The organism is Flavobacterium sp. C4GT6 (genome assembly GCF_036347315.1).
Lineage (GTDB): Bacteria > Bacteroidota > Bacteroidia > Flavobacteriales > Flavobacteriaceae > Flavobacterium.
Genome location: NZ_JAZGZU010000005.1, coordinates 57672 through 115116, shown reverse-complemented (window position 1 = coordinate 115116; position 57445 = coordinate 57672). Strand labels below are relative to the sequence as shown.

Here is a 57445-nt window from a genome sequence, read left to right as displayed (position 1 = left end):
CAGACAGCCAAAGGCACGTACCACCAAGTCAAAATCCCGTCAGGATGACTTTTATGTAATTAAAGAGAAAGCACACAGCCGTCGCAAAGACCACCAAATTGAGCTCGAAATAAACATGGAGCGCATGGGCAGTAAAGTGGTCGAACTACATAATGTATCTAAAAAGTTCAAAGATAAAACCATATTGGATAACTTTAGCTACAACTTTAAGCGCGGTGAACGTATAGGTATTATAGGTAAGAACGGAACCGGAAAATCTACCTTCCTTAATATACTTACCCAAAGCATGCAGCCCGATAACGGCAAGGTTGTTATTGGAGAAACTATAAAACTGGGTTACTATACACAATCGGGCATTAACCCGAAACCGGAACAAAAGGTTATTGATATTATTAAGGAGTTTGGCGAATACATTCCGCTTACAAAGGGCAGAACCATTTCGGCAGCCCAACTGTTGGAACGTTTTTTATTCGACCGTAAAAAACAGTACGACTTTGTAGAGAAACTTAGCGGTGGTGAATTAAAACGTCTTTACCTGTGTACCGTATTAATACAAAACCCTAATTTCCTTATACTGGATGAACCTACAAACGATCTTGACATTGTTACATTAAACGTGCTGGAATCTTTCCTTCTGGATTATCCGGGGTGTTTACTTGTGGTATCGCACGACCGTTACTTTATGGATAAGATTGTAGACCACCTGTTTGTTTTCCGTGGCGAAGGCATTATTGAAGACTTCCCGGGTAACTATAGCGACTTCCGTGTTTATGAGGATAGTACCGAACCTGTTAAGGAAGAAACAAAACCTGCTGCCGATAAAAAAGCCTGGAAACAAAATCAGGTAAAAGCCGGACTTACCTTTAACGAACAGAAGGAATACCAGAAAATAGAAAAAGAAATTAAAGATCTGGAGAAACAGAAAGAAACTATCGAACAGCTTTTCTCAGACGGTAAAGTAGCCGATGATGCGATTACAGCAAAGGCTGACGAACTACAACAGATACTTGATAAAATAGACGAAAAAACAGAGCGCTGGTTTGAGTTAAGCGCCAAAATGGAAGAATAACCCTAACACACTTTTGAGACTATGTCATACCTAACGTTTCTTTTAAAATCAAGCAATGCACACGGCATACATTCGCCTTTTGTATATGAGTTGGTAACCGAAGGATTTTATTCCGGAAAGAAAATATCAGGTAATGGCAAAAACGGACTCAGCGGTAAGGTACTTACCATTTTATTCAAAACCATTAATCACTGCAAGTCATTTAAACTGGTAGTATACGGAGAAAATTCTGACGAGGTTACCGAAACCATTCGTGAAGTAGGCGAAAGGACAAAAACCAAACTATGGTTCTTTTCCCCTATGGCACCTGTACCGGGCGGACTTGACCTTGGCTTTATTTGCGGAAGCAATACCCAAAGCATCATGAAAGCCTTTGAACAGCTTCATAAGGATGTAACCGACCAAAACCTGTTTGTACTGCCCAACATCCATAAAACACCCGAAATGGAAAAGGCATGGGAAACCATAAAAAAAGACCCGAATGTTACGGTCACTATAGACACATACCATTTAGGCCTCATTTTTTTCCGTAAAGGGCAGGCAAAACAGCATTTTATCATCCGTCCGTACCGCTCCATTTTACTTGATGCTGTTTTAGGCATTCGTAACCTATGGGGATTACTGGCTTAATTATGTCGCAAGGCATAGGCAAGCTCTGCTTTAGTCATTTTACTTCGCCCTTCAATACCTACTTTTTTAGCTTCATCATACAGGCTTTGCTTGGTGCGGTCTTCATACTTTTTAGCCTTACCACCCCTATACCCCGCACCTACACTGTTAGCGATACGTGCCGATTTTTCTTTACTGTAACCTTTATCTCTTAAAGTCTCATACTGCTCTTCATTTTTTATTTGAGGCCTTGTATCTTTTCCTTTAGGCATAACATATATTTTTAATTGGTTTCACTACATAAAGTTACCAAACCACTAAACAACAACACGTTAAACGGTGGTTAAAACATACCCAATAAAAATTAAAAAAGCCGGCATATAGCCGGCTTTTTTCCACAAACACAAATTTATATAAAACCTTATACTTACTCTGTCGCTTCTTCTTTAGCTTCTTGGTTTTCTTCACCTTTAGCTGTCATACGCTCCCATTTAAATTTAGGAGCAAACTCTAACTTAAGAGCCGCAATTTTACGGTTATCTTCTGATGACAGACCTTCTTTTTCTACTGTGTTTTTTCTGGCATCAAGTGCCTCATACCAAGCTTTGATTTTATCAAAATCCTGTCTTGAGTAGTTATCTTTATTTTTATTAAAGGTATCTACAAAGTTTTGGTACACACTAAGAATGTTATCCTTGTTTACCCAGTTAAAGTTAAGATCGTCACCAACCATGTTGTCAGGACCGAAGTATGAAATGATAAGTGCATCGGCAGCTGTTTCATTAGCTTCCTTCTCTGTTTCAGTTTTTACGTTCTCATACTTGGTTTTCGTATCATTAATACGTGTTTCTGCATTTTGGCTTTCTTTAGCGTCATTTATCGCTGCTTCAGCCTCTGCCAGTCTTGCCTGATATTCAGCCTCAATCTGAGCCCAGTTTGCCGATCTTTCGGTAGCATCAAGGTTTCCTATCGAGTCTACATACGACTCATAACGGTCAATATTCTTTTCTGCCATTTGCTCGGTATCAGTCTTACAAGACGTTGCACCCGCTGCTACTAAAACTGCTCCTAATAATAAATTTAATCTTTTCATAGTCATCTAATTATTTGATTTGTTACTTGTAATTATTTCGTTACTTGATAGACCAAAGGTAACACCACAATCGTCACATTTCAAAGTTTTGGTTAAATTATTAAGAATAGTTTAATACACTTAAAGAATATATTAAGATTTTTAAGAAATACTTAACGAGGTAAGAATCAAAAGTAGAAGATTATAAGCCTTAAATCCCATTACCTCCATACCGACTTGAAGACTCTAGATATTAAGACTGAAAAAAAAGATTATTTGCCCAGGTACATGGTTTCGGCAAGATCTCTATGAGTTTTTACATCCCTGCCGTAAAAATCAATTTTGGACACATTGGTGCCAAAAGCATTGCAGTGTAAAAACATACGTTCCAGCTCCATTTCCTTACCGTTAATATTTACGGTAACCACAGGTTTGCCCGATTGCATGGCAAGAGTAAGTGTTTTTTCGGGATAGGCCGCAAGGGTAAACTCAAACTTATTTTCCCCTACTTTGTTAAAGGTAATCCCGTAAGCCATTTTACGTTGTAATCCGGTAAGTTCTTCACGGGTTCCGTCCTTTTTATAGTCTATCTGGTACACATCAATAGGATCACTATCCTTTATATTGGTATTGCTAATAATATTAGCATCATAAACATAGGTATTGTGATTTTTACTGTGCTGAATATAAAAAAGGCGTTTGTGGCTATCGGGAGGTTCAGGATAACCATCTTGTGCCAGGCATGCAGGCATGCTGATAATAAAAAGTATGAGTAGGAAATGATTTTTCATATACTGACTATCAACATTATAAATATAGTAAAAAAAAATGTTCAACAGCAGTTTTATGTAAAGAAATTGTAAAGTCGTAATATCTAAAAACTAAATTATTAAAATATTTTTTGTTAATTTATCGAAAATCACATCTTATGAAACTAAAAAAACTTTATTCTCTTAGAAAAGATTTTACTATAATAGGCTTAACAGGTAGAGTTGGAGCGGGCTGTAGTGAAATAGCACAAAAATTAAGCGATAATAATTTTATCAAAAATTTTAGCCCTTCAGAATTTAACAACTCATCTGCAGCTGAAGATTTAAAACTTAATATATGTTACAATTACTTAAATAGTAATAATAATTGGAGGCCTTTTACAATTATTAACTATAAAAATGTTCTATTATTCCATTTAATACATGAAAGCAATAAAGAAAAGAATTATTCCCAAAAATTTATTGATATAGTATGTCAAAATGGAAGAAGTGAAGAAAATAAAAGCGAATGGAAAAATCGGTTTGATAAAACTGAAGATTCTAAATTTATCGACAACTTAAAAAAATTTTTAGATTCCAAATCACAAATATTTGAAGATGTAAAAGAAAAATTTCCAGCAAATAAAACATTAAATCAATGTTTAACAGAAGAGAATGACAAATCGAAAATATCAGATTTTTTTTTCGGAAAAGATTACAATACTTTTTCCAAAAAACTATATGATCTATTAAATAATCATAATATAACCAAAAGAACAAGACTAGTCCATGACTTAGCTAATAACTTAAGACTATACGGAACTGTAAGTAACTTAGACGAAAAGGAAAAAGAAAGTCTTGAACATATATATATAATAGCAGAGACAATAAACAGAATCATAAAAGCATGGAGGAAGAAAAAAGAAAACCCTAATTGCAAAATAGTTATTGATGCATTAAAAAACTCATTAGAAATAATGTTTTTCAAAGAAAAATATTCTGCATTTTACATGATTGCAACAAATCGTGAAAACGAAGCCCGAAAACAATATGTAAAAAAACAAATAACAGAAAAATATTCTGAAAAAGCCTCAAATGATCATTCAGATGAAATATTGATTTTAGACAATTATGAGTATAAGTCAAATGATTACAAAGAAGGAAAATTTACTGTTCCTGATATTGAAAACTGTATTCAAAAAAGCGACTATCATTTATTCATAAATGAAAATGATCATCTTAAAAATCAATATTTATCAATTAATTTACAATTAATAAAGTTAATAGCATTAATTAATCAGCCCGGAATAATTACCCCCACTTCTATAGAAAGAACAATGCAAGTCGCTTATAATGCTAAATTTAACTCAGGTTGTATATCAAGACAGGTCGGCGCTGTAATCACAGATGAAAATTTCAGCGTAAAATCTATTGGATGGAATGATGTCCCTGAAGGCCAAACACCATGCAACTTAAGAAATATAGAAGATCTCATTGATGGAAAAAAAAAGCAAGATCTATTTAGTGATTTCGAAAAAACAACACTTTCTTGCGATTTTTATAAAGACAAAGAATCATTTAAAGATAAAGTACAAAAGGAGTATAAAAAATCAAACATGAACGATTTAGAAGGACGTAATTGTTCATTTTGCTTTAAAACTTTTCATAATGCTTTTGAAGGTGAAAAAAACCAAGTACACACTAGATCTTTACATGCTGAGGAAAATGCTATGCTACAAATTACAAAATATGGGGGATTAGGATTGAAAGGAGGTAATCTGTTTACGACAGCAAGTCCTTGTGAGTTATGTTCTAAAAAGGCCTATCAATTAGGGATTACAAATATTTATTATATTGACCCTTATCCTGGAATAGCAACAATACATACATTAAAAAATGGTCACAACATCAATACGAACCCTAAGCTGATAATGTTTCAAGGCGCGGTAGGAAGAGTTTTCCACAAGCTATATGAACCTTTTATGGCTTACAAAGACGAAATATCAATTCTGACAAACTTAAGTCCTAAACCAAGCGTTGAAAGTAAATTAAGAGACTTAATCAAAAACAAAGAACTTCAAGAAAGAGTTTTAAAAAAAATTAACGGACTACCTGATGAAGACAAAGAGGCGTTTTTAAAGAAACAAATAGAATCTATGGCCAATTAAGAGATTAACATCTAACTCCTGTTATTCTTTCCACATTCCAACAAAAATTCCTTACTTTTAAGCCTCAAAATAAAAGTATGGCACAACCAATTATCGATATAAAAGGCATAACCCGAAACTTTCCGCTGGGCAATGAGGTGGTAAAAGTTTTAAAAGGCATAGACCTAAGCATAAACAAAGGCGAATATGTTGCATTAATGGGTCCGTCGGGATCAGGTAAATCTACCCTTATGAACTTATTAGGCTGTCTGGACACCCCTACCGGAGGCACTTATATCCTGAACGGAAAGGACGTTAGCAAAATGAGTGATAACGAGTTGGCCGAAATACGAAATAAGGAAATAGGCTTTGTTTTCCAAACCTTTAACTTACTACCGCGTACCACCGCGCTAGACAATGTAGCCCTGCCTATGGTATATGCAGGCTACAAAAAACCCGAACGTAACGAGCGAGCCTCACAGGTCCTAACACAGGTAGGACTGGAAGACCGCATGGATCACAAACCCAACCAGCTTTCGGGAGGGCAGCGCCAAAGGGTTGCCGTAGCCCGCGCACTGGTTAATCACCCGTCTATCATCCTTGCCGATGAACCTACAGGTAACCTGGATAGTAAAACATCGGTAGAGATTATGAACCTTTTTAACGAAATACACGCAAACGGCAATACCGTTATACTGGTAACCCACGAGGAAGATATTGCTGCTTATGCCCATAGAGTTATCCGCCTTAGGGATGGTGTTATAGAAAGCGACAAGGTTAACCCTAACCCGCACAGGTAGTATTCAGTGAACATTTGACAATATTCAGTAAACAAGCTGTCATTCTGAACGAAATGCAAATAGAGTGAAGAATCTAAATCAGTAAAGATATCCTTCCTTCGCCAGGATGATAACCATCTATAATTTTTCAATCATTAAATTTCCAATCTTTCAATAGCATTACAAAATGAAAGTATATACTAAAACAGGAGATAAAGGTACTACTGCCCTTTTTGGCGGAACACGTGTACCAAAACACCATATACGCATAGAGAGCTACGGTACGGTAGACGAACTTAACTCACACATTGGGCTTATCCGTGATCAGGACATGAACCCGCATTACAAAAAAGTACTGGAGCACATTCAGGACCGCCTGTTTACTTTGGGTGCCATATTGGCAACAGACCCCGAAAAACTAATCCTGAAAAACGGAAAAGAAAGACTTAATATCCCTAAAATCTCTGAAGAAAATATTCAATATCTTGAAAATGAGATTGACGCTATGGATTCTGAATTACCACCTATGACGCATTTTGTGCTTCCGGGAGGTCATACAACCGTGTCATATTGTCACATAGCACGTTGTGTTTGCCGTCGTGCAGAGCGTTTATCGGTACATTTACACGAGCTTGAACCTACAGATGAGAGGGTTTTGACATACTTAAACCGACTTTCTGACTACCTTTTTGTGTTGGCACGAAAGTTGTCCCATGATTTGAACGCTGACGAAGTGAAGTGGATACCGGAAAAGTATTAGTTGGCAAACCCCTACAATTAGCAGTAAAACCAGGGAATATAAGCAGTCTTAAACGGCCTGTAAACCCCGTATATAGGGCACCGGGAAAACGTTCTTAACTTTTTACAGAAAATAAACAAAATTTTACTTGACTATTTCAGTATAAAATTTATTTTTGCATAAAATTAAATCGTTTATAAGATGTATTGGACATTAGAACTAGCATCCTATTTGAGTGATGCCCCATGGCCGGCTACAAAAGATGAGCTGATTGACTATGCCATCAGAACAGGAGCACCACTTGAGGTAGTAGAAAACCTACAATCTATTGAGGATGAAGGAGAAATCTACGAATCAATGGAAGAAATATGGCCTGACTATCCTACAGACGAAGACTATCTTTGGAACGAGGATGAATATTAGGAAAAATAAAATCAACTGAAAAGTCTCTTCAATGAGGCTTTTTTTTTGGTTAAATTTGTACCTAACAGAAAAAAACAAACAAAAGTAATTATATAATAATGAGTTTAATAAACAGCATTCTAAAAGCTTTTGTAGGTGATAAATCGCAAAAGGATATAAAGGCAATTCAGCCTTTAATCAATAAGGTTAAAACCTATGAAGAAGCTTTAGCGCAACTTTCTAACGACGAGCTTAGAGCTAAAACTATCTACTTTAAGGAGAAGATACGTGATGCCCGTGCTGATAAAGATGCTAAAATCGCGTCTTACCAGCAGGAAGTTGAACAAACTGAAGACATTGATGCAAGAGAAGATATTTATGCATCTATCGATGCTCTTGAAAAAGAAGCATATGAGATAAGCGAGAAAGTATTAATGGATATACTACCGGAAGCATTTGCGGTAGTGAAGGAAACAGCCCGCCGATTTAAAGAGAACAGCTCTGTTACGGTTAAGGCTACTCCAAAAGATATCGAACTTTCTGCAACTAAACCATACATTACTATTGAGGGCGATAACGCCTCGTGGGCTAACACGTGGAATGCCGCAGGTAAGGAAATTACCTGGGACATGATTCACTACGACGTTCAGCTTATTGGTGGTGTAGTACTTCACCAGGGTAAAATTGCCGAGATGCAAACGGGTGAAGGTAAAACCCTTGTGGCTACCCTGCCACTTTACCTTAACGCCCTTACAGGAAACGGTGTTCACCTTGTAACAGTGAACGACTACCTTGCACGAAGGGATAGTACATGGAAAGCTCCTTTATTTGAGTTCCACGGCATGACGGTTGACTGTATTGACAACCACCAGCCTAACTCTGATGCCAGAAGAAAAGCCTATGCTGCAGATATTACTTATGGTACAAACAACGAATTTGGTTTTGACTACCTAAGGGATAACATGGCTCACGCTCCTAGCGACCTTGTACAAAGAAAGCATAACTATGCGATTGTCGATGAGGTTGACTCGGTATTGATTGACGACGCCCGTACGCCGCTTATCATATCAGGTCCTATTCCGCAGGGAGACCGTCATGAGTTCAACGAACTTAAACCAAAGGTAGACAACCTTTACAACATGCAGAGAACACTTATTAACGGTGTACTTGCAGAGGCTAAAAAACTAATCAAAGAAGGTAATACTAAAGAAGGTGGTTTCCTTTTATTAAGAGCACATCGTGGTTTACCTAAAAATAAAGCACTTATCAAATTTTTGAGTGAAGAAGGTGTGAAGCAACTGCTTCAAAAAACCGAAAATCACTATATGCAGGACAACAACCGTGAAATGCATAAAATTGATGAGGCTCTTTACTTTGTAATCGAAGAGAAAAACAATCAGGTAGAACTTACCGATAACGGTATTCAGTTCCTTTCTCAGGATACCGACAATGATTTCTTTGTACTTCCGGATATTGGTACTGAAATTGCCAACATTGAAAAGAAAAAATTAAGTAAAGAAGAAGAGGCAGAAGAGAAAGAAGTTTTATTTAAAGACTTCTCTATTAAGAGTGAGCGTATCCACACCCTTACTCAGCTTTTAAAAGCCTATACCCTGTTTGAAAAAGATGTTGAGTATGTAATCATGGACAACAAAATCATGATTGTAGACGAGCAAACAGGTCGTATTATGGATGGTAGACGTTATTCAGACGGTTTACACCAGGCGATTGAGGCAAAAGAGAACGTTAAAATTGAAGCTGCTACTCAAACCTTTGCTACCATTACCCTGCAAAACTACTTCAGGATGTATAACAAACTGGGTGGTATGACAGGTACAGCTGTTACAGAAGCAGGTGAGTTTTGGGAAATTTATAAATTGGATGTTGTTGAAATTCCAACCAACAGGCCAATTGCACGTAAAGATAAACACGATCTTATATACCGTACAATGCGTGAGAAATTCAACGCTGTTATTGAAGATGTAACAGAACTTTCTCAGGCAGGAAGACCAGTGCTTATCGGTACAACATCGGTAGATATTTCAGAGTTATTAAGCCGTATGCTTAAAATGAGAAATGTACCGCACAACGTACTTAATGCGAAACTTCACAAAAAAGAGGCAGAAATTGTTGCCGAAGCAGGTAAACCTGGTATTGTAACCATAGCTACAAACATGGCGGGTCGTGGTACCGATATTAAACTTACCCCAGAGGTTAAGGCTGCAGGAGGTTTAGCAATCATTGGTACAGAGCGTCACGATTCAAGACGTGTGGACAGACAGCTTCGTGGTCGTGCCGGTCGTCAGGGAGACCCGGGAAGTTCTCAGTTCTATGTATCTCTTGAAGACAACCTTATGCGTTTATTCGGTTCTGAAAGAGTTGCTAAGATAATGGACAGAATGGGACTTAAAGAGGGTGAGGTTATCCAGCACTCTATGATGACTAAGTCTATTGAGCGTGCACAGAAAAAAGTAGAAGAAAACAACTTTGGTGTACGTAAGCGTCTTCTTGAATATGATGACGTTATGAATGCACAGCGTGAGGTAGTTTACAAACGAAGAAAGCACGCATTATTCGGGGAACGTCTTAAAGTAGATATCGCCAACATGATGTATGATACTGCTGAGGTTATTGCCGAAAACAACAAAGCCACAAACGACTTTAAAAACTTTGAGTTTGAGCTTATCCGTAACTTTGCTATTAGTTCTCCTATTAGCGAAGCCGAATTTGGTAAACTAAACCCTATAGAAATTGCAGGTAAAGTTTACAAAGTTGTAAGCCAGGCCTATCATGATAAAACGGAGCGTACTGCTGCCGAGGCATTTATCGTAATCAAAAACGTTTACGAAAATAATCAGGGACAGTATGAGCGTATTGTAGTACCGTTTACCGATGGTGTGAAATCACTTAATGTGGTTACTAACCTTGAAAAAGCTTACCAAAGTGAAGGTAAATCACTTATCACTGATTTTGAGAAGAATATCACCCTTGCTATTGTTGATGAGGCATGGAAGAAACACCTTCGCAAAATGGATGAGCTGAAACAATCGGTACAGCTTGCAGTACACGAGCAAAAAGATCCTCTGCTTATCTATAAGTTTGAAGCATTCGAACTGTTTAAAAAGACGGTAGACGGTATTAATAAAGATGTAATCTCGTTCCTGTTTAAAGGAGAGCTTCCATCTCAAAATGCTCAGCAAATTCAGGATGCGGGACAACAGGCCCAGCAAAAAGAAGAGTATACTGAGACTAAGGAAGAAGTTTTAAATACTGAGGAAATGGCCGAAAAAGCACGCCAGGTGTCACAACAAAGCCAAAGCCGTCCTCAAGTTACTGAAACCATTGTAAGGGATACTCCAAAAATTAACCGTAATGATAATGTTACTATTAAACATGTTATGAGCGGTAAAACCGAAACCATGAAATTCAAAAAGGCTGAAAGCCTTATTTCAACCGGTGAATGGGTTGTAGTAAACGAGTAATTATATTCAGCTCTATAAATAAAAATCCCGCCTTTACAGGCGGGATTTTTTATACCTGCTATTTAAAGGAAACCTTTTATCTTTATCTAAAATCAAACAACCCTGAAAAAACGCCTAATTACCTTCTTTTTATTGTTCACAGTCTTTTCCGGTTTTTCGCAGAATGCCAAAGCTTTAAAAAAATCAACACAAAAGCTCTTTAATTAAAAAGACTCTTGTGTTTTAAAAAGAATAGGTAAATCATCTGGATTTCTGTATTTTTGGAAAACCCGCATTTATTACTCTTATATTTTTAAATACCTATGGAATTATACTATTCTCTCTCTGTACTGATAGTATTAGCATCTTTTTTTGCCTATTTTAATGTACGCTTCCTTAAACTACCTTCCACTATTGGCATCATGGTTATAGCAATGGCCGTATCCATATTTTTGGTCGTCTTTGGTCATGTAGTTCCCGATACGTTACACAGAATATCATCACTTATCTCCCAGTTTGATTTTACCGAGCTCCTAATGGGAGCCATGCTTAACTTCATGCTTTTTGCGGGGGCTATTCACATTAACTTAAAAGACCTTAGGGAACAGCGACTCCCTATAATTATATTCTCAACCGTAAGTGTTGTAATATCAACGTTTGCCGTAGGTACATTCCTTTATTACCTTACACCTTTTTTACACCTTAACATTCCATACATGTACTGCCTGCTTTTTGGGGCGCTAATATCCCCTACAGATCCTGTAGCAGTACTAAGTATATTAAAGGAAGTTAAAGTGCGTAAATCACTCGAGACAAAAATCGCCGGGGAATCTCTTTTTAACGATGGTATGGCAATTGTTGCTTTTGCCGTTATACTTAACATTGCTCAGGATAACGAATACACTCCTACCGTTTTTAATGTGGTTTGGTTATTTTTAAGAGAAGCAGGCGGTGGCTTTTTACTTGGTGTGCTGTTAGGTGTAGTTGCTGCAACTGCTATACGAAAAATTGATGACTATAAAGTGACCGTATTAATAACACTGGCTGTTGTTATGGGAGGTTATTTAATTGCTTCGGCAATGCATATTTCGGGTCCTCTTACCATGGTATTTGCCGGTTTAATTATAGGTAACTTCAAAAAGAAATCGACGATGTCAGCAGAAACAAAAGATTATCTCGAGAAGTTTTGGGAACTTAACGACGAAATACTCAATGCCGTGCTATTTCTTTTTATAGGTTTCAACCTACTCATGGTAAATAACATCAATAGTTACTGGCTACCGGGACTTACCTGTGTCGTTGTTGTATTACTGGCTCGCTATGTATCTATATGGCTGCCTACACTCATAGTTCCCTTCAAAAAGAAATTCAACTCCAGTACCATAAAAATACTGGTATGGGGCGGACTAAGAGGCGGGGTATCTATAGCACTGGCCTTATCAATAGATGACGTACCCTATAAAAATGATATAATTGCCATTACCTACTTTGTAGTGGTATTCTCTATTTTAGTACAGGGACTCTCTATTGCTAAGATTGCAGGAAAATTGCTATCCAAAAAGTAATTAAACCAAATTATCTGGAAGCACCTTACCCGGATTCAGTACGTTATTTGGGTCAAATATCTTTTTAATGCTTTTCATTAATTGAAGCTGGGTATCGTTAAAAGCAATATCCATATAGTTTTTCTGTACGTAGCCAATACCGTGTTCACCCGAAAGCGTTCCCTTTAATGATACTGTTAGTTCAAAAATCTCACGTATACCTTTAGGCACTTCCGTTTTCCAGTTCTCATCGGTCATATCACCTTTTATGATATTTACGTGCAGATTACCGTCTCCGGCGTGACCATAGCAAACCGAATGGAAACCATACTTTTTACCTATTGTTTTTATTCCTTCCAAAAGTGTAGGAAGTTCATATCGTGGTACCACTGTATCTTCCTCCTTGTAAACCGAATTTGATTTTACAGCCTCCCCTACAGCCCTGCGGAGCTTCCAAAGTGCATTTTTCTGGTCTTCGCTATCGGCAAATAAAATCTCGTCAATATCAAACTGTTCCATCACTTGAGTTATCTTTTCGGCTTCAGCAAAAAGTACATCAGGATAATTACCATCTACCTCAATAAGCAAATGGGCTTCAACCTCATCTTTTATATCAAGACTCACACCATCTACATATTTAAGCGTCCAGTCAATCGCATCACGCTCCATAAACTCCAGCGCACTGGGCACTACCCCGGCCCTGAATATTTGTGCCACAGCCTCACAAGCCTGCCCTGCCTTAAAGAAAGGCACTAACATTAATATATTATGTGAATTATCAGGCAACAACTTCATCACAATTTTAGTAATGATACCAAGTGTACCTTCACTACCCACCATAAGTTGAGTTAAATTATATCCGGTTGAGTTTTTAAGTGTATTGGCTCCTGTCCATATAATTTCGCCATTAGGCAATACCACTTCAAGGTTAAGCACATAGTCTTTAGTAACACCATATTTAACAGCTCGGGCACCTCCTGCATTCTCAGCTACGTTCCCCCCTATGGTACAACTCCCCTGACTACTTGGATCGGGCGGATAAAAAAGCCTTTTCTCCTTAGCTGCTTCCCTAAAAACCTGAGTAATTACAGCAGGCTCAACAATTGCCTGAAGGTTTTTCTCATCAATCTCAATCTTATTGAAACGCTCCATAGAAAGACCAATACCCTCATGTATACTAAGCGCCCCTCCACTAAGACCTGTACGTCCGCCAATAGGCACTACAGGAACACCATACTCGTTTGCCAACTTCATTATAGCAGCCACCTCTTGGGTACTGCCCGGTTTTAGTACAACCGAGGGTGGAAAAACATAATCCTCGGTTTCATCATGTCCGTAATGGTTTCTGGTATCTGTATCTAAAAAAAGAAATGACTGCCCTACTATGGTTTCAAGTGAGGCAATCATTTCTTGTGTTAGTGGCTTAGTCATCATAGTATTAATGTAAGTTTACATCAAAAATACTATAAAAAACCAGCCTGAAAAATATAAAAGTACTAATAAAACATCTTCCTTTTCTTCCTGCATATCAAATGGTCTAACGAATATTTACCGCTACCTGTAATAAGCAACAACACGTAAACCATTAAGTATATGCTTCCCAGCTCCTGTCGTTCAAAACCATCAGAACCATGAATCATAAACACTGCCACTACCATAGTTATTATTAGCGGTAATACCGCCAGCCTGGTAGCCAAACCTAATATTAATAGTGCAGAACACACCACCTCTGCAAATACAGTTAGCATAAGTGAAGCGGTTGCACCTATACCAAAGGGATCGGCAAACTGTATAGGTTCATTACTAAGCAGTAAATCTATTTTTTTAAGCCCGTGCGTAAGCATAAAAAGGGCTATTGTAATCCTGATTAAAAAAAGAACGAAATTGTATAATCTTTTATCTCTTGTTGTATCAAAAATCCACATAATGAAAAATTCCTTTAAATGTTAAGTGGGGAGTTACTTTGTACATTGTGGGGGAAATTTTTTATTTGCTACAGGTATAGGTACCATAGCGGGCGTTTTTTTGGGGAGATATTTACTGCCGATAATTTCAAAAATTACCAGTCTTACAGCCCTTAATGCTTTAAGCACAAGGCCTGACTTTAACTTTATTGCAGACATATTGTTTTGAGTTTAGATGGATTTCATAAACTTAGTTAAAATACTACAAAAAAGAACAAAAAGCCGATAATAAAACAATATCACCAGATCTTGTTAAAATTATAACTGATTTTATTTATTTCTTTTTCAGATTCGGTAGGAAATAAGCTATAACACCTATTAACGGCAGGAAAGCACAAATGTTATATACATATTCAATACTGGTTTTATCGGCAAGATAACCCAGTAAGGCAGAACCCAGTCCACCCATACCAAAGGCAAAACCATAAAAAAGTCCCGACACCATTCCCAGTTTTTTAGGGAGTAGTTCCTGCGCATATACTAATATTGCCGGGAAAGCAGATGATATTATAACACCTATAATCACTATAAGTATGGCTGTCCAAAACAAATTAGTAAATGGTAACAGTAACGTAAACGGAGCTGCACCCAGTACAGAGAACCATATTACATATTTACGCCCAAACTTATCTCCCAATGGTCCGCCAAGCAGTGTACCGGCAGCTACCGATATAAGGAACATAAACAGGTAAAACTGTGCATCCTGTACCGAAAGGTAAAACTTATCCATTAGGTAAAAGGTAAAGTAGCTGGAAATACTCGCCACATAAAAGTATTTGGAAAATATAAGTACCAACAATATAACCACCGAAACCACCACCTGAGTTTGTGTCAAATCTGGCAGTTGCTCTATTTTTTTCTTTCGTGCAGTAAGGTTTAAATGCTCCTGATACCACCTCCCAATATGGCTTAGCACCATAATAGCCAATATAGCTACAATAGAAAACCAAACAATGTAACGCTGTCCGTTTGGCACTACTACCCATGCTATTAATAACGGACCAATTGCCGTACCTGTATTACCCCCTATCTGGAAAATGGATTGTGCCAGTCCTCTTTTGCCTCCCGATGCCAAATAAGCCACCCTCGATGCTTCAGGATGGAATATGGACGAACCAATACCTACCATAATTACCGAAAGTAATATAACAGGGAAAGACCCCGCATAAGAAAGCGTGATGATACCCGAAAGGGTAAACAACATACCTATAACCTTAGAGAATGGCTTAGGGTTTTTATCGGTAAAAAAGCCTACAAAAGGCTGTAGTATAGACGCTGCTACCTGATAGGAAAAGGTAATAAGCCCTACCTGAGTAAAGTTAAGATTGTAATTTTCTTTAAGTATAGGGTAGGAGGCCGGAATAACCGATTGTAGTAAATCGTTTAACAAATGGGCAAAACTTATGGAAAAGAGAATTGAATAAACGGTTTTAGAAGCAATTTCTTTTTGCTTCTCTGTCAGAACATTATCCATAAAAAAACAACGGACTAGAAATTAGTAATTCAGTATTAACCAATACCAAAAGTCCAGTGTTATAAAAGAAACAGGAATTCCTACCCCTATCATCATACCGGCAAGTTTAGGCTTTAAACCATATGCCGATGCCAACACTGCCGCGGTTACCATGGGGCCCATGGAAGCCTCTATTAAAGAGACATTGGTTTCAAGGCCTTTACCCCCAAGTATTACTTTATAAAGGGTAAATATTATAGCCGGCATCAAAATTAGTTTAAAAAACAATCCGATGTATAGTGAATTCCAATATTTGCTTTTTCTGTCAATTTTTAACTGCATCCCTACAGCAACCAATGCCACAGGTGCAGTAGTACGGCATATATTCATAATAACTTCCTGAATATCTTTCGTAAAATCAAATCCGCTAACATTCATTACAGCACCTATTAGGAAGGCGATAAACGGCGGAAATGTAAAAACCCGTTTTAAAATCACACTTGTTCCGCTGTCTTTCAAACTGACAGAATGTGTAGTTGCAACCAGTATCCCCAGTGTTGCCATTACCACAAAGGTCCCCGCCTGATCAAGCACTATAGCTGTTTTGAGTCCCTGCTTACCAAAAAGTGCCTCCACCACAGGAAATCCGATAAATGCTGTGTTACCAAGTCCTCCCGTAAGGATAAGGCAGCCTATTAGTTTTTTAGACCAGCCCAGCCATCTGCCTAATAAGGTAAAAAATACATAAGCAAGAATAAACCCTATCCACGAAGTACATAAAGGAAACAGCAGTTCACTACGCATCACTACCTTAGGTATAAAGTAAAGTGATAATGCCGGCAGTGAGATATAAATTACAAACTGGTTTAATGTTACATATCCGTTTTTAGGGAATACCTTAATTTTTTGCAGCACTACCCCTAACATCAGACATATAAAAATCAATATAACATTACCCATTACAATCGGTATTACTTAAATGAGAAATGTTTATTTTTTGGGGAGATATATTCCCGAAACACAATACCGAAAGTAGTACTGTAAAAAAGGAAAATATAAATCCTGACCACTGAAAAACAACAGAATCTCCGAGGAAACTTACAATCATGTAAAAACTAATAATTAGAACAATTTGTAAGGTGATATCCGGAAAACCAAAACGGAATTCGGATACAAAAACCGGGGCGATTCTTTGTATTCCTTTCATTCTTATAGGTGGCAGTGTTTTTAGAATATGCTAAAAGCAAATATAAACTTTAATTTTTTTTTACCTAATTTTTAAATAAAAACATTCAATTATGTTTATTTCAAATAATGTCGTACATTTGTAACATATTTTATTACAGTATGATTTCAGGTAAGTTTGCCATAACATTACATATACTCACACTTCTTTCCAAATTTCCCGATGAATACCTTTCATCAGAGTTTTTGGCAGGCAGCATGAATATTAATCCTGTATTGGTACGAAAAGAAATTGCCAACCTGAAAAAACATAATATGGTAGAAAGCCGTGAGGGAAAAAACGGTGGTACACGTTTGGCAAAATCAGTTAAGGACATTACCCTTGATGACATTTTTAAAATGACCTTTCAAAAGGTAAGTCTTGGCTATGCTAAAAATGATCCTAACCCTGCCTGCCCTGTAGGTAAAAAAATAAACCAAAATCTGGATGCATTATATAATGATATAAACAATAAAATCAGCGCTCAGTTAAAAGACATCAGCCTTATGGAATTCACTGATAAGTTCTGATTTTTTTTACCCTAAACTGTAACAATTTTAATTACATATAAAATTATGAAAATAGCAATTATCGGAGCCACCGGATTTTTAGGCTCTAATCTGGTAAAAGAGTTCACTTCAAGAAATCACGAAGTAACTGCCATTGTACGTAACCCAAAAGAAGACACTGCCGGTGTTACCTGGAAAAAAACAGACATTTTTGATACCGAAGCTCTTGCCGAAGCATTAAAAGGAAGCGATGCTGTTGTAAACGCATACAACCCGGGATGGACTAACCCAAACATTTATGATGATTTTATTAAAGGATCACAGTCTATACAGGAAGCAGTTAAGAAATCGGGCGTGAAAAGATTCATTACTATTGGTGGTGCAGGAAGCCTTTACATAACTCCTAACCTACAGCTTGTAGATACTCCCGAGTTCCCTGAAGACTACAAAGCAGGCGCTACTGCTGCAAGAGACTATCTTAATATACTTAGAGACGAAAAAGAACTTGACTGGGCTTTCTTTAGTCCTGCTATAGAGATGCATCAGGGTATTGATACAGGTCGTACAGGCAACTACCGCTTAGGACTAGATAACCCTGTATTTAACGACGAAAAAAGAAGCATCCTTTCAGGTGAAGATGTTGCTGTTGTTATTGCCGATGAAGCAGAAAACCCAAAACACCACCAGCAACGTTTTACCGCAGCTTATTAATAATAAATTTAAGGATAATAGTTATTATCCTTAAATTTCCTTTTCTTGATTCCTTTCAATTAATTTTTCAAAATCTTTATACAGAGAATCACTTATGCTTTTATCCTTATAAAATTCACCTATTGCATTAACTAAAAGTTCCATAATTTCATCTATCAATTCTTTCTTAGTAAATAAAGCTCTAAATTCATTTATCTTTAGAGAATCATCTTTAAAATAATTAGTTAGATTAAGAAAAATATTGTCTATTACCGCTTGACCTTCAAAATTTTCTGGAGGAGTTAATTCAGCATTATGTATCTGATTAATTTCTTTGTCACGAATGCCAGCTAGCCTAGATGTATATTCCAAACCTACTTCATCATTTGGATTTAAAATAAATGTTAATGTATCGACTAAAGTATGTGTATTAGAAATTATATCATCACTTATAAGTGCTAACAAGTTCTCTGTTATAGTTTCTGAAGTAATTGAGAACTTTAAAAGAGCGTAAATGTCAACTATCTTATTAGGAGTTAAAATCATCCAATTCTGAGAATTTGGAAACTTTTGCAAATATTTTCCATGTGCTTCAAAAAAAGTTTTATCCCATGTTAGGAATACAGGCTCGACTGGATGTATACTCACATCTTTATCTGCCAAAAACTCCAACATTATACTATCACAATTTCTACCAAAATTTGTTTTCGTTTTAAAATACTTCCTCATAGCCTCATCAAACAATCTATTAGCTTCATCTATCTTATAATCTTTAATAAATTCTTGCTTAAGAATATTTACTTGGGATAATGAATGTTCAATTATAGAGTTAAAAGAATCATTACTACCACCTTCAGAAAAACCAAAATCGTTTAAAAAATCCGCAAAACTTTTATCCGAGTCTATTTCTGCTGATTTTACTAAAAAATTATAAAAATTATAAAAAACATTACGTGAAGAGCCTAAAACTGAAAAGTTTTCTATCTGAGAAAAAGGTATAAGTCTAAATGCGTCTCGCAAATGATTTTGCATTTCCCAAATATATCTTTCCGATATATATAACATTATTTTTTCTTTTCTGGCATAATCAATTAAAGACTTGGTTGCTTTAAAGAAATAGTTATCGAAATCAGTGGTTGGTTTATAGTACAAACAAAGACTAAATAAACCAACGGAAGTATCAACAAATAATTTCTTACGTTTATTAATATAATTTTGGAGCCTCGTATTATCTATTTTACTACTATAAACTTTAGTTGCTGCTAATTTTTGTATAAACTTATTTGATAAACAGTAATTCAATAGTTCAATAGTAATATTTTTTGCTTTAGATTTATCTCTAACATTATTTTCAACAAATGATATAAACGGTTTAAAAATACTTGTTATATGGAACTCTGTTTCATTAGACAATACATCTTTTAAATCAGTATTAAAATTCTCTACATACAGCTCTTTAAGTTTTACTATATACTCATCTATTAATAACTCTTGACCGTGATTCTCTAAAATCTTTCCAATGTCATTAACAAAAAGTGTTTTATCTAAGCCAAATTGTTCATTCTTTATCTTTAGATTTTCTTTTTCATGAGCTGTCAATGAATAAGATTGATCGGGTTTATGCTTTATTATTTTTTTATCTGTCAAGAACCTATTCAATAGTCTATCATAAAACACATCGTTTTCTATAACCTCAAATTTTTCTTCACAAGATTTTATAATAAAATCTTTAGTGATTTTTTCTTCAGAATAAAACAACTGCAATACAAAAGACTCAATAACTTGAGTTTTAAATTCAGTAGGCCGACCAAACGACAATAGATCATAAAAAAGTGTATTTTCAAAGTGAGTACTACTTACCTTAAACTTATCTAACTCATTAATTTTATACAATTCTTCTTGAATCTCAATTATATTCTCACATTCTTGCGCAAGCCTATTACTTTCAATAATTTCTAAATGAATATCATATTCTTTAAAAGCTAACTTCACATAATTATTTATTCTTTCATTAGTTAGCGGTTTAGAGTAAAAAAAAATTAATTTATCCTTGTATCCATGTTCGTCTACATTCTTCTTTGCCTTAATTAAATCTTCAATCAATTTCTTTTCAAAACTATTTTTATCAGATTTAGAAGATGATTTCTGAGTAGTTAACTGATACTGAATCTTTTGACTCTTAAAATCAAAAACTTTTATATCAATTCCAGAATCATTTTTACCATCAGTAAAAATGATAGATTCATAGCCATACTCTTTGTTAAGATAAATTTTAATTATCTTATCAAATTCTCTTTTCTCAAGAGAATCAAATAGTAAAATTAATTGCTTAGTTTGTGACATTATTTGAAGATTGGTTTTAATCAAAAATACATTTTTAAAGACATTCTTCAGTAATAAATTTAAAAAAACGTAATTTTACCCTACTAAGAAATTACACGTGAATAACCCGAAAGCCCATAAAACTGCCCTGCACGAAAAAGAAGGTGTTAACCAGCCGGAAAGCATCAGTAAATCTTCCATTGAACATATTACCAATCTTAGGAGAAAACAACCTTCTGCCAAAGAACTGTCTGACGGTATACTTAACGGAGATAAAATTGCGCTTAGCCGTGCCATTACACTTATAGAAAGTACTAACCCGTCGCATCTTGAAAAAGCTAATGAGGTTATTGCTACCTGTCTTCCACATGCAAATAAGTCGGTTAGAATAGGGATTACGGGAGTACCAGGTGTAGGGAAAAGTACATTTATAGAAGCTTTTGGTAAACACCTAACTTCACAGGAACACAAGGTTGCCGTACTCGCTGTAGACCCCAGCAGTTCGTTATCACACGGTAGTATACTGGGCGATAAAACCCGCATGGAAGAGCTAGTGAAAGACGAAAACGCCTATATACGTCCGTCAGCATCGGGTGATACACTGGGTGGTGTAGCACGCAAAACCCGCGAAGCCATTATACTTTGTGAAGCATGTGGATTTGACACTATAATAATAGAAACCGTAGGCGTTGGACAAAGTGAAACTGCCGTACACAGCATGGTTGATTTTTTCCTGCTGCTTAAAATTGCCGGAGCAGGAGATGAGCTTCAGGGCATTAAACGCGGTATTATGGAAATGGCAGATTTGATTGTAATCAATAAAGCCGATGGTGATAATATCAAAAAAGCAAAACTGGCAAAAACGGAATTCAACAGAGCTTTACACCTGTTCCCTGCAAAAACATCAGGATGGCAGCCAAAGGTGAGTACCTGTAGTGCCGTTACCCACGATGGCATAGATGATGTTTGGCAAATAATGAATGAGTATTTTTCCCTTACTAAAGAGAACAACTACTTTGAAGACAGACGCAGCGAACAAAACAGCCACTGGCTTACCGAAACTATAAACGAACAGCTTAAAAACCGTTTTTACAACAGACCCGATATTGCCGAACTGCTTAGCCAAAACAAAAAAGCGGTACAAAACAATGAAATGTCACCGTTTGCAGCCGCTCATATATTGTTGGAAAAATATTTCGGTAAATAAAGTTACCTATTCGTTTTCGTAACGTTCCATTTCCCTGTCGTAAAAATTGTTAGCCATTTCAATAAGGCCTTCCATTTCACTATTCAGTTCGTTTTCGTCTAAATCTTCCGGTTCTTCCAGGAACTCTACCTCATCATCTTTCAAATTGATAATGAATCGAGGATAGTCAAGGTGAATAATGTAAATATCTTCCGGATGATCGGTATTATCTCCCAATAAAAATTTAGGTAGTTCCATAGTATAGTTTATAAAATATAAGTCTTACAATAAATCGTTTTACACCACTTCGGCTTTGCTAACAGCATTAGCAATAAGCCTTTTGGTAAGTACGTGAAAGCGAATATACAAAAATATTGCGGCAGCTGTTAATCCTGCTAACAGTCCTATCCATATTCCGGTCGCTTTTAAAGGCGTATGTAACCCTAAATAATAAGACACCGGGAAACCAATAACCCAGTAGGCTACAAAGGTAATATAGGTAGGTATCTTTACATCCTGTAGTCCGCGGAGTGCTCCAAGCACCACTACCTGAATACCATCGGTAATCTGGAAAACGGCAGCCACCAGTAATAAGGTAGAAGCAATACTTATAACCTCACTGTTTTCAAGCGCCAGTTCGGGGTTCTTCATATTAAGGAAGAACATTGGCAAGTAGTCATGAAACAGTACAAAGAATAATGCGAACACTATTTCCAGTATAATAGCCAGCAGGAATATGGAACGCGCCACAAGTTGTAACTTTTTATAATCCTGAAGTCCTTTTTGGTTCCCTACCCTAATCATGGCTGTAACACTAAGCCCCATAGCAAACATAAATGTCATGGAAGCAAGGCTCAGCGCAATTTGGTTTGCTGCCTGACTGTTTGCCCCAATAGAGCCCGAAAGCCACACAGCACCCGTAAACAAGGCTACTTCAAACAACATTTGCATAGACGACGGTACTCCAAGCGAGGTAATCTTTTTTAGTATAGGCTTTGTAATTTCCTTAAAAGTAAAACCTTTCAAATAGGTTTGCAGTTTGGCGTTTTTATACAGACTTATATGCATATAAATAAGCATAAATATCCTTGAAACCACAGTACCCAGTGCCGCACCTATAATACCCATTTTAGGGAATATCCAAATACCATATATAAGCAGGTAGTTTACCACCACATTAATAATGTTTGAGGCTATAACGGCATACATGGCATATTTTGTAAGCGAAAGTCCGTCGGCAAACTGTTTGTATCCCTGGAATATAACCATAGGCAGTAATGAGAAAGCTACCCAGTCCACATAAGGAGCTGCAAGAGTAACCACCTCATCCGGCTGTCCCATTAAATGCATAAGCGGTTTAGCAAACCATACCACAGCAAACAGCATTATTCCAAGCATGGTACATAAAAACAGCCCGTGATGAAAAACTGTCCTTACCTTAGCAGTATCTTTTTCGGCATCACCTTCTGCAATAATAGGTGTAATTGCTGTAGAGAACCCAATCCCTACAGACATAGCCACAAACACCATACTGTTACCCAGTGAGGCAGCAGCGAGTTCGGCAGCACCGAGCTGTCCTACCATTATATTATCTATAATACCTGTAATGGTATGTCCCAGCATACCCAGTATTACCGGATAGGCCAGCCTTATGTTATAAGAGAATTCCTTTGTGTATTGCGCTAAGTTCACCGCTTCAAATTTTCTGCAAAAGTAAGAAGAACACCTAATACACTAAAAACCAACATAAAACCAATTTAAAGTTAAAAAACTAAAAATAATAACAGTTTTTAACCTTATATTAAAAATATTTTTATATTTGAAAAGTTAATTTTACTTCATAATCATAACAAATTGATATATGAAGTTGAAGAAACATTTTTTAATGGCTGTTATTCTGCTAATTACAGGAATGAGCCATGCACAACAGGTAAATGAGAACACTAATTACGACCAGGGATTCCGTTTAGGATTTGGTCTTAACGCCGGGGCAGTAACCGGAGATTATTTCAATTTTGCCTTGGGAGGCGATGCAAGGTTACAGTATGACCTTTCTCAAAAAACCTCTCTAACCCTTACAACGGGTTACACGCATCTTTTTGGAAAGGATGAAATAAAAGATCTTGGATTTATTCCTGCTAAAGCCGGTTTTAAAGCCTTTGTTTGGGGCGACCGATTTTATGTATTAGGTGAGGCAGGTGCCGGATTTGCTGTAACAAACAATTACAACGAAACCACCTTTTTATGGTCGCCGGGTATAGGGTATGCTAACAGTTTTATTGACCTTAGCCTGCGCTATGAAGGAATGAATGATTTTCATGCCGACCAGATTGCCTTTAGAGTAGCCTACGGATTTAAACTTTGAAACACCAAAATAATTAATAAATAACCTAAGTAGACCAAATTAAAGCCTGTAATGTAAAAGTTACAGGCTTTAATGTTTTTAAGGCTTTTCGTTAAGTAACTGCACCCTGTACAAGGCAATATTATCCAGTACATCATCACTTACCTCAGGCTCCTTAAAATCGTATTTTTTAAGTTCGTTAAGTATTGTTTTAGCTACAAGTAGCCTCGCAGTTTCTTTATCATCCGCAGGAATGGCAAACCACGGCGCATAAGGCTTACTGGTTTTACTTATCGCTTCCTCATAATAGGTTTGATAAGTATCCCACAATCCCCTTTCGTTTAGGTCTCCGGCAGAAAATTTCCACAGATGATCTTCCTTTTCCAGCCTACGTAACAACCTTTGCCTTTGCTCCTCTTTCCCTAAGTGCAGGAAAAATTTAAGCACTATGGTTCCGTTTTCGGCTAAATGCTGCTCAAAGTTATTAATCTGTTCAAAACGACTTTCCCAAAAGGCATCGGTTATATCTTCCTCTTTATCCACTCCGGGAAGGTTTTCGTTTAATATATAATTGGGATGCACACGGGTTACCAGTACGTTCTCATAATGCGAACGGTTAAAAACGGCAAACTTTCCTCTTTGTGGCAGGGCAATATAATGCCTCCACAAATAATCATGCTTCAATTCGTTTGATGTTGGCGTTTTAAAGCTATGCACCACCACCCCTCTGGCATTAAAGTTTTTAAACACCTCACGTATAAGGCTATCTTTACCCGCGGTATCCATACCCTGTAGGCATATCAAAACACTATAGCGGTTATTGGCATACATCTTATCCTGAAGCTTACCTAACTTTTTACTGGTTTTCTCAATTTTCTTTATTTTCTTTTTAGCTGTGAGTTCCAGTTCTATCTTTGTAGGCGCTTTGCTTATGGAAAAAGCTTCGGTTACTTTAAAATCATCGGTATTGATATCCATGCGAAGAAATATTTATCTTTATAAATGTAAGAAATTAAAAAACAACACGTTTACAACAAAAACACAAGTTTATGCAAAAATTTAAGCTGGAACTGCTGTTACACATCATAGGAATAGGCTCTGCATCAGGGTTGCTTTTTAACGACAATTCGCTATTCCTTATTTCAGACAACAGCAATATGCTGTATGAATACAACATGACCGACGAGACCACTAGCAAGGTATCGCTTGCCGACAGTACTTATACGGGTCCGCTTGAAAACATCCCTAAAAAAGACAAGCAGGACTTTGAAGCTATCACTAAACTTGACAACACCTTATATATATTTGGTTCGGGGTCTGGACTAAAGGAAAACCGAAACAACCTGGCTCATTACAACTTTAAAACTAAAACCACACAGACTCCTACCGATTTGACCGACCTTTACCTTGGCATGCAGAGTTTTGGAGAGATAAGCCCCGAAGACTTCAATATAGAAGCTGCGGTTAACGACGGAACATTATGGTACCTGTTTCAGCGTGGTAACGGACCTGCACAGCAAAACGGTCTGTTTACACTGGACGGTAATATTAACGAAATTTATTTCCAGATTATATACAACCCTATTACACTGCCAAAAATAAACGGTGCTCAGGCCAGTTTTACCGATGCCGTTAAAGTAGGTGATAAACTGTACTTTATTGCTGCTGCCGAAAAATCAGACTCCACATATCTTGATGGTGAAGTGGCAGGATCTCTTATAGGCTGTATAGATATCGAGACTGTAGAGGTTGAGTTTACCCAAATAATATCAAACAAAAATAAGTTTGAGGGTATTACTCTATACAAGGACAATGGCAAATCACTGGAATTCCTTTTGTGTGAAGACACCGATAGTGATGCAACCGAATCTGACATATATAAACTTACTATTGATAAATAGTTTTGCGTTAAGTGTTATTAGTTACGTGTTTAACTACAACATGAAACTTGAAACCTTAAACAAAAAATTACCCCCTCTCCCAACCTTTAACTGTTTTTTCTGCTCTATATAAACAAAGAGACATATTGTGATAGACGAAAAACTCATAACAGCATGCAGGAACATGCACCGAAATGCCCAAAGGCAGGTGTATGAACTTATGGCGCCCAAGCTATACCACACCTGCAAAAGGTACTTAAAGAGCGAAGAGGAAATAGAAGAGGCAGTGGCCGATGCCTTTTATACCATTTTCACAAAACTCAATCAGTTAAAAGAAGTTAAGGCTTTTGAGGCCTGGGCTAGGCGTATAGCCATAAACCAGTGTCTTTTAACATTAAAAAGGAAGGTAAACTTTAATATTTATATTGAAGACATGAGCACATCGGCAGAGCCTTCGCAAAACGAACCGGCCAGTCTCGAAGAGGAAGACCTGCTCAAATTGCTTGACTACATTCCTGAAGGTTGCCGTACGGTATTTAACCTTTTTGCCATAGAAGGTTACTCTCATAAAGAAATAGCTGCAATGCTGAATATTACAGAAGGGACTTCGAAATCACAATTAAATGTCTCCCGCAGTAAATTAAAAGATTTAATAAACAGTGTTTATTATCAAAATGAAAACAGCTATGGAAAATCAAAATAAATTAGATAATCAGTTTAAAAACGCTGCCGGAAAAGTCGAGAACAAAGGCTTTGACCGAATGGAAGCAATATGGGACAGAGTTGAAGAAAAACTAGACCACAAAAAGAAACGAAGAGGCCTTGTTTTTTGGAGATATGGCGGGATTGCTGCCATGTTGCTAATATTATTAGCAATAGGCGGGCAGTTCTTTAAGAAACACGCTAACCCTATAGAACCCGAACTAAACCCCGAAACACAGGTTACCACTATAGACCACAATAAAGTAGAGGAAACATTTAACCCAACAACAGTAAGGGATACTCAAAAAATTGAAGTGGTTGTAGGGGAAGGAAACAATACAACTTATACAATAGAAGCCGACTCCATACACTTTGACCCTGTAACGAAAAAAGTAATAGTTTGGAACTCTAAAACTGATAAGGGAGAAACAACACCTAAAAAAGATGATGTTGTATATACAGATAATACCTCCTTTACAACAGGTAAGAACAATGAGAGCCCAGACTATGAATTTAGGACAGATAAAGTAAAAATTGTACCCAGTAAGAAAGTCGTAGTAGGACATACAGTAATGTATATTGACACTTCTTCTGCCACCGCCTATAGTAACGTAGCCCTACAGGATACTGAAAACGAAAACCTGAATGAATTTATAGTTCCCGCTAAAGATAAGTACACTCATCTTAACAGCCTTTATTTTGGCAAAGACACTATAACGGGAATTGTAAGCGATGAAACGGGACCGCTTCCTTCTGTAAATGTGTATATAAAAGGTACTAATCAGGTAGTTCAAACCGATTTAGACGGTAAATACACTATTGTTGCTAAAGCTGGAGACACTTTAGACTTCGCGTTTATTGGATACAACAGCCAAACTGTAGCTGTTAATGAGAACAATAAAGAAGTAAATATACAGTTAAGCGAAGGTATACAGCTTAATGAAGTTGTTAAAGATGTGTACCGCTCTGTAACAGTGTATAAATCTGCAATGGCAGTAGCCACCACAATAGAAGGTGAGTATATAGATAACAAGGACAATGAAGCATTGGAAGAAGTTGTTGTTACTGGATACGGAACACAAAAAAGAACAAAAGAAAAAAGACGTAAAAAACGCGCAGAACAGGAAGCCACTATTGCTTTTGCAAAACGTAAATCGAGGGATGGCGACAAGCAGACTACTAGTTATGTAAGCGCTCCAAAAGGTGAACTTGACAAAGGTATTGAACCTCTTGAAGACAGAGCCAATACATCTGTAATACAATCACTACAGGAAGAAATCGCCGGACTAAACACAGCTACAGAAGGAGATCCTTCCGCAAATAGTACAATTGTACTTAGAGGCATTGGCACAATAAGCGGTAATGCAGAACCTCTTTTCATTGTAGATGGAGTACCGGTTGATGAAGCTACTTTTAGAAATCTCAATCAAAATGATATTACCAGTGCTCAAGTACTTAAAGATGCTGCGGCAACCTCAATTTACGGTAACAGGGGAGCTAATGGCGTAATTGTTATAACCACCACCAAAGGCACTACCCTTAACCTAAACACAGCCGCTTTAGACAATCAGTCGGATTCAGAGAAAAGAGCATTGTTACAGGGTGTTGTTACAACCCGCGGAAACAGTACCCCTCTTTACATCCTTGACGGCATGCCGGTAGATGAGGAAACCGTAAAAAACATGAATGTAAACGATGTGGCTAACATTAGGGTTATAAAAGATGCCGGTGCAACTTCGTTATACGGTATGAGAGGCAGTAATGGTGTTGTGGTTATCAAAACAAAACAGGGAGAATATGCCCGCGAAATTATTGAAGAAGACGAAGAGGAAAACGAACCTATAGATCCGTCTAAAATACAGGTAGACCGCGAGAGCTATAATATGTTTGAGGAAAATCAGTTTGAGAACCCTACTACAAATCCGCTTTCTACTTTCTCTATTGATGTTGATAATGCTTCTTATACCAATATAAGACGCTTTTTAAATAACAGGCAAAAAGTACCTAAAGATGCGGTTCGTGTTGAGGAAATGATAAACTTCTTTAAGTATGATTACCCTCAGCCTAAAGGCAAAGAGCCATTCTCTATCAATACAGAGTATAGTGATGCCCCTTGGAATCCTGACCACAAACTCCTTAAAATAGGATTAAAAGGTAAAGAGATACCAATGGACGAACTGCCGGCTTCTAACTTTGTATTCCTAATAGATGTAAGCGGCTCTATGAGTGACGACAATAAGTTACCATTGCTTAAACAGTCAATGAAGCTGTTGGTTAACCAAATGCGACGTGAAGATAAAATTGCAATTGTGGTATATGCAGGTGCTGCCGGACTGGTATTACCTTCAACCAACGGAAGTGAAAAAACAAAAATAATTGATGCCCTTGATGAGCTATCGGCAGGTGGCAGTACAGCAGGCGGTGAAGGTATTGAACTGGCTTACAAAACAGCACAGGAAAACTTTATTAAAGGCGGAAATAACCGTGTAATACTGGCTACCGATGGCGATTTTAACGTAGGTGACTCTTCCGACAGGGATATGCAAACCCTAATTGAAGAAAAAAGGCAAAGTGGCGTATTCCTTACCTGCCTTGGTTATGGAATGGGTAACTACAAGGATTCTAAAATGGAAATCCTGGCAGACAAGGGCAACGGCAACTATGCCTATATAGACAACATGCAGGAAGCCGATCGTTTTCTTCAAAAAGAATTTAAAGGCTCTATGTATGCTATAGCTAAGGATGTTAAAATACAAATTGAATTTAATCCTAATCATGTACAGTCGTACAGGCTTATAGGTTATGAAAACCGTAAATTAAGGGATCAGGATTTTGAAAATGATGCTATAGATGCCGGCGAACTGGGTAGCGGGCATACTGTAACGGCGTTATATGAAATAATCCCGGTTGGTGTGGAAAGTGATTACTTTACCCCTGATACAAAACTGAAGTATACCCAACAGGCAAAAGAGAAAAACAAATATAAAGACGAACTGGCAACAGTTAAGCTAAGACACAAAAAGCCTGATGGTAATAAGAGTACCGAAACAGAACTGGTTATAGAAAACAAACCTGTTGAACTTGATGAGGCTTCGGCCGACTTTAAGTTTGCCGCATCAGTAGCATGGTTTGGGCTTAAGCTAAGGGACTCTGAGCTTATACCAAGTAAATCGTCTAAAAAGATTAAGAAACTCGCTAAAGAAGGTATTAAAAACGATACTGATGGCTATAAAGCCGAGTTTATACGACTCGTAAACATGGTACAATAACAAAAAAGGCAGGATTAAATCCTGCCTTTTCGGTTTATCTTCCATGATACTTCATATCCGGTAATGGTTCGTTATTTTTAAGAAAACGATCAAACCAGCTTAGTACCATTTTATTCACTTCATTTTTGTTTTCATTAATACCGTGATCACTCCCTTCAAAAACTACAAGCCTGTAGGGTATTCTGTATTTTTCAAATTCAATAGCCAGTTTCAGGCTTTGCTCACATTTTACGCGCCAGTCGGCATTACCGTGAAGTATTAATAAGGGAACCGTTGTTGGCAATTTATCTACCCATTCAATAGCCGATCTTTTTGTAAGTTCCGCTTCTTTATTATCTACATAATTGGGAATAAGTTCGCTGTATACCTTCTCCATTTCAGGTCTTTCAAGTCCGGCTCTCATGTCAGAAAGTGCTCCACCCACAACAGCCGCCTTTATCTTATTGGTTTCTGTAAGCGCCCTTAAAGTCATCATTCCGCCCCTACTCCATCCATACAAACCTATACGAGCTGTATCTGCCTCTTTAATTTCCGCAAGTACATCAATTAAGTTAACCACATCATCAACGTCACTGCCGCCAAATTCTTCAGCCCCTTCGCTGCCACCGTTACCACGATACTGGCTGGCTATTACCACATAACCCTCTTTTGCCAGTGAACCCAAAAAGCGATATGCATAAGGCAGGATCAATTCTCCAAAATCTCTGTTGCCTCCCCTGTTAAATATAATTACCGGGTGTGGTCCCTGGGTTTTAGGCTGTACAAGATATCCGTTAACTTTTAAACTGTCACTGGCATAAGTTATACTGTAAACTTCAATACTGTCTTTATAAGATATTTTTGCGGGAGTAGTTTGCACCTCTTTTTTCAAAAGTAGCTTTTGCTGATTTTGGGCAAAAACAACAACCCCTAAAAACAATAATATTATAGTACTGAATGTTTTAACCATAGTTTACTTTTCTATTTCCCTTAGGTTTTCCATCTTTTTAAGTTCAAGGAAACCTTTAATATCTTCAAAGTGCTCTTTAACGCGTTTATTTCCAAACTCAAATACTTTAGTCACCAGTCCGTCAAGGAAATCCCTGTCGTGCGATACTAATATCAATGTACCGTCAAAAGCTTTAAGGGCATCTTTAATAATATCCTTAGTACGCATATCAAGGTGGTTAGTAGGCTCATCGAGAATAAGTACGTTAACTGGCTCAAGCAACAGCTTTATCATAGCCAAACGTGTTTTCTCTCCACCCGAAAGTACTTTTACTTTTTTGGTTGTATCATCCCCGCTAAACATAAATGCACCGAGCAGATTTTTTATCTGGGTACGGATATCACCTTCAGCAATACGGTCTATCGTTTCAAAAACAGTTAGGTTTTCATCTAAAAGCGATGCCTGATTTTGCGCAAAGTATCCTATTTGTACATTGTGACCTACTTCAAGGCTTCCTTCAAACTCAAGCTCTCCCATAATGGCTTTAATCATGGTCGATTTACCTTCACCATTTTTACCAACAAACGCCAGTTTTTGTCCGCGTTCAATAACCATCGAAGCATCTTTAAATACTACGTGGTCTCCATAAGACTTAGAAAGCTCATTTACCACCACAGGATACTGACCCGAACGTGGTGATGGCGGAAACTTAAGTCTTAGTGCCGATGTATCTACCTCATCAACTTCTACTAGCTCCAGTTTTTCGAGCATTTTAACGCGCGACTGTACCTGCAGGGTTTTAGAGTAAGTACCTTTAAAACGCTCAATGAACTCCATATTTTCAGCAATCATCTTCTGCTGTTCATCATACGCCTTTTGCTGCTGTGCACGGCGATCTTTTCTAAGTTCAAGGTAGTGCGAATATTTTGCTTTATAATCGTATATCCTTCCCATAGTAACCTCTATGGTACGGTTAGTAATATTATCTACAAAAGCCCTGTCGTGAGAAATCACGATTACCGCTTTAGCACTGTTTAAAAGGAAATCCTCCAGCCACTGTATACTCTCAATATCCATGTGGTTAGTAGGCTCGTCCAGTAGGATAAGATCAGGCTTTTGAAGTAGTATTTTAGCAAGCTCAATACGCATTCTCCAACCACCGCTAAATTCAGATGTAGGTCTTGTAAAATCAGTACGGCTAAAACCCATACCAACAAGAACCTTCTCTACTTCTGCCTCATAATTCACCTCTTCTATAGAGTAGAATTTCTCACTAAGTTCAGATACCCTTTCGATAATCTTATAGTACTCTTCAGACTCATAATCGGTACGAACAGTAAGCTCCTCATTTAAGGCATCAATCTCTTCCTTCATCTTAAAGATAGTGGCAAAAGCCTTAGATGTCTCTTCAAAAACCGTAGCATTATCTTCGGTAAGTAAATGCTGCGGAAGATAAGCTATAACAGTTCCTTTTGGTGCCGATATGGCTCCGGTTGAAGGCTTGTTAACTCCTGCTATTATTTTTAGCAATGTTGATTTTCCTGCCCCGTTTTTACCCATAAGGGCAATCTTATCTGTCTCATTTATAGAAAAAGAAACATCACTGAATAATGTGGTACCGCCAAATTGTACCGAAAGCGCATCTACAGTTATCATAGAGGTATTTTTTTGAAGCCGCAAAGATAGGATAATTAGGCAATTACACAATCAACACGTATTTTGTTTAGATTAAGAAGTTTGTATATATTTGGGTTTTACTACAAATTCACTTTACAATGAATAAAAAGCTTATAGCGGGACTTATATTTTTTGTCTTTATGTTCTCAATATCCACTTTTCTTTTCCCGGTTATTGGCATAAGCGATGAAGTATCTTTACAAAACAGAATTATTGTAGGTATACCGGTATGGATAGCTGCCAGCTTTTTTTGGGTAAAGTATTCGTTAAAAAAACAAAACACTAAAACTCCAAACCAATAACTTATGAAAAACTGGATAGTACAGGGTTCTGTATGGGCGTTAATAATGTGTCTTTTATTAGACGTAGTCTTCCCGTTAATGAGTGAAGAACCCCTTAAGCCTTTAAGAATTATAATAGGCTTTGTTGTATGGTGTATTTTTGGCTTAGGTTTTAGTTATTACAATCACAGAAAAAACAAAGGTCCTAAAAAACAAATAGACGGATAAGCATGAAAAGTTGGATGAAATTTGGGATAGGCTGGGGAATATTTATGTTCTTTTTAATGAACATAGGTTTTCCGCTATATGATGGTGTAGAAATTGACATTAAAAAATGCATTTTCATGTTTCCCTTATGGATAATATTCGGGTTACTGTTTGGCTATTTTTCAAGAAAAAAAGGACCTAAAAAACAAATAGATGAATAAATCAAAAAACTGGCTTACAGGAGCATTATGACTTTTTGTATGGATGGGGTTGTGGAAATTTATTCTGTTGCCGTTTTTAGTAAAAGTATTTGAACTTAATGATTACCTGGGGTTATATAATTTAACCGATTTGTTAGGATACCTCATAGGAGGATTTCTTTTTGCATTTATCTCTATGAAAGTCAAAAAGACTCCGGGAAACAAAAAAACTACCCTGTAAATTTACATTTAACTATTTCTTTTCCAGCCTATCATTGCTTAGCAGCAGTAATAATCGTACCTTTCTTAGTAAATTAATCCTTCAAAAATAAGAAGTCATGAAAAGATGGTTAAGATCCGGACTCGTATGGGGCGGAGTGCTTTACATTATCGCCATGATTATTTTCCCTATAATTGACGGCGAAACACTCTCCTACCACAAAATACTATTAGGCATACCTTTTTGGATAGTAGTAGGCCTAATTATAGGCTACCTGTTTGAAAAAAGAAAAAAGCATCAAAAAACAAAACATTAGTCTGCCAATATCTCTGCAAGCTTAGCTTTATAAACTTTGTTATCACCATTAATCAAATGGTCAGTCCCCTGTAATGTGGTGAGGTCTATTTTATCAGGAAATGCTTCTTTTAACTTTTCTGAATTAGAATAAGGTATTACCTTGTCCTTAGTACCGTGAAAAGTATATACAGGGCATTTTACATTCTCCAAAAACTTATAAGTTTCAAATTTATACTTCCTTAAAAATTCGGGCATAAAAGGCACTCTGCCGTCTATTACATTACTAAGGCTGTAATAAGGTGCTTTTAATATAAGTAGCTTTGGGTTGTTAAGTGATGCCAGCATGGCTGCCGACCCGGTACCTATACTATACCCCATAATAATTACCTTATCCTCGTTATACCTTTTAAGCAGCTCGGCATAGGATTTTTTTACATCGCTAAAAAACTGATCTTCACTTTCTATATAGCCTTCACTTTTACCATACCCTCTGTAATCCAGTATAAAAATATCGTAACCCAAATTAGTATAGGTAGATGCAATATCCCCCCATGAGTCGAGCGCACCACCATTGCCATGCAGGTAAAAAATAAGCCCTTTAGAATTTTCAGCTTTAAACAGTAGTCCGTTAAGCTTTATATTGTCACTCATTGAAATATAGAGTTCCTCAAATTTGCCATCAAATTTAAACTCATACTCCTGCAACAGCCTTTCTGCCGGAAATATAATTTTCTCCTGATTGAAATAGAGCAGTGTTACAGCCAGTAAATAAAGTAGAGTTAAAAAAGAAAATAGTGTAATCATTATCAGTTTAAGACTTTTCAGCATATGTATTTGGGTTTAGCATTTCATACCACACCTCTTCAACACCATCCAGATCAAAAGTTTCTATATATTGTAAGCCCGCCTTTTCCAGCACTTTGCGCGAAGCAGTATGCACAGCATCGGCATAGGCATTTATCTTTTCCAGTTTCATAACAGTAAAGCCATGCTTCACAAAGGCTTTAGCCGACTCACTTGCATATCCCTTACCCCAGTGCTTTTTAAGAAAACGATAGCCCAAGTCACAAAATATACCCCGATCTTTTAAGTTACGCTCTCTTTTAAATCCGGCCCAGCCTATAAACTCATTAGTTTCTTTAAGTACAACAGCCATGCGCCCCATACCAAAGGTTTTGTATTGCCATTGCAGGTTCTCTATAACAAGTTTTACCTCATCAATATTTTTAACGGGATTGTTGCCTAGATACAAATGCACATCAGGATCAGAGTCCATTTCAAACATGGCCTCTGCATCCGAAAGTTCAAGTTCTCTAAATAATAAGCGTTGGGTTTCTTTTACCGGAAGCATTAAAATTTTATTTAGTATAGTTTGTTATAAGTGTTTTGGCTTTATCGGCCTCATAAGCCTCCACATAGAGTTCCATAGCCTGACCAAATGAACCAAACCCTGCAAGGGTAGCCGACTGTACATTGTTTTTAACCACAGGGTTAATACCTGCCTCCTCTAATACTGCTTTTACCGGAGTTACCTCTATCTCACTACCGGAATATACTTTTACTAATGCCATAGCTTTATGTTTTTACTTAAAGATACGGCATTTTATGCAATAAGCTTTTCTTCCTGCATTATTTTAACGGCGTCCTCTGCAGCTTCATATCCTCCCGACATAGACCCCGGTAACATGACTATTCTTTTTTTAAGTTTGCCTTTCTCATCTTCAAAATCAATTAAAAAATAGGCCCTGGTTAAAGCTGTTGCTTTTTTAAACGTAACTGCTTTTATTTTATTTCTTGGTATTACAGGAGTAGCCGAATTGTTAACACTTTTAAGCAATGCAAAAAACAATAACACCGCAATTGCTAAATGAAATATAGCTCTCACCATATCACCTATAGCGTACAGTGTTACTACTTTATAAATAAGATAAACTAAAAAAAGTGAATATAAAACCATGCTTCTTACCATTGTATTACCAACGGCAATTTTTGATATTTCACCTAAAACTCCATCTCTTGTAAGGACTATATTGTCTGGAAGCACATGACAATAACCTGTTTTGGTTTTAAACTTCTTATCCATTTTAAGTTAAATTATTATTGCTAAGACTTCTCTTAAAATTAAGTACGGCATTATAATCTTCAAGTCCTAAAACTAGCGTAAGATTATCAAAATCAAACTTCCCTGCTTTATGATAAGCGATAAGCTGTTCTTTTATACTTCGTATTTCATAACGTTCAACCAAAGCAAAGTAATACGTCTCTTTATTTCCGTCAGTCAATAGCAACTCTACTACATTGTTATCACCCTGTGTTATGTTACCTCCGTCATTCCGTCCAAAATAATCATGAAATACAGGAATCCTTATTTGTTGCAATTCGACAAGAAGAATATCCCTACCCGCTACTACTATTTTATCATTATGAAAAACAATTTCCCCAAGCGGAGCTTTTTGCCCTTTCCGCCTTAAAAAACCGAAAAGGCCCGAAGCCTTTTCTATATATTCATAAATCTTAAATGTGTTCATCGTTACTAATTCTCATCAGCTTCTTCCTCATCATCAAACTCAAAGAAATAAGGCTCAACCATAATCCTGTCGGCCAGTATCTCTACCCTTTCTGTAATCACATCGGTAAAAAAGATACGTTGTACCTTGGCTATACTATTAGAAATCCTGCTAATTTTCGGCTCCAGTCGGTTTTTAAGTAATATCTCAGTATCATCTACTATAAACATTTTAAGCTGGTTTACATCAAAGCCGGCGCCACCAAACATATCATTCAGTTTATTTGGTGTACCAATAAGCACATCAACACCTACAGATATCTGGTTTTTATCCTCGTCAATATCACTCTTGTCATACACACCATAAACCCTCAAATTGGTATACTTCCCCAGTACCTCAAACATCTCCTGCATTTCCTGAACTTTTTCCTTATCCTGAACCACAATAAGGGCACGCGGAGACTGCTCAAACGCTTTTTGAAGCTTTTGGATTACATTAATAACAATAGTTGTGGTTTTACTTCCTCCATCTGGCATGGCAAGCACACAATCGGCGCCACTCTTAATAGTACCAAAACTTTCTTTTTGCAGTTGGGTAGGCTCGGTAAAACCTGCCAGCTCCACTCCCTGCGCGAGTTTGTCGTATATCTTCTTTAAAAACATAATATCGTTGACCAACAGTTATGGTCCGTCATTTTTATTTACTTGCAAAAAGTTTTACATCATTTTCAGAGATCTCTCCTCCGCCTAAAATAATAAGGCGCTCTACCACATTACGCAGCTCACGGATGTTACCCGTCCAGTCGTACTCCTGTAGTAGTTTCACTGCTGAATCTGAGAACGACTTTGGAGCCGTACCCTGCTCTGCAGCAATTTTACCGGCAAAATGGTTTATCAGTTCCGGAATATCGTCCCTCCTGTCGTTAAGCGCCGGGACCTTAATTAAAATTACAGCTAAACGGTGGTATAAATCCTCACGGAAGCGACCTTCTTCAATTTCCTTTTTAAGATCTTTATTAGTCGCAGCTACAACACGAACATTAACTTTAATATCCTTTTCGGCACCTACCCTCTGTATCATGTTTTCCTGAAGCGCACGCAACACCTTTGCCTGTGCAGGCAGACTCATATCCCCTATCTCATCAAGGAAAATAGTTCCTTTATCAGCAGCTTCAAACTTACCTGCCCTGTCTTTCACAGCACTGGTAAATGCTCCTTTAACATGACCGAAAAGTTCGCTTTCAATAAGCTCGCTTGGTATAGCCGCACAGTTCACCTCAATAAAGGGAGAAGCACTACGCTCGCTCTTTTCATGCAGCCAGTGTGCTACAAGTTCCTTACCTGTACCATTTGGCCCTGTAATAAGTACGCGGGCATCTGTTGGGGCAACCTTCTCTATAATATCCTTAATAAGGTTTATAGGTTCGCTGTTCCCTATCATTTCATAGTTCTTGCTTACTTTCTTTTTAAGCCTTTTATTTTCTACTACCAGTGTTTTTCTGTCGAGCGCATTACGTACAGTATTAAGCAGGCGGTTTAAATCAGGCGGTTTTGAAATGTAATCAAATGCTCCCAAACGCATGGTTTGAACAGCAGTTTCTAAATCACCGTGACCGGATATCATTACAAACGGAATTTCGGGCTTAATCTTTTTCACCTCTTCCAGCACTTCAACCCCATCCATTTTAGGCATTTTTATATCACAAAGCACCAGGTCAAAATCATTTTCTTTAATTTTTTCTATACCCTGCTGCCCGTCTTCGGCTTCTTCAATTTTATACGAATCGTTCTCCTCTGCCAGTATTTTTGACAATACCCTGCGGATAGCCGCTTCGTCTTCTATAATAAGTATTTTAGACATACTCTCGTTGATTGTTTGATTTTAAAATTAATATTTAAGCCACTTAAATATTTCTTTATAGCTTGGTTTCTTACCATACATAAGTATACCAATGCGGTATATTTTTGAGGCGAACCATACCACTGCAAAAAAGGTTCCAAAAAGAATAAGCAGTGAAACTATTATTTGCCACATAGGTACTCCAAAAGGTATACGCATAAGCATTACAATAGGCGATGTTAACGGTATCATGGAGAATACGGTTGCCACAGTACCATGCGGATCGCTTATAACCGTAAATATACCCACATAAACCCCAAGCATTAACGGCATTATTATAGGCAGTAAAAACTGTTGAGAATCGGTCTCACTATCTACAGCAGCACCAATTGCAGCATAAAAACTACTGTAGAGAAAGTACCCTCCTATAAAATACAGTAAAAACGAAATAAATATGGTAGTAAGAGGAAGCTTTGTAAACTCTGACAGATATATTTGTACACTACTCATTGCTTCTTGTGTTGCCGCTGCTGCTTCAGGTTGAGCTGCTGCCCCTCCCATTTGCACTCCAAATACCATGTTAAGTACAAAAAACAGGGTTAAACCCAATATAGCCCATATTAAAAATTGTAATATTCCTGCAAGTGAAGTACCTATAATTTTACCCATCATTAGCTGGAATGGCTTAACCGATGATATGATGATTTCTATAATACGATTGGTTTTCTCTTCGATAACGCTTCGCATTACCATGTTACCATATATAATTACAAACATCATTATAAGGTAGCCCGATAAACCTCCCAAAGCTATTTTAAGTATACTTCCTTCCTTAAATGTCTCTTCACCGCTAAACTTACTCAGGTGTATATTTGATTTTGTTTTAGCCTTCTCTATTTTATCAGAATCAAAACCAAGCTGTTTTAAATTGTATTTGGTAAGCTTACTATTTACCACGCCTTCAATCTCAGAAACATATTCAAGGTTTGGTGTTTCGTTAGTAATATACTCTACCTTATTGGCAAGCTGTGGCAGGCTGTCTACCTGAGGAACATAAATAAGTCCCAAATAACCTTCAGACGCTTTTTCTTTTGCTTTCTCCAGCGGCATACCAGACAGGTCAGTATATACCGTATAATCTGTATTTTCGAAATCCGACTTCAGTAAACCGGCTTTATCATAAACAGCAACCTTATTAACCTCGTCACCATTTACACTCGCCAGATAACCTACCAGGCACCCCATTGCCACAACAAGCAACGGACTCAAAAAAGTCATTACTATAAACGACTTATTACGTACCTTGGCATTAAACTCTCTTTTTATAATAAGGGATAGGCTCATATTATTTCTGACTTACGGTTTGAATAAAAATATCGTTAACACTAGGTATCTTCTCTACGAAATAAGTTACCTCCCCGTGCTGCATAAGGTACTGCATTAAATCACGCGGAGAACCTCCCTGTGGCAGGGTAACAGCCAGTTTAAGTTCGTCGTCAAGCGTTTTAAAATCGGCTTTCTCTGTTTTAAATTTCGTATTAATATCGGCCAGTAACTGCTGGAAATTATAGGGTGCAATCCCCACATCAAAAGTATTTGTTCTGTACTGCTTTTTCACATCGTGCAGTTTACCCTCAATAAGTTTATTGGATTTATGGATAAGCGCAATATGATCACACATCTCCTCCACGCTTTCCATCCTATGGGTAGAAAATATAACTGTTGCCCCCTTATCACGAAGCTCCAATATCTCATCTTTAATAAGGTTAGCATTAACAGGGTCAAAGCCGCTAAACGGCTCATCAAATATTAACAGTTTAGGTTGGTGCAGCACCGTAACCACAAACTGAATTTTTTGTGCCATACCTTTAGAAAGTTCCTGAATTTTTTTATTCCACCAGCCTTTTATTTCCAGTTTATCAAACCAGTATTCCAGCTGCTTTTTTGCTTCCTCTTTGGAAATCCCTTTAAGCTGTGCCAGGTACAGTGCCTGCTCACCAACTTTCATGGTTTTGTATAGCCCTCTTTCTTCAGGCATGTAACCTATGTGGGCAACATGTTCCGGCTTTAGTTTTTCTCCGTCGAGTAAAATCTCACCGCTATCGGGCATTGTAATTTGGTTAATAATTCTTATAAGTGAGGTTTTCCCGGCGCCATTAGGACCTAAAAGTCCGTAAATACTACCTCTGGGAACATTAAGGGAAACGCTGTTTAAAGCTGTATAATCACCATACTGCTTAACAACATTATTTACTTTTAAAATTGAATCCATCTAATTTGATTGTGATGACGTAAAAGTAAAAATTATATAGCGGATACCGAAAAAAATAAAACAGATACCGAAATAGTAAACAATTTAACCCGTAAAGAGCGTTAACAACAACGAAACTATTATAAAAACTACCACTACTATAATCGACACTTTTATATAAAATCGGGTTAGTAGTATAGGCTCGGAAACACTTACCAACTCTTTATCTGCCGAAACAACCCTTATCCGGCAACTGCGGTAAGCATCTTCAACAAGATCTGAATCTTCTTCCCTAAAAAAATACCTTATGTCATTTTCGGGCATCGAATAACTCTCATCAAAATGAAACTCTATTTCCATTGACAGCAGTTTGGATTCAAACCTTATTTTATCCCTCAACGGGATACACAGCCAGAAATAATCATTGTTACTTTTAATATGAGCTATCCTCATTGAGAATTATTTTTTACTTACTAATACAAAAAACAAAGGCTTACATCAAACTAACCCTCTGCAATCATTTCAATAGCCATTCTTGGAGACGGAACCGAAGTACAAACCCTTGGATCCATTATATTTCCGCCAAATCCTGTTTCCTCATCACTCACCTTATCTTTTATATTTATCAGTTGCTTTATATATTTTTTATCGCCCGAAGCTATAAGCCCCTCTATACCCATAACTTTTGAAAAAGAACTCTTATCTTCCTGCTGAATATAACTGATAATATATTTTTTTGCTTCAGAAGTGTTTTGCACCCCCATACAACGCATTGCTGATATTTGGGAATGATAATTTTCAGACTCGGCAAACTTTTTAAGCGTATCAAAATCAACCGGAATATTTAACAGATAAGCCGTTTCCAAAGCTACATGCTGATTAAAAAACAAATCAAGTTCATCCTCCTCAAAGCCGGCAACCGGTTTTGAAAGATATTCCTCTATAAACTTTTTAACTTCAACATCATTTACTTTTTTGTTATGATAATAGTTCCAAATTTGGGAATAAGTCATTTCATACACTTTAGGATCAACAGCTGCCTGATGATAGGTATGCCTGTAAGTTGCATGTACAGAACCATCGACAATTATATCAAAACCTGACGATGGAGTTGGTATCATATAATTACCGTTATCACCTTTCTTTAAAAAGAAATACCCTTCATCACCTTCTTTAAAATGAAGTTCAGGCCCATGCCCTCCGCTCATACTACATAACTCCAACATAAAAAAGCCGTCTATTTTAATCTGACCTGTCAAAACCCTCCCAAAAGACTTCACAACATTTACAGTAACAACGGTATCGTTAACCTTAATAACACTCCCGTAAACAAAACAGTCAGACTTTTGGATAATCTCTTTTTGCCATGGTTCATCCCATGTGGTTGCATTAACAATAAACGAGGTAAAAAGAACAAGTAAAAAGGTAAGATGATTTTTCATAATTAAATTAAGTTAGTTACACACAAGTATACTCAATTTTACCATGGTTTGCAATTCCGTTTTATATAAAATACCTTTGCAGCCAATTAGCTAATCTCTTGGAAAAAGATACCTACAAAACACTCGCAGCCCCATCGGAAGAAACACTTTTCAAAGAAAAGAACAGTAAGTTCTTCGGTTACGCTTTTCCCGTAACCAGTGAAGACGAGGTAAAATCCATACTGGAAAACATTAAAAAGCAACACCATTCGGCACGTCACTGGTGTTACGCCTTCCAACTGGGTACTGATGAGAAAAAACTATACTATCGCGCTAACGACGACGGCGAACCTAACAATAGCGCAGGAATGCCTATATACGGACAGATACAATCGTTTGACGTTACCAATGTACTGGTTATATCGGTTAGGTATTTTGGCGGAGTAAAACTTGGAGTGGGCGGACTGATAACAGCTTACCGTACTTCGGCACAAATGGCACTGGAAGCATCAGAGATAATAGAGAAAACAATTGATGTTCATTACCAAATTAAGTTTGGCTACCATAATATGAACAAGGTTATGCGCGTTATTAAAGAAAAGAACCTTGACATAGTCGCTCAAAAAATGGAGATGGACTGTGAAGTAACGATAAGTACCCGAATGAAAAATGCCCCAATGGTATTTGAGGCATTTAACAGTTTATACGAGATAGAAATCAAGGAAGTCTGACTTAGGTTTTGCAGTTTGTGTGTAATTTAACAATCTGTTAAATTTAGTTAATTTTTAACTAATTCCATTTTCTCTGCAACATAATCGGGAGGAGTAACAGGACGCCCTGTTTTCATGTCTACAAACACTAAAACTGAGTTGCCTGTTGTTAATAACTCACCTGCCTCATTTAGGATTTCGTAGTCAAATTCTATCTTCACAGACTCCTGTTTTTTGAAGATGGTACGAACTGTTAACAAATCATCATATCGGGCTGGTTTTTTGTAATTCATTAACAAGGAGACAACAGGTAACATAACACCGTTTTGCTCCATAAACTTATACGTAAGACCCAGATTTCTAAGCCATTCCACTCGTCCCATCTCAAAGTATTGGGCGTAGTTGCCATGATAAACAACACCCATCTGATCGGTTTCAGCATACCTGACTCTTACACTAAATTCATGAATTTTCATATTTTTTTACTGTTAATTTTGTTTTAATTTTTATTTAAATTCGCTTACAATATTTTTTTAGAAAAATCAATACACAAACTATTTTTTTTTAAAAAAAAATGTTCACATATTTGTTCTCCCGTAGAGGAGTAAAATTCTCTGTTTTTTCTTTTGCAAAACAACCAATATTAAACATTTAATTTTCAGATATATGACTAAAACTGCGCAATCGGTATGGGAGAACTGTCTGGCATTCATAAAAGACAATATTCAGGAGCAGGCTTACAAAACCTGGTTTGAGCCGATTAGAGCAGTAGAACTGGCTGATAATTCTCTATACATACAGGTGCCCAGTAAATTCTTTTACGAATGGCTGGAAGAACACTATGTAAAACTGCTTAAGGTTGCCCTTACAAAAGAACTTGGAAACGGTGCAAAGTTACTCTATAAAATTAAAATGGAGAACACTTATGGTAACAAACAACCGTTCACTGAACAGTTACCAAGTGCTAACCGTATTCCTGTAAAACCACAGGAAGTAGATGTACCGTTACAAAACAAAAACCCTGAACTTAAAAACCCATTTGTTATACCGGGAATACGAAATGTAAAAATCGAATCCCAGCTTAACTCAAACTATAGCTTTGACAACTTCCTTGAAGGTGACTCAAACAGGTTAGCACGTTCGGCAGGTATGGCTGTGGCAAATAAGCCGGGGGGAACTTCATTCAATCCGCTACTAATATTTGGCGGTGTAGGTTTGGGTAAAACCCACCTTGCACACGCTATTGGTGTGGAGATAAAAGAGAAATTCCCAGAGAAAACAGTTTTATACATTTCTGCAGAGATTTTCACACAACAGTACATAGACTCTGTTAAACGAAACACAAGAAACGACTTTATCCATTTTTACCAGTTAATAGATGTACTTATTATAGATGATGTACAGTTCTTATCGGGCAAAACAGGAACACAGGACGTTTTCTTCCACATATTTAACCACCTGCACCAAAACGGAAAACAGGTTATCCTTACTTCAGATAAGGCTCCTGTAGACATGCAGGATATTGAGCAAAGGCTTTTATCCCGTTTCAAATGGGGACTATCTGCCGAGCTTCACCAACCGGATTATGAAACAAGGATCTCTATCCTTAAAAACATACTATACCGTGACGGTGTGGAGATACCGGAAGAAATTGTGGAATATGTTGCTAAAAACATCAAATCAAACGTTCGTGAACTTGAAGGCGCTATCATATCATTAATAGCACAATCATCTTTCAATAAGCGCGAAGTAACTATCGACCTTGCAAAGCAGGTAGTGGAAAAGTTTGTAAAGAATGTAAAACGAGAAATATCTATAGACTACATTCAAAAAGTAGTTTCAGATTATTTCCAGTTGGATATAGACACACTGCAGTCAAAAACCAGAAAACGCCACGTAGTACAGGCGCGTCAGTTAGCTATGTTCTTTGCTAAAAAGTTCACTAAGGCATCACTGGCAAACATCGGCTCTCAAATTGGAGACCGTGACCACGCCACAGTATTACACGCATGTAAAACGGTTGACAACCTAGTTTCTACAGACAAGCAGTTCCGTAAATTTGTTGACGATATCAACAAAAAATTATCGATATAATGCCCGTTAAAGTTTTAATGGTTTGCCTGGGAAACATTTGCCGTTCTCCCCTAGCTGAAGGTATTTTACAATCTAAGTTGCCATCAGACAAATTCATAGTAGATTCTGCCGGAACAGGCGGATGGCATGCAGGCGAATTGCCGGACAAACGTTCGGTCGCAACTGCCAGAGAACGCGGATTGGATATTACCCACCAAAGGGCGCGTCAGTTTAAGGTAAGCGACTTTACCGAGTTTGACCATATTTTTGTTATGGACACCTCTAACCTTAAAGATGTTTTAAAACTTGCCCCAAATGATAAGGCTAAAACCAAAGTAAGCCTTATGATGGATGCATTACATCCGGGAGAAAGCATTAATGTACCCGACCCTTATTACGGAGGACCTGAAGGTTTTGACAATGTATATGATATGCTTGACGAGGCCTGCCAGATTGTAGCCAATAAACTTATTAACGATAATACCCGATGAAAACAATAGGAAAACTATACCTGTTACCTGTACCTCTTGGCCCTGACGCCAAACCAAAAGAAGTGCTTCCGGAAACGGTAGAGCGATCTGTTGAATTTATCGACCATTATATTGTGGAAAACGAAAAAACGGCACGCCGTTTTATCAAAGCCATACTACCTACTAAAAAACAACCTGAACTAAAGCTTTCTCTACTTAATAAGCGTACCGAAGCTCATGAATATGATAACTTCCTAAAGCCTTGTTTTGAAGGCTTTAACGTAGGTTTGATGAGTGAAGCCGGATGCCCTGGCGTAGCCGATCCCGGTGCTGTTGTTGTTAAACTGGCACATGAAAAAGGAATACAGGTAATACCACTTGTTGGTCCGTCATCCATACTGCTTGCCATGATGGCATCAGGTATGAACGGTCAAAGCTTCGCGTTTAACGGCTACCTTCCTATTGACAAAGGTGAAAAGAAAAATGCACTTAAAAACTACGAAAGGCTTTCTAACGAGAAAAGTCAGTCTCAGCTTTTTATTGAAACACCTTACAGAAACAATAAACTTATTGAAGACATACTGCAAATCCTGCAACCGTCTACTCATTTATGTATCGCCTGTGATATTACCTTACCTACAGAGTACATAAAAACAAAAACGGTAGCGCAATGGAAAAAAGAAAAGCCCGACCTGCATAACAGACCGAGCATTTTTATAATTCATAAGTTTTAGACTAATAGTCGTTTTCTTCCCTTCGTTTTTGTTCGGAAAGGATTAATTCCTCATCAACATCAAAAACATATTTATTTAGAACCGCAACTACATCTTCAAACGAGAAACAGATGCTTATTTCCTTTTGGATAATATCAGCATTCTCGTATTGGGTAATTATACCTTCATCATAATCTATACATCTTGAAACCTCATCTTTAAGATCTTCAATATGATATTCACCCGCATATTCCCAAACAGGCTCCACCTCAAAGTCCGGATTGTATAAGGTATGCGCCACTGCCCTGTTTACCAGTGTATCTTCAAAAAACTCTGACCTTAGGAAATAGCGCCACTTCTTACCATCTTTATCATACAATAGGGAGTGGTTATCTTTTATAAGCAGTTCTGTAGCCGGAGCTTTTTTTAAATTCTCCTCTTCCGGAATGAGGTCCACATGATGAGAGTCGTATATATCAACTAGCGGAAATTCGGGTTTCTCCATAAGCAAGGTACTTTATCATAAAAATAAACTTATTTATCTAACGCAGAAACTCCAAAATATTTTTTCTTTATCCAAAAAGCTAAGTTAACCAATGCTATAAGAGCAGGCACTTCTACCAAAGGACCAATAACACCTGCAAAAGCCTGACCGCTGTTTATTCCAAATACTCCAATCGCTACTGCTATAGTCAACTCAAAGTTATTACCCGCTGCCGTAAATGATATGGCCGCCGACTGACTGTAGTCTGCTCCTGTTTTTTTAGCTACAAAAAAGCTAACCACAAACATTATTACAAAATATATGGATAACGGTATTGCTATTCGCAATACATCCATTGGGATTTCAACAATAAGCTTACCTTTAAGACTAAACATTACCACTATAGTAAACAATAGAGCTATAAGGGTAAACGGAGAAATAAAAGGAATGTATTTAGTATTGAACCACTCTTCACCCTTCAGTTTAATTAATATATAGCGCGATGCTATACCTGCCACAAACGGAATACCCAAATATATGGCCACACTCTCTGCTATATCACCCATAGTTACTGCAACCTCAAGCCCTGTTATACCAAACAGCGGAGGTAAAAGCGTAATGAACACATAAGCATACACACTATACAATAGCACCTGAAAAATACTGTTTAAAGCCACAAGCCCGGCAGCATACTCCCTGTTACCTTCGGCAAGTTCGTTCCAAACCATTACCATAGCAATACAACGTGCAATACCTATTAAAATAAGCCCCGACATATATTCCGGATAGCCTTTTAAAAATAAAATTGCCAGCACAAACATTACTATAGGCCCAATTACCCAGTTGAGTAAAAGTGATGCACCAAGCACTTTGGTATTCCTGAAAACTTTACCTATATTTTCATATTTCACCTTAGCCAATGGTGGGTACATCATAACAATTAACCCCACTGCAAGCGGAATATTTGTTGTACCGCTTGAAAACGAATTGATAAGACTCTCGGCATTAGGAGAAAAGTAACCTATAGCCACACCAAGAGCCATTGCAATAAAAATCCAAAGTGTAAGGTAACGGTCTAAAAAGCCCAGCTTTTTCCTTTCGGCAGCCGGAGCACAATTATTAACACTCATATATAAAATATTACAGAGCAATATTTCCTGCCTCCACCTAATGCAAACCCTAAACGACACATAAAAAGTTTACCGGCAAAGGACAGAAAATATTACCCTTTATATTACCATCATATTTATAAAATCTTCGCAGTAAGTTTTAATCATACCTCGCACTCTCCTGAACTCGGCAGCTATCTCCTCTTCAGTTCCCTCATATTTTGACGGATCAGGGAAATTATAGTGAAAACGCTGTGCTTTAGACGGGAAAAATGGACAGTTCTCCTTAGCATTATCACAAACCGTGATTATAAAATCAAAATCTACATCACTGTATTCGTTTACATTATTAGAAGTATGTCCTGAAATATCAATACCATCTTCCTTCATAAAAGCAATAGCCTTTGGGTTAACACCGTGAGTTTCAACACCGGCACTGTAAATCTCAGCCCTTCGTTCGCCAAAATGCTTTAAATAACCATGCGCCATTTGGCTACGGCAGCTATTACCCGTACACAATACTAAAATTTTTGTCATCTTATTTTATTAATTAACAGCAACCTCCTCCTGGTGTACAGCAGGACTGCTCATTTTTAACCCCTGCTTCTTTTTTCGTTTCGGTAATACCACAGGCATCCTCAGCAAGGCAGGCCGTATTTTTAACAGTAAGAAGGAAGTCCTTTCCGTCAAAATCAAGTCCGTACTTATTAATAGTCACTCCCTGATACTCCACCTCAATCACACTATCCTCCATACCCAGTACACGTTCAGACAATGCTATAATATTACGCAACTTCTTCGGTTTTAACCTATGCTCAAAATCGTTAGCATCCCATAACTGGAAATTAGCCACAACCTCTTTCCTTACCGTTCCGCCACAGTCTATAAAATTGTAGGTTACAACTCCCACTTCTGTTACATGAAAATGTTCGGGCACATAGCTCCCGTCCGGCAAACGAAAATTTACCGTTTCTACTGTTTCCAGTATTGTTTTGATTTCAGACAACTTCATATTCAATTCATTTTAATTAACAACAATCAAATTTCTTTTTAGAAAGCGATACTGTAATATGATCAAAAAAAGATTTTATTTTCTCAAATCCTTCCTCATCTATACAGTAGCAAATTGCCGTCCCTTCAATATTCCCCTTTATAAGTCCGGCATTTTTGAGTTCTTTTAAATGCTGAGATACCGTTGGCTGTGCCAATGGCAACACTCCCACTATATCCCCGCATATACAGGAATCAACCTTTAACAGGTATTCTATAATAGCAATACGTGCCGGATGCCCTAAAGCTTTTGCCAAAGAAGCAAGGTCATTTTGCCCCTTTGTAAACTGATCTGATTTAGTAGCTCCCATATTATTATATTTATATATTGCAATATTACGATAAAAAGAATTACAAATACAATTTAAATGTTAATTTTTTATTAAGAAAACCTGCAATGCTACCCCATAAAAACGGTTTATAAAAAAAGCCCTATTTTTGCGCCTTTTAAAACAGCAGCCTACGCTAATCTATTAAAATACAACACTTTTATAATGAACAAAGTTTTCAACCTGTTTGATTTTTCCCAAAAAGTAAATTATAAAAACGAAATCCTTGCCGGACTTACCGTTGCCATGACCATGATACCCGAATCGCTTTCGTTTGCGATACTGGCAGGTTTCCCTCCTCTTGTAGGGCTGTATGCTGCCTTCATTATGGGGTTTATCACATCGATTTTTGGCGGACGCCCGGGGCTCGTATCAGGTGGTGCAGGTGCAACAGTAGTCGTACTTATCGCCCTTATGCAGTCGCACGGCATTGAATATGTTTTTGGAGCTGTTGCTCTTGCCGGTGTTTTACAGATAGCAGTAGGACTTTTTAAATTAGGAAAATTTATACGACTGGTACCACAACCTGTTATGTATGGTTTTGTAAACGGACTTGCTGTTATCATTTTCATGTCACAGCTGGAGCAGTTTAAAAACGGTGAAAGCTGGCTTAACGGAACTCCACTCTTTATTATGGGTGCGCTAGTAGCGCTTACCATTGCTGTAGTGGTACTGTTCCCTAAAATCACTAAAGCTGTGCCGGCATCTCTTGCTGCTATTATAGTGGTGTTTTTAGTAGTTATAGGTTTTGGTATTGAAACAAAAACTGTTGAGGATATCGCATCTGTTCAGGGTGGTTTCCCTCCATTCCACATACCGGAAATACCATTTACTTTTGAAGCCTTAAAAATAATTTTCCCTTACTCACTTATAATGGCAGCCGTAGGACTTACCGAAGGTTTACTTACCCTTAATCTGGTAGATGAAATTACTAAAACAAGAGGAAACAGCAACAGGGAATGTTTAGCACAGGGAGCAGCTAATATTACAAACGGATTCTTTTTCGGGATGGGGGGATGCCCAATGATTGCTCAAACACTGGTTAATCTTTCGGCAGGATCCAGAGCCCGATTATCAGGAATTATAGCATCATTAACCATACTAGTTATTATACTTGTTGGCGCACCTGTTATTGGGAAATTACCAATGGCAGCACTTACCGGGGTAATGATTATGGTAGCCATAGGTACTTTTGAATGGGCAAGCTTTAGCATTATAAACAAAATGCCTAAATCAGACATAATTACAGGTATACTGGTAGCTCTTATTACCATTTTTATGCACAATCTTGCGCTTGCCGTATTGATAGGAGTGATAATATCGGCGCTGGTATTTGCATGGGAAAGTGCCAAGCGCATACGCGCAAGGCACTATATAGATGAAAATGGCATTAAACATTATGAAATTTACGGACCGCTTTTCTTTGGTTCTACAACCGTATTTGCTGAAAAGTTTAATATAGATACTGATCCGCAGGAAGTTATTATCGACTTTAAGGAAAGTCGAGTGTCAGACATGTCGGCAATAGAAGCCCTTAACGGTATTACTAAAAAGTATCATGAAGCAGGAAAAACCGTTCATTTAAGACACCTTAGTGAAGACTGTAAAAGACTATTAAAAAATGCCGAAGCCGTTATCGATGTAAATATTATAGAAGATCCTACTTACAAAGTAGTGACCGATATCCAAAATTAAACAATACGTTTTTCAATATACTTAGAGTTCATTATGCGCACTATACCCATGTAGTCCATAGTGAACTCTACTAAATCTCCTACTTTATACCCTTTAGGATTTTCTCCTAAATCAAGTACCACCATATCAGATGTAGCACCGGCATATTTAATATCGGTATCAGTAGTATCAAGATGCTTCATATCTATATCCAGAAGTCCTATGTCTATAATGGCACGTATTGAGGTCTTACCCTGATTGTTTTCGTCAAAATCAAAAGTATCCCCTTCAAGATTTGTTCCCATTTCACCACTTGGAATCATCGGTTTTTCATACAGCTCGATAACTTCGGCATAAAGCTTAAAGATATCATTCTCCATATTATCAAGCTTCTCGCCGTTATAGACATCTGTCCCCATAAATAAGGTTTCCCCTACCCTGAAGTGATTTATTCCTACCGGAATAAGCCCTTGCTTAACCAATGGTATGGTTACCGAAGATCCCCCTGAAATAAACGGAATGTTCACATTAAACTTGATATCTACCAATTGCTTGTAAAGGCTTAACTGAATAAGTTTATCATTATTAGGAAGAACCCCATACAGGCAGGACAGGTTTGTACCAAGCCCTATGATCTCAATATTCTTCATTTGGAAAACCTGCGAATAGAAATCTACAAAGTCTTCACGCATTACCCCTTCACGCAGTTCCCCCAAATCAATCATTATAATGATTTTATGAGTAACCCCTTGTTTTTGAGCCTCTTTAGAAAGCATTTCAATAGTCCTGAAATCAGTATTCATACTAATATCAGCATATTTTATCACATCTTTAATAGCGCCTTTTGCAGGAGGTTTAATGTAAATAGTCTCTACATTCTTATCAATCGCCTTGATTGTTTTAAGATTACTTATTCTGGAATCAGAATACTGACTGATTCCCATTTTAAGAAGTTCGGTAAGATAGTCTTTGTTACCACATAGTATTTTTGTAACAACCGACCAGTATATGTTGTTTTCTTTAAAAAACGAGTTTAAGTAGTTAAAGTTCTTTTTTAATTTTTTTGTATCGAGTGTTATAAAAGCCATTAGATTGTTTTTTTGTACCTCATTTCAAGATACTTATTTGTAAATCCAAGATTCTCATAAAGTCTTTTCGCAGGATTATCGGGTTCAACATGCAATGCCACATCTCCGTTACTGGATTCAAGGGCCTCCTGCATTAGTTTCTTACCAATACCTTTACCTCTCTGGTTAGGATCTGTTGCGATATATACCAAAATATTTTCCGGTATATAACCGCCCATTCCGGTTTCATTTATCACCACAGCGCCTACTATAGCATTGTTTTCTTCAAGCCTTGCTGTAAGCACTAGTCCGCCTGTGGTTTTATCCTTATCATTATTCTTATTTAAAGCATAATTAACTGCTTTGTTAATATCACCCTCAGGGTCTCCATATTGTTCTAGGCTTTTGTACAAAAAGTTAACAACTTCTTTTTGTAATTCATTATTCATAGATTCATTTGGATGATATTTTTGAATTTTTATCATTCTTTTTTGTTTAAAATTAGAAAAAACGCAAGATAACTCTTTAAAAAGCCAATTAAAAACTATTCCTGTTAAAAAATGTTAATATTAGTTTTTAAGCCATTAAAATTACCTGCCAAAATTCAACGATTTTGTATTTTTGCAATATGGCAAAACTCATTAACCTAAAAACATTTAAAGAATTTTTTAATTCTTCATCAGGAGGGGGTATTATCCTCCTTATTTGTGTAGTAATATCACTGGCAATAGCAAATAGCCCTTTAGCTTGGGGCTTTGAAAAATTCCTGCACACCGTAGTAGGATTTAAAACTGAAAGTATAGACCTGGATTTCTCGGTTATCCACTGGATAAACGACGGACTTATGGCTATATTCTTCCTTTTGGTAGGACTTGAGATCAAAAGGGAAATTATAGAGGGAGAACTTTCTTCTATTCGACACGCATCATTACCTGTACTCGCAGCCATTGGTGGTGTAGTTGTACCGGCAACAATATATTCGTTATTTAATGCTGGCACTCCTGCTGTTCACGGATGGGGTATACCTATGGCTACCGATATTGCTTTTGCTTTAGGTATTGTTTCGTTACTTGGAGATAAAGTACCTAGCGGACTAAAAGTTTTCCTTGCTGCACTGGCAATTGTAGATGATCTTATGGCTATTCTGGTTATTGCTATTTTTTACACCTCTAACTTACATTTAGACTATCTTATATACGCAGCCGGTGTTTATGCTATAATGATAGGTTTTAACCGCATGCGACTTAATAATATATTCTTTTACATCATTCCGGGTATGGTAATGTGGTACCTAATACACCACTCAGGCATCCATGCAACTATTGCAGGGGTTCTTACAGCATTAACACTACCTACTACCCCTGATGATAAAGAATCTCCGCTTGAAAAACTGGAGCATGCACTGGCTAAACCAGTAAACTTTTTAATCATGCCTATTTTTGCAATCGCTAACACCAACATTACTTTTGTAGACGGAATGGTAGAAGGACTTACAGGCAATGTAGGTTTAGGTATTGTATTAGGACTGTTTTTAGGTAAGCCAATAGGTATTTTCCTTATGTCATTCATTTCGGTTAAGGCTAAGATTGCCGAACTCCCTGAAAAAACTACCTGGACACATGTACTGGGACTTGGAATGCTGGGAGGTATTGGCTTCACCATGTCTATATTTATTGCCCTACTATCATTTAAGGATAGCGTACCACTGCAAACCGAAGCTAAGTTTGCCGTATTGGTAGCATCTGTATGCTCTGGTATAATAGGATTTGCATTACTTAACTTCTACAGTAAAAAGAAAAAGAAAGAGGCTATACCTCAACAGGCATAAATAAAAAAGGAGAGTTTTTAAAACTCTCCTTTTTTATTTTTTATTTCTTCCTAAATATCTCAACATTCTTGACCGACAGTCGTTCATTTAACCAGTTTCTGAGTTTTACTTTCTCCTCATCACTCAGGTCCTCCTCCGGTGTTTCATACAATACTGCTGTTATACCTACAATACTGTCTTTTGCAGTAGCCATATCATGATGCGAAACCGAAAATGATTTAATATTAGGAAACAGCGATTTGGCTTCTCTTAAAAACCTTTTGTTATCAAAGGTATTAGCGGCAATTTGTTTTTCCAGCTGAACTATTTTTAAATCCTTCTGACTCACCTCATTCTCATTGCTTTTAATCTGTTTAAGAATATCCCCTTTCAAAACATTAAACCTATCGGTACTATCCTGCCTTATAATAAGCTGAGTACCTTTTATATATTTATTATTATCAATTCTTTCCTGCAAACCTGTTATCTCCTTCTTCTCAAACCTTTTATCTAAAAATGCAAGTTCAAGCCTTTTGGGTGTAGCATTGAACTTTGTATTTTTATAAACAACAGTATATCCCCTATCGGTAAATTCATTTTCAATAAAATTATCTATACTCTTTTTAAACTGCTGCTCCATATACAAAGAGTAAGCCAGATAACTTGCCGGAAGAAGCATCACAAAAGTTAGTACAGATATCATAACTTTCACCCTTTTTTGCTGCTTTTCGTCAACCTGTTTCTTAGGCTGATACTTCAGATATTTGATAATGGAAAAAGTAGCAATACCAATAAACACACAATTTATACAGTACAAGTAAAAAGCCCCCAGAAAAAATGACCACTGAAAAGTTGCTATACCATAGCCCGCCGTACACAATGGTGGCATTAATGCTGTTGCTATTGCCACACCCGGTATTGGATTACCCTTCTCTACCCTGGTTACCGCTATTACCCCTACCAAACCACCAAAAAAGGCTATTATAATATCGTAAATGGTAGGTGCTGTTCTTGCTAAAAGCTCCGACTGTCCATCTTTAAAAGGGGTTATTAAAAAGTATATAGCCGAAAACACCAAACCTACAGCGGTAGCATTTAATAAGTTTCGTAGTGATTTTTTTAAAAGCGTAAAATCATAAACTCCCAGTGCAAAACCGGCTCCTACTATAGGACCCATTAGCGGAGATATTAACATGGCTCCAATTACCACGGCTGTAGAGTTTACATTTAACCCTACCGAAGCTATAATAATAGCACAGGCTAAAATCCAGAGATTTGCACCCTTAAACTCAATACTCTTTTTAACACTCTCAAGGATTTTCTCCCTATTGTCTTCCCCTTCATGGAGATTTAGGATAGCTGCTATTCTTCTCATTAATTGTAGTTCATTTTTGCTAAAAGTAAAATAACCATTACTTATATCATAGATAAATAATGGTTATTGCAATTTATTACTTATTGTAGAATAAAAGCAGGCTATTTAAGAAAAAAGCATTCCTTTAATCCTACTGCTTAAAGTCTGCATTATATCTGTAGGGTATGATCTTTTACCCATAAACACATCAGTCATAGCCTCAAATGACCTTTGTCCGTATTTTTTCATGAAAAGATTTCTTATTTTAGGCTGACTGTATAAAAATTTAGACAGCATTAAACCCGTTTTTATTTCAGGTAACATTTTCTCATTCAGTTTTGCCAAATAAAGCCCTTCGGCCGCTTTAACATCCTGTTTGCTTTCTATTATGGCCTCGGCAGCAAGCAACCCACTGTATATGGAATTGGAAATACCTTCGGCCGTAACCGGATCTGCAAAACCGGCAGCATCGCCTACTAAGAAAACATTATTCTTTACAAAACCATCTGTTCGTGGTGATACCGGTATTTGGAACCCGTGTTGAGACTCTGTAATTACATGATCTATACCTAATGTTACAAGATAATCCTGATACCATTGTTTAAGGTTTATTTTTGTTCTTTTACTGGAAGCTACACCAATAGACAAATGATTCTTTTTAGGAAAACTCCACGCATATCCTCCGGGAATAGCATCAATATCAAATCGTACTGTTTTGGACAGTCTTTCAAAATCAGCTTCAGAAACTTCAACCTCATATTCCAGTGCAGGTATTAATTTCCTTGTATCCTTATCCCATCCTGCCATTTTTGCTGTAGGACTCAAAGCACCATCAGCAGCTATAACAAAACGTGTACTAATTTCTTCTCCTGTTGTAGATAAAACAACTTTATCAACCTCATTTCTTAACCCGGTAAGCTTACAACCATCAATAACCACTCCTCCTTTTTCAGTTACTTTATTTACAAGAAACTCATCAAAGGCATCACGCATTACCATACTAATAACAGGTTCATCTCTATTAGTTATAAGATGAAATTCATCACCAATTATAATATCTACCTGAGAGAACTCCTTTTCTACCACCTCACTAATATCAAATGGCAGCATTTTACGCCCTCTGTACACAAAACCTCCTCCGCAGGTTTTATATCGTGGTAATTTTTCCTTTTCAATAATAGCTACTGATAATCCGTTTTCTGCCAGTTTAAATGCAGCTCCGGCTCCGGCAGGCCCACTACCTATTACTACAACGTCAAAGTGTTTCATTTGTAAGAAATTATATATAAGTTTAGTCTTGTTTTAAGTGTAAAATTATTACTTTTATTTTTTTCCAAAAATACCGACTATATCATAGAATAATGATATTATTTTGAGCAATTATTTTACTTTTTAAAAAAATATCTGAAATTTAAATATTAATTTTTCCTTAAAAAAAAATGTTTCACTATATTAGCCATTGCTAACCAGTAAGTTATATGAACACCCCACTTGAAATAGTAGCAGGAGCTCTGCTCCTAATGATTTTCCTCATATACATCATAAATAAAATACCGATGTATAGAGAGGAAAGACTTGAACTGCTCAATAAATACAGGAAAACCCAAAACACTTTTCTTAAAGTACAGGATTCCTTAAGCGATTACATACTTACGCATGACGCTATTGAAGAGCCAATACTTCCCGGCATTAGCTGTGGTGAGTACCTGCACCAAATGAAAAAAGAATATTCCCACAACCTTTCAAAACCCTTATTACATAAAATAAGAAGATGTAACAACAGGAGAGTAATAAACAAAATCAACTCCATGCTAAACGAACAGAGTAACAAGATTAAAAGAACTAACGATTTAATAAGTGAGTTGCAAAAAAAAAGCTCTGATAACTCAGAGCTTTGTGTGGTGTAATTTTACTTCTTAATCCAGTTTTACTTTAGGGTTTGGATTTGCAATGATGTTTGAGGTATCATAACCTCCAAACTTTTTCATGTAGCTTCTTAACGAAGTTCCAAAACCATCTTTAAAACCTTGTGTACCGTTACTTCTAAGGTATTTTTTAACCGATCCCGCTCCTCCTAAGTGAGCTGCGGCAAGTAATCCTGATTCGGTAATTTTAACCCCGTTGATTACTTTTCCTTCGTAACGTTTAATCTCTTTTCTCAACTCCCACTTATTTTTAGAAAGCAATGCTTTAAAAGCTCGTTCCTGTAGTTGGGGGCTGTTCAAGAACTTTTTAGCGTCTTTTATTCCTACAGCTCTAAGGGCACTTTTACCAAACTGGTATTTTCCCATATAGCCGTAAGGATTTACTAATTTATAAAGTCCTTGCGACTCTTTAATGGCTATCGCCTGTTTAAAGCCAATGTACGACTTCCCTGTAAACGGAAAGTTATAACTTATTTTGGCTGTCTCATCAACCGTTGGCACGGTATAGTTAGTAATTTCATCTTCGGCAAGGTGAAAACCTTCTATTCTGCCAAATTGTTTTGCATCGTTAGTTTTGAATCCAGAACTTACTACTGCAATAAAAAGGGATAACCCTAAAAAATAACTCCATTTTTTTATCATAAATGTTGATTTCTCACAGCCTGTCACCCCGTGAAATTTCTCGCCGGCAAAGATAACAAAAATTATTAGATTGATTTACAATAATTTAACTCTTC

General features: G+C 37.1%; 61 protein-coding genes and 1 pseudogene (1 of these 62 running past the window's edge). 27 read left to right on the top strand and 35 right to left on the bottom strand.

The genetic code is table 11. The features are described from left to right. Together V3Z67_RS08180 and V3Z67_RS08175 are read left to right on the top strand one after the other, a co-directional pair. Positions 1-1069: the 3' portion of an ABC-F family ATP-binding cassette domain-containing protein gene (locus V3Z67_RS08180; RefSeq protein ID WP_330442836.1), read on the top strand. Its footprint begins 797 nt before the window's first position; only the last 1069 of its 1866 coding nucleotides appear in the window; its start codon lies off the left edge, out of view; its stop codon occupies positions 1067-1069. Positions 1070-1090: 21 nt separating this feature from the next. Continuing rightward, positions 1091-1699 carry a hypothetical protein gene (locus V3Z67_RS08175; RefSeq protein ID WP_330442835.1) on the top strand — a complete coding sequence of 203 codons (609 nt, stop codon included), beginning with the start codon at positions 1091-1093 and terminating at the stop codon, positions 1697-1699. Here V3Z67_RS08175 and V3Z67_RS08170 read toward each other — a convergent pair. From V3Z67_RS08170 to V3Z67_RS08160, 3 genes are all read right to left on the bottom strand, one after another. Beyond that, positions 1696-1950 carry a DUF7218 family protein gene (locus V3Z67_RS08170; RefSeq protein ID WP_330442834.1) on the bottom strand — a complete coding sequence of 85 codons (255 nt, stop codon included), beginning with the start codon at positions 1948-1950 and terminating at the stop codon, positions 1696-1698. The genes V3Z67_RS08175 and V3Z67_RS08170 overlap by 4 nt on opposite strands. A gap of 155 nt (positions 1951-2105) precedes the next feature. Beyond that, positions 2106-2771, bottom strand: a complete 666-nt coding sequence (locus tag V3Z67_RS08165; protein WP_330442833.1) for a hypothetical protein — start codon at positions 2769-2771, stop codon at positions 2106-2108. Positions 2772-3022: 251 nt separating this feature from the next. Further along, positions 3023-3541, bottom strand: coding sequence for a DUF4833 domain-containing protein (locus V3Z67_RS08160; protein ID WP_330442832.1), 519 nt, complete (start codon positions 3539-3541; stop codon positions 3023-3025). Positions 3542-3678: 137 nt separating this feature from the next. On the opposite strand from V3Z67_RS08160, the gene V3Z67_RS08155 reads away from it, so the two are divergent. From V3Z67_RS08155 to V3Z67_RS08130, 6 genes are all read left to right on the top strand, one after another. Further along, positions 3679-5667, top strand: a complete 1989-nt coding sequence (locus V3Z67_RS08155) for a hypothetical protein (RefSeq protein WP_330442831.1) — start codon at positions 3679-3681, stop codon at positions 5665-5667. 77 nt (positions 5668-5744) lie between these two features. Next, positions 5745-6446, top strand: coding sequence for an ABC transporter ATP-binding protein (locus V3Z67_RS08150; RefSeq protein WP_330442830.1), 702 nt, complete (start codon positions 5745-5747; stop codon positions 6444-6446). A 166-nt stretch (positions 6447-6612) separates the two neighbouring features. Further along, positions 6613-7185: a cob(I)yrinic acid a,c-diamide adenosyltransferase gene (locus V3Z67_RS08145; RefSeq protein WP_330442829.1), complete on the top strand. Its 573-nt coding sequence runs from the start codon at positions 6613-6615 to the stop codon at positions 7183-7185. 180 nt (positions 7186-7365) lie between these two features. Next, complete coding sequence (locus V3Z67_RS08140) at positions 7366-7587, top strand: DUF2795 domain-containing protein (RefSeq protein WP_002986941.1); 222 nt, start codon at positions 7366-7368, stop codon at positions 7585-7587. A 98-nt stretch (positions 7588-7685) separates the two neighbouring features. Next, complete coding sequence (gene secA / locus V3Z67_RS08135; RefSeq protein ID WP_330442828.1) at positions 7686-11048, top strand: preprotein translocase subunit SecA; 3363 nt, start codon at positions 7686-7688, stop codon at positions 11046-11048. A gap of 302 nt (positions 11049-11350) precedes the next feature. Then, a complete protein-coding gene (locus V3Z67_RS08130) occupies positions 11351-12592 on the top strand; it encodes a cation:proton antiporter (RefSeq protein ID WP_330442827.1) in 1242 nt (413 codons plus the stop codon). Here V3Z67_RS08130 and V3Z67_RS08125 read toward each other — a convergent pair whose 3' ends face one another. The 4 genes from V3Z67_RS08125 to V3Z67_RS08110 form a co-directional block, all read right to left on the bottom strand. After that, positions 12593-14002 (bottom strand): FAD-binding oxidoreductase, encoded by a 1410-nt coding sequence (locus V3Z67_RS08125; RefSeq protein ID WP_330442952.1) that lies wholly within the window; start codon positions 14000-14002, stop codon positions 12593-12595. Between the two features lie 65 nt (positions 14003-14067). Then, on the bottom strand, positions 14068-14496 hold the full coding sequence (locus V3Z67_RS08120) for a DoxX family protein (RefSeq protein WP_330442826.1): 429 nt from the start codon (positions 14494-14496) through the stop codon (positions 14068-14070). A 313-nt stretch (positions 14497-14809) separates the two neighbouring features. Further along, positions 14810-16009 carry an MFS transporter gene (locus V3Z67_RS08115; RefSeq protein WP_330442825.1) on the bottom strand — a complete coding sequence of 400 codons (1200 nt, stop codon included), beginning with the start codon at positions 16007-16009 and terminating at the stop codon, positions 14810-14812. A 21-nt stretch (positions 16010-16030) separates the two neighbouring features. Continuing rightward, positions 16031-16948, bottom strand: coding sequence for an AEC family transporter (locus V3Z67_RS08110; RefSeq protein ID WP_330442824.1), 918 nt, complete (start codon positions 16946-16948; stop codon positions 16031-16033). A 387-nt stretch (positions 16949-17335) separates the two neighbouring features. Between V3Z67_RS08110 and V3Z67_RS08105 the strand changes: the two genes are divergently transcribed. Together V3Z67_RS08105 and V3Z67_RS08100 are read left to right on the top strand one after the other, a co-directional pair. After that, positions 17336-17743: an Rrf2 family transcriptional regulator gene (locus V3Z67_RS08105; RefSeq protein ID WP_330442823.1), complete on the top strand. Its 408-nt coding sequence runs from the start codon at positions 17336-17338 to the stop codon at positions 17741-17743. Between the two features lie 45 nt (positions 17744-17788). Beyond that, positions 17789-18433 (top strand): NAD(P)-dependent oxidoreductase, encoded by a 645-nt coding sequence (locus tag V3Z67_RS08100; RefSeq protein WP_330442822.1) that lies wholly within the window; start codon positions 17789-17791, stop codon positions 18431-18433. Between the two features lie 30 nt (positions 18434-18463). Here the strand turns inward: V3Z67_RS08100 and V3Z67_RS08095 are convergent, their stop codons facing one another. Then, positions 18464-20755: a hypothetical protein gene (locus V3Z67_RS08095; RefSeq protein WP_330442821.1), complete on the bottom strand. Its 2292-nt coding sequence runs from the start codon at positions 20753-20755 to the stop codon at positions 18464-18466. Between the two features lie 97 nt (positions 20756-20852). Between V3Z67_RS08095 and meaB the strand changes: the two genes are divergently transcribed. Further along, entirely contained in the window at positions 20853-21941 is a 1089-nt protein-coding gene (gene meaB, locus V3Z67_RS08090) for a methylmalonyl Co-A mutase-associated GTPase MeaB (protein WP_330442820.1), read from the top strand. A 6-nt stretch (positions 21942-21947) separates the two neighbouring features. Here meaB and V3Z67_RS08085 read toward each other — a convergent pair whose 3' ends face one another. Both V3Z67_RS08085 and V3Z67_RS08080 read right to left on the bottom strand, forming a co-directional pair. Then, the gene (locus V3Z67_RS08085) at positions 21948-22178 is read right to left on the bottom strand and encodes a hypothetical protein (RefSeq protein WP_035132380.1); all 231 of its coding nucleotides are present in this window, start codon (positions 22176-22178) and stop codon (positions 21948-21950) included. Positions 22179-22217: 39 nt separating this feature from the next. Then, on the bottom strand, positions 22218-23612 hold the full coding sequence (locus V3Z67_RS08080) for an MATE family efflux transporter (RefSeq protein WP_330442819.1): 1395 nt from the start codon (positions 23610-23612) through the stop codon (positions 22218-22220). A gap of 169 nt (positions 23613-23781) precedes the next feature. Here V3Z67_RS08080 and V3Z67_RS08075 point away from each other — a divergent pair, with 169 nt between their 5' ends. Then, complete coding sequence (locus tag V3Z67_RS08075) at positions 23782-24285, top strand: hypothetical protein (protein ID WP_330442818.1); 504 nt, start codon at positions 23782-23784, stop codon at positions 24283-24285. Between the two features lie 78 nt (positions 24286-24363). Here V3Z67_RS08075 and V3Z67_RS08070 read toward each other — a convergent pair whose 3' ends face one another. After that, complete coding sequence (locus tag V3Z67_RS08070) at positions 24364-25242, bottom strand: PPK2 family polyphosphate kinase (protein ID WP_330442817.1); 879 nt, start codon at positions 25240-25242, stop codon at positions 24364-24366. 71 nt (positions 25243-25313) lie between these two features. Here V3Z67_RS08070 and V3Z67_RS08065 point away from each other — a divergent pair, with 71 nt between their 5' ends. The 4 genes and pseudogenes from V3Z67_RS08065 (at position 25314) to V3Z67_RS08055 (ending at position 30115) form a co-directional block, all read left to right on the top strand. After that, complete coding sequence (locus V3Z67_RS08065) at positions 25314-26165, top strand: DUF6929 family protein (protein ID WP_330442816.1); 852 nt, start codon at positions 25314-25316, stop codon at positions 26163-26165. A gap of 163 nt (positions 26166-26328) precedes the next feature. Further along, complete coding sequence (locus tag V3Z67_RS08060) at positions 26329-26847, top strand: RNA polymerase sigma factor (protein WP_035132371.1); 519 nt, start codon at positions 26329-26331, stop codon at positions 26845-26847. Continuing rightward, positions 26819-27784 (top strand): annotated as a pseudogene (locus tag V3Z67_RS17455) (carboxypeptidase-like regulatory domain-containing protein); the annotation flags it as partial. The gene V3Z67_RS08060 and the pseudogene V3Z67_RS17455, both read left to right, overlap by 29 nt. Positions 27785-27835: 51 nt before the next feature. Further along, positions 27836-30115 (top strand): YfbK domain-containing protein, encoded by a 2280-nt coding sequence (locus V3Z67_RS08055; RefSeq protein ID WP_442902263.1) that lies wholly within the window; start codon positions 27836-27838, stop codon positions 30113-30115. A 34-nt stretch (positions 30116-30149) separates the two neighbouring features. Here V3Z67_RS08055 and V3Z67_RS08050 read toward each other — a convergent pair whose 3' ends face one another. Together V3Z67_RS08050 and V3Z67_RS08045 are read right to left on the bottom strand one after the other, a co-directional pair. Beyond that, positions 30150-31064: an alpha/beta hydrolase family protein gene (locus tag V3Z67_RS08050; protein WP_330442814.1), complete on the bottom strand. Its 915-nt coding sequence runs from the start codon at positions 31062-31064 to the stop codon at positions 30150-30152. A 3-nt stretch (positions 31065-31067) separates the two neighbouring features. Beyond that, on the bottom strand, positions 31068-32699 hold the full coding sequence (locus tag V3Z67_RS08045) for an ABC-F family ATP-binding cassette domain-containing protein (protein WP_330442813.1): 1632 nt from the start codon (positions 32697-32699) through the stop codon (positions 31068-31070). 119 nt (positions 32700-32818) lie between these two features. On the opposite strand from V3Z67_RS08045, the gene V3Z67_RS08040 reads away from it, so the two are divergent. From V3Z67_RS08040 to V3Z67_RS08025, 4 genes are all read left to right on the top strand, one after another. Next, the gene (locus V3Z67_RS08040) at positions 32819-33022 is read left to right on the top strand and encodes a hypothetical protein (RefSeq protein WP_330442812.1); all 204 of its coding nucleotides are present in this window, start codon (positions 32819-32821) and stop codon (positions 33020-33022) included. A gap of 3 nt (positions 33023-33025) precedes the next feature. Further along, positions 33026-33229, top strand: coding sequence for a hypothetical protein (locus V3Z67_RS08035; RefSeq protein ID WP_330442811.1), 204 nt, complete (start codon positions 33026-33028; stop codon positions 33227-33229). Between the two features lie 2 nt (positions 33230-33231). Beyond that, positions 33232-33429, top strand: coding sequence for a hypothetical protein (locus tag V3Z67_RS08030; RefSeq protein ID WP_330122755.1), 198 nt, complete (start codon positions 33232-33234; stop codon positions 33427-33429). A 317-nt stretch (positions 33430-33746) separates the two neighbouring features. Beyond that, entirely contained in the window at positions 33747-33944 is a 198-nt protein-coding gene (locus V3Z67_RS08025; protein WP_330442810.1) for a hypothetical protein, read from the top strand. Here the strand turns inward: V3Z67_RS08025 and V3Z67_RS08020 are convergent. The 11 genes from V3Z67_RS08020 to V3Z67_RS07970 form a co-directional block, all read right to left on the bottom strand. After that, on the bottom strand, positions 33941-34753 hold the full coding sequence (locus V3Z67_RS08020; protein WP_330442809.1) for an alpha/beta hydrolase: 813 nt from the start codon (positions 34751-34753) through the stop codon (positions 33941-33943). The genes V3Z67_RS08025 and V3Z67_RS08020 overlap by 4 nt on opposite strands. After that, a complete protein-coding gene (locus V3Z67_RS08015; protein WP_330442808.1) occupies positions 34737-35276 on the bottom strand; it encodes a GNAT family N-acetyltransferase in 540 nt (179 codons plus the stop codon). The genes V3Z67_RS08020 and V3Z67_RS08015 overlap by 17 nt, the downstream gene beginning before the upstream one ends. 7 nt (positions 35277-35283) lie before the next feature. Further along, a complete protein-coding gene (locus V3Z67_RS08010; protein WP_330122752.1) occupies positions 35284-35496 on the bottom strand; it encodes a putative signal transducing protein in 213 nt (70 codons plus the stop codon). Positions 35497-35528: 32 nt separating this feature from the next. Next, positions 35529-36008 carry a phosphoribosylaminoimidazolesuccinocarboxamide synthase gene (locus V3Z67_RS08005; protein WP_330442807.1) on the bottom strand — a complete coding sequence of 160 codons (480 nt, stop codon included), beginning with the start codon at positions 36006-36008 and terminating at the stop codon, positions 35529-35531. 1 nt (position 36009) lies between these two features. Continuing rightward, positions 36010-36453, bottom strand: a complete 444-nt coding sequence (locus V3Z67_RS08000; RefSeq protein WP_330442806.1) for a hypothetical protein — start codon at positions 36451-36453, stop codon at positions 36010-36012. A gap of 5 nt (positions 36454-36458) precedes the next feature. Further along, positions 36459-37094: a DEAD/DEAH box helicase gene (locus V3Z67_RS07995; RefSeq protein ID WP_330442805.1), complete on the bottom strand. Its 636-nt coding sequence runs from the start codon at positions 37092-37094 to the stop codon at positions 36459-36461. A gap of 34 nt (positions 37095-37128) precedes the next feature. Beyond that, positions 37129-38292 (bottom strand): sigma-54-dependent transcriptional regulator, encoded by a 1164-nt coding sequence (locus V3Z67_RS07990; RefSeq protein ID WP_330442804.1) that lies wholly within the window; start codon positions 38290-38292, stop codon positions 37129-37131. A gap of 27 nt (positions 38293-38319) precedes the next feature. After that, positions 38320-39615, bottom strand: a complete 1296-nt coding sequence (locus tag V3Z67_RS07985; RefSeq protein ID WP_330442803.1) for an ABC transporter permease — start codon at positions 39613-39615, stop codon at positions 38320-38322. 1 nt (position 39616) lies between these two features. Then, on the bottom strand, positions 39617-40543 hold the full coding sequence (locus tag V3Z67_RS07980; RefSeq protein WP_330442802.1) for an ABC transporter ATP-binding protein: 927 nt from the start codon (positions 40541-40543) through the stop codon (positions 39617-39619). 84 nt (positions 40544-40627) lie between these two features. After that, positions 40628-40975 carry a hypothetical protein gene (locus V3Z67_RS07975; protein ID WP_330442801.1) on the bottom strand — a complete coding sequence of 116 codons (348 nt, stop codon included), beginning with the start codon at positions 40973-40975 and terminating at the stop codon, positions 40628-40630. A 50-nt stretch (positions 40976-41025) separates the two neighbouring features. Continuing rightward, positions 41026-41964, bottom strand: coding sequence for a hypothetical protein (locus tag V3Z67_RS07970; RefSeq protein ID WP_330442800.1), 939 nt, complete (start codon positions 41962-41964; stop codon positions 41026-41028). Positions 41965-42062: 98 nt separating this feature from the next. On the opposite strand from V3Z67_RS07970, the gene V3Z67_RS07965 reads away from it, so the two are divergent. Next, positions 42063-42674 (top strand): IMPACT family protein, encoded by a 612-nt coding sequence (locus tag V3Z67_RS07965; protein ID WP_157483367.1) that lies wholly within the window; start codon positions 42063-42065, stop codon positions 42672-42674. A gap of 47 nt (positions 42675-42721) precedes the next feature. On the opposite strand, the gene V3Z67_RS07960 is transcribed toward V3Z67_RS07965, so the two are convergent. Further along, on the bottom strand, positions 42722-43129 hold the full coding sequence (locus V3Z67_RS07960; RefSeq protein WP_035132341.1) for an acyl-CoA thioesterase: 408 nt from the start codon (positions 43127-43129) through the stop codon (positions 42722-42724). Between the two features lie 190 nt (positions 43130-43319). Here V3Z67_RS07960 and dnaA point away from each other — a divergent pair, with 190 nt between their 5' ends. From dnaA to V3Z67_RS07945, 3 genes are read left to right on the top strand one after another with little or no spacing between them, the layout of a single operon-like run. Further along, entirely contained in the window at positions 43320-44747 is a 1428-nt protein-coding gene (gene dnaA, locus V3Z67_RS07955; RefSeq protein ID WP_330442799.1) for a chromosomal replication initiator protein DnaA, read from the top strand. Continuing rightward, on the top strand, positions 44747-45217 hold the full coding sequence (locus V3Z67_RS07950; RefSeq protein ID WP_330442798.1) for a low molecular weight protein-tyrosine-phosphatase: 471 nt from the start codon (positions 44747-44749) through the stop codon (positions 45215-45217). The genes dnaA and V3Z67_RS07950 overlap by 1 nt, the downstream gene beginning before the upstream one ends. Then, a complete protein-coding gene (locus V3Z67_RS07945) occupies positions 45214-45930 on the top strand; it encodes an SAM-dependent methyltransferase (RefSeq protein ID WP_330442797.1) in 717 nt (238 codons plus the stop codon). The genes V3Z67_RS07950 and V3Z67_RS07945 overlap by 4 nt, the downstream gene beginning before the upstream one ends. Position 45931: 1 nt before the next feature. Here V3Z67_RS07945 and V3Z67_RS07940 read toward each other — a convergent pair whose 3' ends face one another. The 5 genes from V3Z67_RS07940 to V3Z67_RS07920 all read right to left on the bottom strand — a co-directional run bounded on the left by V3Z67_RS07940 (position 45932) and on the right by V3Z67_RS07920 (position 48863). Beyond that, positions 45932-46414, bottom strand: a complete 483-nt coding sequence (locus tag V3Z67_RS07940) for a hypothetical protein (RefSeq protein ID WP_330442796.1) — start codon at positions 46412-46414, stop codon at positions 45932-45934. A gap of 29 nt (positions 46415-46443) precedes the next feature. After that, positions 46444-47523 (bottom strand): ACR3 family arsenite efflux transporter, encoded by a 1080-nt coding sequence (arsB, locus tag V3Z67_RS07935; RefSeq protein ID WP_330442795.1) that lies wholly within the window; start codon positions 47521-47523, stop codon positions 46444-46446. A 99-nt stretch (positions 47524-47622) separates the two neighbouring features. Next, positions 47623-48039 carry an arsenate reductase ArsC gene (locus V3Z67_RS07930; RefSeq protein ID WP_330442794.1) on the bottom strand — a complete coding sequence of 139 codons (417 nt, stop codon included), beginning with the start codon at positions 48037-48039 and terminating at the stop codon, positions 47623-47625. Positions 48040-48052: 13 nt separating this feature from the next. Further along, entirely contained in the window at positions 48053-48514 is a 462-nt protein-coding gene (locus V3Z67_RS07925) for a DUF6428 family protein (protein ID WP_330442793.1), read from the bottom strand. A gap of 16 nt (positions 48515-48530) precedes the next feature. After that, positions 48531-48863 (bottom strand): ArsR/SmtB family transcription factor, encoded by a 333-nt coding sequence (locus V3Z67_RS07920; RefSeq protein WP_035132326.1) that lies wholly within the window; start codon positions 48861-48863, stop codon positions 48531-48533. 183 nt (positions 48864-49046) lie between these two features. Between V3Z67_RS07920 and V3Z67_RS07915 the strand changes: the two genes are divergently transcribed. After that, complete coding sequence (locus V3Z67_RS07915) at positions 49047-50576, top strand: SulP family inorganic anion transporter (protein WP_330442792.1); 1530 nt, start codon at positions 49047-49049, stop codon at positions 50574-50576. Here the strand turns inward: V3Z67_RS07915 and V3Z67_RS07910 are convergent. Next, the gene (locus V3Z67_RS07910) at positions 50573-51643 is read right to left on the bottom strand and encodes an alanine racemase (RefSeq protein WP_330442791.1); all 1071 of its coding nucleotides are present in this window, start codon (positions 51641-51643) and stop codon (positions 50573-50575) included. The two genes, V3Z67_RS07915 and V3Z67_RS07910, sit on opposite strands and share 4 nt — an antisense overlap. Then, positions 51643-52107 (bottom strand): GNAT family N-acetyltransferase, encoded by a 465-nt coding sequence (locus V3Z67_RS07905; protein WP_330442790.1) that lies wholly within the window; start codon positions 52105-52107, stop codon positions 51643-51645. The genes V3Z67_RS07910 and V3Z67_RS07905 overlap by 1 nt, the downstream gene beginning before the upstream one ends. A 143-nt stretch (positions 52108-52250) precedes the next feature. Here V3Z67_RS07905 and nhaA point away from each other — a divergent pair, with 143 nt between their 5' ends. After that, positions 52251-53450 carry a Na+/H+ antiporter NhaA gene (gene nhaA / locus V3Z67_RS07900; RefSeq protein ID WP_330442789.1) on the top strand — a complete coding sequence of 400 codons (1200 nt, stop codon included), beginning with the start codon at positions 52251-52253 and terminating at the stop codon, positions 53448-53450. 40 nt (positions 53451-53490) lie between these two features. On the opposite strand, the gene V3Z67_RS07895 is transcribed toward nhaA, so the two are convergent. After that, positions 53491-54804, bottom strand: a complete 1314-nt coding sequence (locus V3Z67_RS07895; protein ID WP_330442788.1) for a TIGR00341 family protein — start codon at positions 54802-54804, stop codon at positions 53491-53493. A gap of 105 nt (positions 54805-54909) precedes the next feature. Then, on the bottom strand, positions 54910-56052 hold the full coding sequence (locus tag V3Z67_RS07890) for an NAD(P)/FAD-dependent oxidoreductase (protein WP_330442787.1): 1143 nt from the start codon (positions 56050-56052) through the stop codon (positions 54910-54912). A 209-nt stretch (positions 56053-56261) separates the two neighbouring features. Between V3Z67_RS07890 and V3Z67_RS07885 the strand changes: the two genes are divergently transcribed. Continuing rightward, the gene (locus V3Z67_RS07885; protein ID WP_330442786.1) at positions 56262-56690 is read left to right on the top strand and encodes a hypothetical protein; all 429 of its coding nucleotides are present in this window, start codon (positions 56262-56264) and stop codon (positions 56688-56690) included. Between the two features lie 9 nt (positions 56691-56699). Here V3Z67_RS07885 and V3Z67_RS07880 read toward each other — a convergent pair whose 3' ends face one another. Beyond that, a complete protein-coding gene (locus tag V3Z67_RS07880) occupies positions 56700-57350 on the bottom strand; it encodes a peptidoglycan-binding protein LysM (RefSeq protein WP_330122739.1) in 651 nt (216 codons plus the stop codon). Positions 57351-57445: the final 95 nt, after the last annotated feature.

Excerpts from the sequence above, each read along its gene's own strand:
- V3Z67_RS08175 (WP_330442835.1), top strand. The coding sequence starts at position 1,091 with ATGTCATACCTAACGTTTCTTTTAAAATCAAGCAATGCACACGGCATA.
- V3Z67_RS08170 (WP_330442834.1), bottom strand. The coding sequence starts at position 1,950 with ATGCCTAAAGGAAAAGATACAAGGCCTCAAATAAAAAATGAAGAGCAG.
- V3Z67_RS08165 (WP_330442833.1), bottom strand. The coding sequence starts at position 2,771 with ATGAAAAGATTAAATTTATTATTAGGAGCAGTTTTAGTAGCAGCGGGT.
- V3Z67_RS08160 (WP_330442832.1), bottom strand. The coding sequence starts at position 3,541 with ATGAAAAATCATTTCCTACTCATACTTTTTATTATCAGCATGCCTGCA.
- V3Z67_RS08155 (WP_330442831.1), top strand. The coding sequence starts at position 3,679 with ATGAAACTAAAAAAACTTTATTCTCTTAGAAAAGATTTTACTATAATA.
- V3Z67_RS08150 (WP_330442830.1), top strand. The coding sequence starts at position 5,745 with ATGGCACAACCAATTATCGATATAAAAGGCATAACCCGAAACTTTCCG.
- V3Z67_RS08145 (WP_330442829.1), top strand. The coding sequence starts at position 6,613 with ATGAAAGTATATACTAAAACAGGAGATAAAGGTACTACTGCCCTTTTT.
- V3Z67_RS08140 (WP_002986941.1), top strand. The coding sequence starts at position 7,366 with ATGTATTGGACATTAGAACTAGCATCCTATTTGAGTGATGCCCCATGG.
- secA (WP_330442828.1), top strand. The coding sequence starts at position 7,686 with ATGAGTTTAATAAACAGCATTCTAAAAGCTTTTGTAGGTGATAAATCG.
- V3Z67_RS08130 (WP_330442827.1), top strand. The coding sequence starts at position 11,351 with ATGGAATTATACTATTCTCTCTCTGTACTGATAGTATTAGCATCTTTT.
- V3Z67_RS08125 (WP_330442952.1), bottom strand. The coding sequence starts at position 14,002 with ATGACTAAGCCACTAACACAAGAAATGATTGCCTCACTTGAAACCATA.
- V3Z67_RS08120 (WP_330442826.1), bottom strand. The coding sequence starts at position 14,496 with ATGTGGATTTTTGATACAACAAGAGATAAAAGATTATACAATTTCGTT.
- V3Z67_RS08115 (WP_330442825.1), bottom strand. The coding sequence starts at position 16,009 with ATGGATAATGTTCTGACAGAGAAGCAAAAAGAAATTGCTTCTAAAACC.
- V3Z67_RS08110 (WP_330442824.1), bottom strand. The coding sequence starts at position 16,948 with ATGGGTAATGTTATATTGATTTTTATATGTCTGATGTTAGGGGTAGTG.
- V3Z67_RS08105 (WP_330442823.1), top strand. The coding sequence starts at position 17,336 with ATGATTTCAGGTAAGTTTGCCATAACATTACATATACTCACACTTCTT.
- V3Z67_RS08100 (WP_330442822.1), top strand. The coding sequence starts at position 17,789 with ATGAAAATAGCAATTATCGGAGCCACCGGATTTTTAGGCTCTAATCTG.
- V3Z67_RS08095 (WP_330442821.1), bottom strand. The coding sequence starts at position 20,755 with ATGTCACAAACTAAGCAATTAATTTTACTATTTGATTCTCTTGAGAAA.
- V3Z67_RS08085 (WP_035132380.1), bottom strand. The coding sequence starts at position 22,178 with ATGGAACTACCTAAATTTTTATTGGGAGATAATACCGATCATCCGGAA.
- V3Z67_RS08075 (WP_330442818.1), top strand. The coding sequence starts at position 23,782 with ATGAAGTTGAAGAAACATTTTTTAATGGCTGTTATTCTGCTAATTACA.
- V3Z67_RS08070 (WP_330442817.1), bottom strand. The coding sequence starts at position 25,242 with ATGGATATCAATACCGATGATTTTAAAGTAACCGAAGCTTTTTCCATA.
- V3Z67_RS08065 (WP_330442816.1), top strand. The coding sequence starts at position 25,314 with ATGCAAAAATTTAAGCTGGAACTGCTGTTACACATCATAGGAATAGGC.
- V3Z67_RS08060 (WP_035132371.1), top strand. The coding sequence starts at position 26,329 with ATGCACCGAAATGCCCAAAGGCAGGTGTATGAACTTATGGCGCCCAAG.
- V3Z67_RS08055 (WP_442902263.1), top strand. The coding sequence starts at position 27,836 with ATGGCAGTAGCCACCACAATAGAAGGTGAGTATATAGATAACAAGGAC.
- V3Z67_RS08050 (WP_330442814.1), bottom strand. The coding sequence starts at position 31,064 with ATGGTTAAAACATTCAGTACTATAATATTATTGTTTTTAGGGGTTGTT.
- V3Z67_RS08045 (WP_330442813.1), bottom strand. The coding sequence starts at position 32,699 with ATGATAACTGTAGATGCGCTTTCGGTACAATTTGGCGGTACCACATTA.
- V3Z67_RS08040 (WP_330442812.1), top strand. The coding sequence starts at position 32,819 with ATGAATAAAAAGCTTATAGCGGGACTTATATTTTTTGTCTTTATGTTC.
- V3Z67_RS08035 (WP_330442811.1), top strand. The coding sequence starts at position 33,026 with ATGAAAAACTGGATAGTACAGGGTTCTGTATGGGCGTTAATAATGTGT.
- V3Z67_RS08030 (WP_330122755.1), top strand. The coding sequence starts at position 33,232 with ATGAAAAGTTGGATGAAATTTGGGATAGGCTGGGGAATATTTATGTTC.
- V3Z67_RS08025 (WP_330442810.1), top strand. The coding sequence starts at position 33,747 with ATGAAAAGATGGTTAAGATCCGGACTCGTATGGGGCGGAGTGCTTTAC.
- V3Z67_RS08020 (WP_330442809.1), bottom strand. The coding sequence starts at position 34,753 with ATGCTGAAAAGTCTTAAACTGATAATGATTACACTATTTTCTTTTTTA.
- V3Z67_RS08015 (WP_330442808.1), bottom strand. The coding sequence starts at position 35,276 with ATGCTTCCGGTAAAAGAAACCCAACGCTTATTATTTAGAGAACTTGAA.
- V3Z67_RS08010 (WP_330122752.1), bottom strand. The coding sequence starts at position 35,496 with ATGGCATTAGTAAAAGTATATTCCGGTAGTGAGATAGAGGTAACTCCG.
- V3Z67_RS08005 (WP_330442807.1), bottom strand. The coding sequence starts at position 36,008 with ATGGATAAGAAGTTTAAAACCAAAACAGGTTATTGTCATGTGCTTCCA.
- V3Z67_RS08000 (WP_330442806.1), bottom strand. The coding sequence starts at position 36,453 with ATGAACACATTTAAGATTTATGAATATATAGAAAAGGCTTCGGGCCTT.
- V3Z67_RS07995 (WP_330442805.1), bottom strand. The coding sequence starts at position 37,094 with ATGTTTTTAAAGAAGATATACGACAAACTCGCGCAGGGAGTGGAGCTG.
- V3Z67_RS07990 (WP_330442804.1), bottom strand. The coding sequence starts at position 38,292 with ATGTCTAAAATACTTATTATAGAAGACGAAGCGGCTATCCGCAGGGTA.
- V3Z67_RS07985 (WP_330442803.1), bottom strand. The coding sequence starts at position 39,615 with ATGAGCCTATCCCTTATTATAAAAAGAGAGTTTAATGCCAAGGTACGT.
- V3Z67_RS07980 (WP_330442802.1), bottom strand. The coding sequence starts at position 40,543 with ATGGATTCAATTTTAAAAGTAAATAATGTTGTTAAGCAGTATGGTGAT.
- V3Z67_RS07975 (WP_330442801.1), bottom strand. The coding sequence starts at position 40,975 with ATGAGGATAGCTCATATTAAAAGTAACAATGATTATTTCTGGCTGTGT.
- V3Z67_RS07970 (WP_330442800.1), bottom strand. The coding sequence starts at position 41,964 with ATGAAAAATCATCTTACCTTTTTACTTGTTCTTTTTACCTCGTTTATT.
- V3Z67_RS07960 (WP_035132341.1), bottom strand. The coding sequence starts at position 43,129 with ATGAAAATTCATGAATTTAGTGTAAGAGTCAGGTATGCTGAAACCGAT.
- dnaA (WP_330442799.1), top strand. The coding sequence starts at position 43,320 with ATGACTAAAACTGCGCAATCGGTATGGGAGAACTGTCTGGCATTCATA.
- V3Z67_RS07950 (WP_330442798.1), top strand. The coding sequence starts at position 44,747 with ATGCCCGTTAAAGTTTTAATGGTTTGCCTGGGAAACATTTGCCGTTCT.
- V3Z67_RS07945 (WP_330442797.1), top strand. The coding sequence starts at position 45,214 with ATGAAAACAATAGGAAAACTATACCTGTTACCTGTACCTCTTGGCCCT.
- V3Z67_RS07940 (WP_330442796.1), bottom strand. The coding sequence starts at position 46,414 with ATGGAGAAACCCGAATTTCCGCTAGTTGATATATACGACTCTCATCAT.
- arsB (WP_330442795.1), bottom strand. The coding sequence starts at position 47,523 with ATGAGTGTTAATAATTGTGCTCCGGCTGCCGAAAGGAAAAAGCTGGGC.
- V3Z67_RS07930 (WP_330442794.1), bottom strand. The coding sequence starts at position 48,039 with ATGACAAAAATTTTAGTATTGTGTACGGGTAATAGCTGCCGTAGCCAA.
- V3Z67_RS07925 (WP_330442793.1), bottom strand. The coding sequence starts at position 48,514 with ATGAAGTTGTCTGAAATCAAAACAATACTGGAAACAGTAGAAACGGTA.
- V3Z67_RS07920 (WP_035132326.1), bottom strand. The coding sequence starts at position 48,863 with ATGGGAGCTACTAAATCAGATCAGTTTACAAAGGGGCAAAATGACCTT.
- V3Z67_RS07915 (WP_330442792.1), top strand. The coding sequence starts at position 49,047 with ATGAACAAAGTTTTCAACCTGTTTGATTTTTCCCAAAAAGTAAATTAT.
- V3Z67_RS07910 (WP_330442791.1), bottom strand. The coding sequence starts at position 51,643 with ATGGCTTTTATAACACTCGATACAAAAAAATTAAAAAAGAACTTTAAC.
- V3Z67_RS07905 (WP_330442790.1), bottom strand. The coding sequence starts at position 52,107 with ATGATAAAAATTCAAAAATATCATCCAAATGAATCTATGAATAATGAA.
- nhaA (WP_330442789.1), top strand. The coding sequence starts at position 52,251 with ATGGCAAAACTCATTAACCTAAAAACATTTAAAGAATTTTTTAATTCT.
- V3Z67_RS07895 (WP_330442788.1), bottom strand. The coding sequence starts at position 54,804 with ATGAGAAGAATAGCAGCTATCCTAAATCTCCATGAAGGGGAAGACAAT.
- V3Z67_RS07890 (WP_330442787.1), bottom strand. The coding sequence starts at position 56,052 with ATGAAACACTTTGACGTTGTAGTAATAGGTAGTGGGCCTGCCGGAGCC.
- V3Z67_RS07885 (WP_330442786.1), top strand. The coding sequence starts at position 56,262 with ATGAACACCCCACTTGAAATAGTAGCAGGAGCTCTGCTCCTAATGATT.
- V3Z67_RS07880 (WP_330122739.1), bottom strand. The coding sequence starts at position 57,350 with ATGATAAAAAAATGGAGTTATTTTTTAGGGTTATCCCTTTTTATTGCA.